Source organism: Paraburkholderia sp. 2C, assembly GCF_054589215.1.
On record NZ_BAAILL010000050.1, the window covers coordinates 299725 to 355584 of the forward strand.

The window sequence follows — 55860 nt, forward strand, 5'->3', positions numbered from 1 at the left end:
TCACGATGTCTTTCGACTTCCACAAGATGTCGAAACCCTGATTCGCGTTGATCGAGCCGATCATGTCGCCGCGCCACAGGTATTGCGTGGTCTCGTCCATCTTTGCCGTATAGCCAGCCGGGTCCGCCACGGTTTCGCCTGCCAGCGCCTTGCGCACCGCGTCCGGGCTCGTCGAATGCGCTTTCGTCGCGGCCTTCACCCACAGGTTGATGCCAAGGTAGGTCGACACCATCGGATCGATCACCATGTCGGGGCGGTGCTTCAGGCTGTGCGCGGTCACGTAGTTCTTCCAGTCGCTCTTGAACTGGCGATTCAGCGGCGTATCGACGTTCTGGAAGTAGCACCAGCAGCTCAGGTGACCGACGAGCGGCTTCGTGTCGAGACCTTCGAGGTCGCTGTCCACGACGTCGAGGCCGAGGATCGGAATGTCGGTCGCGCGAATGCCCTGGTTGATCGCTTCCTTGAACATCGCCGGAATCGAATCGCCGACCACGGTCATCACGACGATCGCCTGGCCGCCCGGTTGAGCGGCGAAATCCTTGATCTCGCGCACGATGGTCTGGAAATTCGACTGACCGAACGGCACGTAGTGTTCGCGCCACGCGGTTTCCTGAATGCCCTTGGTTTTCAGGTAGCCTTTCAGCATCTTGTTGATCGTGCGCGGCCACACGTAGTCGCTGCCGATCATGTAAAAGCGCTTCGCGCCGCCGCCCTGATCGCTCATCAGATAGTCCACCGCAGGCAACACCGAGCTGCTCGGCGGCGAATTCAGATAGACGACGTTCTTCGACTGCTCCTCGCCTTCGAAGTGAAGCGGGTAGAACAGCAGGCTGTCCTGCGCTTCGACGACCGGCAGCACGGACTTTCGCGATACCGACGTCCAGCAGCCGAACAGCGCCGCGCATTTGTCGCGCTGGATCAGCTGCTTTGAAAGCTGTGCGTACATCGGCCAGTCCGAGCCTGGATCGACGACCACGCCCTGCAATTGACGGCCCATTACGCCGCCCTTGGCATTGATCTGATCGATCGTCATCAGCGCCGTGTCCTTCAGCAGCGACTCGTTGTTCGCCATGGTTCCCGACTGCGAAAACAGCAGCCCGAGCTTGATCGGCTCGCCGCTGCCCGCTGCAAACGCGGCCTTGGGCAGCGCGGCGCCAGCAGCGGTCACCAACCCCGAACCGACTGCCGACAGGAAGGTACGTCTTTTCATGTGCTTCACTCCGACGTGTATAAGAAAACCGCAAACGCAAAAAGCCCGAAACCGGACGAACCGGTTTCGGGCTTTTTTGGCCGGTGCCGCGCGAGACGCCTTTGTCTCGAGCGACGCAAAGAGGTTGGCTGATCCGCTACATGCGCGGGGTCAGCGAACCTTAAAAAGCAATCGGTATGCCAACGATAGGTGGGCGCACGGTGGCGCGCGCAATAAACCTTGACGCAACGCACTCCGCATATTGTTCACTTGCGCCGTGCGATGCGCAGCGGGCATTATCGACAGGCGCCGCGCACCCGCACGCACGCGCAGGCCGCACGCAGACTGTGCACGCCTGCACCAGCGATGCGCGGCACGCACAAGCAACGTCTTTCGAATGACACTCATGACAAGCAACGTGCAGGGCCTCACGTCGGCCCCTATCCGGATCGGTGTGCTGTATTCGCGCTCGGGCGTCACGTCCGCTGCCGAGGTTACGCAATTGCAAGCCACGATGCTCGCGGCCGAGGAGATCAACCAGGCGGGCGGCGTATCGGGCCGGCCGATCGAACTCGTCTGTCTCGATCCGCAATGCGCGCCGCGGCGCTATGCGGACCTCGCCGAGCAGCTGATTCTCGAACATCGCGTCAAGATCATCGTCGGCTGCTATATGTCGAGCACGCGCAAAGCCGTGATTCCGATCGTCGAGCGGCACAACGCGCTGCTGTTCTATGCGACGCCGTATGAGGGCTTCGAATATAGCCGCAATGTCATTTATACGGGGGCCGCGCCGAATCAGAACACGCTGCCGCTAGCCGGCTTCATGCTCACGCAGTTCGGCTTGCGCGTCAGCATGATCGGCTCCGACTACGTCTGTCCCTACGAATCGAATCGTGTGATGAGCGATCTGATTCTCGAGCGTGGCGGCGAGAAAGTCGAGGAGACCTACCTCGCGCTCGATGCGCCGTGGCAAAGCTATCTGGACGTAGCGCTGCGCATCAAGCAGCGGGCGCCCGACTTCATCTTCTCGACCGTGGTCGGCGAGGGCATTCCGCATCTGTATCGCGCATTCGCGCATGTCGGACTCGATCCTTACAGGATGCCGATTGCGAGTCACATGACGAGCGAGGCCGAGATCGCCGTGATGGGCAACGATCTGGCGGAAGGCCATATCACGTCGGCCACCTATTTTCAAAGCATCGATACGCCGGCGAACGTCACAGCGCTGCGCCGCTATCAGGCGCGCTTCGGCGGCGAGCAGCCGGCCAATATGTGCTGGGAAGCGGCCTATTTCCAGATGCATCTGCTCGCGGATGCGATCCGCCGGGTCGGTTCGGACGACCCGACCTTGCTGCTTCGCGTGCTGCCGGGCCTTGAATACGACGCGCCGCAAGGACGCGTGCGCATCGACGAGCACAACCATCATACGTATCTGCATCCGCTGATCGGCCGCGTGAATGCGCGCGGCCAGTTCGACATCATCGGACGCGCACCGGGCCGCGTGAAAGCGGACCCGTACGTGGTGTCGCATACGACGCCCGCGTGGACCGCGACCGGGCATCCCGATCTCGCGCGCTCAGGAGCCGTCCGATGAAACCGGTCACTGGCACTCCCGCCATTCTTCGCGATTTGCGCTCGCTGAAAGTCGCGGTAATTCACCCGCACGATCAGGATGGCGAAGAATTGCTCGCACAGCTGCAGCGCATCGGCTGCGACGTCGAAGTGTTCTGGCCGCGGCTCGACAGCTTGCCGCCCGGCACCGGCCTCGTGGTCATGGCAGTGCGCCCGGAGACGCTTGCGACCTCGTTTCCGTGGCTCGGCACGAACTCGACGCCGCCCGTGATACCCGTTGTCACCTATGAGAATCCGATCACGATCGAAGCCGTGCTGCGTTTGAATGCGTTTGCGACCATTCCATCGCCGGTTCGCTCATTCGGCCTGCTTACCGCGATTGCCGTCGCGCTCACTCAATGCAAGGCGTCCCGAATGCGCGAGCGCTATATCGAGCGGCTCGAACAGAAGCAGGCAAATCTGCGCGTGATCCAGCAGGCGAAGCGCATCGTGATGGATGCGCGCAAAGTGTCGGAAGACGAGGCCTATCAATTGTTGCGCTCCCAGGCGATGCTCAAACGCGAGCAGATCGAGACGATCGCAAGCGCGATCGTCAAGGCGCACGAGACATTGAGTTTTTGAGCCGCGTAACGTGCATCGACGGTGCACCGTTTGCCGTGGCCGGTTATGAACCGAATGTGAGGCTCGGCCACACCATCTCGAGTTCGACCGCGATCGACTTCGCCAGACCATCGAGATCGGGAAACAGCGATGCGTTCGTGATATTCATCCGGTATAGCCAGCGCATCGCGTCGCTGCGCAGCCCCGGCGGCAAAATGATCTTGCGCAGCAGTTCGGCGTCGCTTTCGTAGTCGTCGAGAATCGCATGCAGCGGCCGGTCGATGACGCCCGGCACGACGAACGTGCCGGACTGCGCGATCAGGCGGCCGTCCATTTCGGAGGGTTCGCCGAACCAGATCACCTCGTTTTCGTTGCTAAGGAAGTACCGTTCGAGATTGCCCTTCACGCGCGGGTCGAGTTCATTGCGCGTGAGCGACGGCGCGGCTTTCGGACGCGCGCTGTTGCGCCATAGGGCGGGCGTGTTCAACGCAAAGATGGCGGCATCGGTCGTCGTGCGTTCGAGCGCAAAAAATGCGGCGACGAACGGCGACTTCGTGAAATCGAGCAGGCGCGTCGGCGCGCCGTGGTGTTGCATCAGGCTCAGGCAACGCAGATCGTCGTCGAGCAGTTCAGGGTTTGCAAGGTAATTGTGAGCCTTGCGCCGGAAAATGCGGATCGCGCGCGCTTCACGCGCCTGCCATTCCGAACGGTCCGCGACATAAGCAAGCAGATAACGCGACAACGAACTTTGCAGATGCCAGCGCGCATCGGGCTGCCCGCGAAAGGCCCAGCCGTCGAGATCCGAACACAGATCGACGAACGCGCCCCAGCTCGAAATGACCGTCGTTTCCATCGCGCCGCTTGCCTCTCCGTTATGTTGTCAACGGTTGCAGGCTAACCGGTTTAGCCTCGTTCGGCGCGAGTATAAAAGGTAATTGTTTCGGTCGTGCGTAAATTGCAGCCCGTGGGGCCCGACCTTTGTCGCCTGACCCGTGCGGTCAGGCCCGGCTCGCGGCGAACCGGGATGCCGCCGCAAGCATCAGACCCGCAGTCTTCGGAAAAGCCTCAGAACAGCACCACCGAGCGCAATTCGATGCTCTTTCGTGGCAGCGCATCGGCAGGCGAGGTCGGATCTTCGAATGCACTATGCGCGGTCAATCGGGCGATCCCGTCTCCGGCCGAATCGAAAATTTTCAGCAGCACGACTTCGTCGGGCGTCATCTGCGGGAAATAGTACCAACGGTGCTGCACGTTATACGCGAACGTATAGACTTCGCCGCTGGTGCCGTCCTGGCGGTGCAGATCGGTCGGGATCATGTCGCCCGGCGCGATGCTGCGCGAATCGCACATCGCCAGCGGCGACGATTCGACCGGCGCGACGATCGGGCGCCACAGGTTGATGATCGCCGTGCGTCCTTTGCGCCACTCGTCGGCTTCGCCGGCGGGCGCGAGTTCGCGTACCCGGCGCGGTCCCGAGACGAAGGTCTGATCGTTGTGGATCGTCTTCACCGGCTCGTGACCGTTGTGCGCGCGCGTCGCCGGATCGGCATCGCGCAGCGTGTGGTCGAAAATGACGACGCTGCGCGCGCCGGTCAGCCGCTTGATCAGCCGGATCGATTCGGGGTAGTACACCGATTCGATGGCGCGCGGGTCGGAGAAATCGTCGAGTGCGCTCGTATGCGCATGCAGTTCGAAGCCGTTGCGGTCGATCGACAACCCACCCGGCGGCGCCGCGACACGCGCATTGACGATCGGCATGCGATACGCGCGATAGGTGCCGGCTTCACGCGGCACGCCCGACGGCGGCTCGTACATATAACGGTAGGGCCGCCCGCCGTCAGGCACCAGATAGTTCAGGTCGGCCTCGACCATGACGGGTTGATCGATGACGATGTCGCTCATGAGTTTTACTCCGTCCTTGCGAAAACAGATTCTACGTGCGCCGTGCCTATGCGTCCGGTGCCCGCGCGCGATTCCCGCCGGTCATTCAGGCGGCGGCAGTTCGCCGGCGAGATGGAACATCTCGTACGTGTATCCCATGTTGAAATAGCCGGCGCGCGCATAGGCGGCCACGCGTTCGAGGCGCTCGGCCTCAGTGCGAGTCCCGTGCTCGCGAGCCGATGGGTCACGGGACCCATCGGCTCGTATGGTTGAGCTGGGAGATTCAACACCGGGGTTTGCGACAGCATTGGCTGCAGCATTGCCCGACTCTCGAAAAAGCTGCGGTCGACGGAAAAGCGGTCGACGGAAAATCGATGCGAGACCCGGCATGGCAACCCTCCGACTACTAAAAGCTTGTTCAACTAGCAAGGCTCAATGCAAACGGACAGGCATTGCAGTGATGCTGCTTTGGACACGCTGACAGGTTGCGTGCCGTTATCTGCATCATCGACAGGCGTGACTTGCCTGGCTAGTTAAACTTCGACATCGAGGAGGGGTGATGTCATTCCATGCTTGGCGAAAAACGCAAGCTGATGCGTGGATAGCGCACGAAGTTTTTTAAGGCGTGCCCGCAGGGCGCGGGCAGGACATTAAGGCACATGGTAGAAGCGATGAATGCTTCCCTGTTGCCTAAGCGGGCCGTCTCAATGAGATTTGAGCTTTACGCTTTTAGCTGGGTGCGCAGACATGAGGTCACGCGAGCTTACGCAAATTGACGCAAGCTCGCGCCACTTCAAGCGACCTTAAAGGAATCTTACCGGAGCTATTCCACAGCCTGAAGCAAACCATCGCGCACCAGCCCCGCAAGCGACTTGCGATCGACCTTGCCGACCGCCGTCTCGGGAAGCGCATCGACGAAATAGACTTCGTGCGGCACGTAAATGCGCGACAGTTTGCGGCGCACCGAATCGCAAATATCCTGCGCCTGCAGGGTCGAATCGCTTCCTGCCACCACCACTGCGACCGGGACTTCACCCAGATCGTGATCGGGCTTGCCGACCACGCAACAGGCTCGCACACGCGTCTCGCTGACAATCACGCTTTCGATCAGCAACGGCGACAGGTTTTCTCCGCCACGAATAATCACATCCTTGATGCGGCCGGTGACATACAGATACCCGTCTTCGTCGAAACGGCCGAGGTCGCCGGTACGCAGCCATCCGTCGGTGACGGTGCGCGCGGTCGCGTCTTGCGCGCCGAGGTAACCGGTCATCACGCTTCGTCCGGCAATACAGATCTCGCCCTCGACACCGGGCGTAGCCGTCATCGTGTCGTCGGCTTGCCGCAACTGGACCGCTTGCCCGCGCAGCACCGTGCCGACCGAACCGATCCGGCGCGCGTCGGGCGGATTCATCGTGCTCGTGCACGTCGCCTCCGACAACCCATACGAAACGACGAGCGGACAGCCGAGCTTTGCCTCCACTTCGCGGTGCAAGGTCTCGGTAATCGGCGCCGAGCCGCATCGCGCGATTCTTAGCGCGGCAAGCGACGCCGGCGTGAACGTCTGCGACAGCATCCGCGAATACATCGTCGGCACGCCCGTGATAATGGTCGGGCGATGCCGCTCCATCAGCGCGGGCATGTCGTCGGCGCGAAATCGATCGGCAAAGACGATCGTTGCACCTGCAAGCAACGGCGCGAAGAGCTGGTTATTCACGCCGTTCGTGTGATAGATCGGCATCACATGCAGCAGGCGGTCTTGCGGCGAAAGGCTTGTGTGGGCGATTACGCCCAGCGCATTGTTCAACAGGGCGCGTTGCGTCAGTTCGACCGCCTTTGGACGGCCGGTGCTTCCGGATGTGAAGAGAAGCAACGCGGGCGTTTGCGCATCGATGTTGAGTTCACGCGTTGAATCGGCGGCTTCGGATTGCGCTTCGAATCGTGTTTCGGCGCGCGTATCGAGCTGTGCGAAATCAACCGCAAGAACGGCGCAACCGAAATTGAGCTTGAGCGCCTGCACGAGTTCGCTGTTGGTTGGATCGAATACCAAGCCTTTCGCACCGACCAGCGTCAAGCGCTCATCGATTTCCTCGGCCGGCAGCTTGGGTTCGAGCACGCAAGGGCACAGCCCGCAACGGATCGCGGCAAGCAGAACGATAACCGCATCGAGCGAGCGGCTCATTGCGATCGCCACTACGTCGCCTCGCGCGAGACCTTGCGCATACAGGCTGGTGGCCGTCGTTGCGGTTGCATCCGCGAGCTGCGCGTAAGTGTACGACCGGCTGCCGTCATCGAGTGCGGTCAATGGCGCGACTTGCGGCTCGCCCCAGTATGAGGTGAGTGCCTGTGCGAGCGTTTGCGTGGCGCTGTCCACGCCATTTTCTGCGCCGCCTGGCGTGCTCCGCGGCGAATCGGATTGCTTCAGCATCGTGCTTACCTCAAGCGAATGGCCGCGTCGCGTTCGAATTGCCCGTCGTGATCGAGTCCGCGCAGCGCTTCGCGCTCACGCCGACTCGGCGGCTGCGTGGGCTCCGCACCGGTTGCATCGAATTCGAAGCCGGTCCGGTCGCGCACTTCGTCGAGGCTCGATTCCGGGTGCCAGGACTGTAGTGCGAGCCGGTTATCGCGCTTCACGAACACCGCAAGCGGTGTGACGACGCCATGCATGCCGCCCCACGACGTGACGAAATCGAGCTTCTGCACAAGGGTTCGGCGTGAATGTTCGGTACGCCAGGTACATGCGCGACGGGCCGTCGGCAGCATGACGGCGCCACCGCCGCCACCGGGCAGGCGGACTTTTGGATGATCCCATTCCCCAATGCAGGAGTTGTTCGCGCAGCCATTTCCATCGAGCTGTGCCGCGCCGAGGAAAGTCAGGTCCATGCGGCCGCGCGCGCAGAGGTCGTAGAAGTCTTCGTTCGCGAAGATCGAGGCCGAGCCTTCGGCCAGCACCGGGTCAGAACTCGATAAGGGAATCGACGACGGCGTCGGGTTCACGCCGCCCGCGACGTTGATATAGACGAAGTCCCAGTCGTAGGCGCGCTTGGCCATCAGGCAGGCGAGCATCGGCAGCGTCGAATTCACACCGCTAAAGGTGATTTCATTCGGACGGATGAAACGCGCGAGATTCGTGACGATATACGAGAAGCCTGACCACGGTTCATGCATGATGCGCGCTCCTTTCTTCCGGCGCCTGAGCCAGGTGTGCGTCGAGTACCTCGACGCCCGCGGGGAGATAGGCTTCGACCGCTGCGTAATCGACCGCGTACTGCGGCCAGCACGAGCCCGGCCACGCGCCGTTCGGAACGATGGCGTACGCTTCGACCATGAAGTACGGAATCACCGTCAACTCCGGCTGAGCCGAAAAGTCTTCGCCCGATATTGCTTCGGCAACCACAAGCACGCTCTTCGAAGCGCGGCTGATGATGCGATCCCAGTGATAGGTGCCGGCAATGCGTACGTTGCCCTGTCTGTCGACGCTGCTCGCGTGAATCACGGCAAAGTCCGGCGCGATGGCCGGAATTACCCACGTCGCGACGCCGCTGCCGTACGGATCTTCGATGCACTTCCAGTTGTTGATGCGTGTGAGGTCGCTGCCGTGCAGCCCCGCGCAGGGCTGGAACGGCACGCCGAATGCGGCCGCGCGCAAGCCTGCGGTCAGGCTCGCGCAGGCGTGCTCTTCAAGTTCGAGCGCGCCGCTTTCGACCGCTTTCCGATAGTACGGAGCGAGGCCGAAGTTGCCTTCCATCGCGACGATGCCGCATCGCGCGCGGCTTGCGACGCCCGCACGGCACAGGATGTCGATATCGTAGCCCGGCGATTGCTTGATCACTTCGATGCCGCGCTTTTGCTGACGAATCAGTTCTCGCACGAACGCAAACGGGCCGCGATGCAGAAAGCTGCCGCCAAGGCCGAGCGACGCGCCGTCGGGTACGCGCGCGACGAGTTCTGAAAGGGACACGCACTTGTCGGTGTCGGGAAAGCCGGAGGTCATGACGTCTCCTTCTGCGGATGCTCGCTGCGCGGGCTCGACGCAGGGTTTCGATACGCATCGATGCGGCGCTGGAGGCCAGGCTCGGCCGCCGAGCGGACCAGTGCGGCGAGATCGGCGTCAGCATGGTCGTCGCGCAGCGCATCGCTGAGTAAGGCACGGCTTGCAGCCGACAGCGAGGTGGCCCGCGCGACCGCATCCGCTATGACATGGTCGCGCTGCTCGAGCGACGCAGCGCGTTCGATAAAGCCGTTTCTAACCGCGCGGTCGACATCGAACGTTTCGGATGTCTCAAGGATACGCTTCGCTTCGTGCAAGCCGACGATGCGCGCGAAACGGCCCGTACCGAGTACAAGGCCAAACTGCAGGCCCGGCATGCGAAAGGTCGTGCCGGGCGCCGCGACGCGCATATTGCAAGCGGCAATCAGGTCCACGCCTGCGCCGAAGTTCTTGCCGTGCGCGAGTGCAACCGTCAACGCCGGCGACGCGGCGACGCGTTGCAGCAGCGTTTCGATGCGCACAAATCGCAGCAGCAGGTCTCCTTCGCTCGATTGATCGACCTCGGTCATATCGAACCCTGCGCTAAAGCAACGGCCCTCGCCTTGCAGAATCACGGCCGGTACATTCGCTGCCGCGATGTCGTCGAAGGCGGCGATCAATTGCTCGACGAGTTCGGCGGACAAGGCATTGTGCTTTTCCGGCCGCTTCAACGTAACGGACCAGTATTCACGGTACTTGTCGATCGCTAGCAGATTCATGCTTCGACCTCGTTGGCCGCACCGGCGAGCAGTTCGCGGTTATGTTCGCCCAGCGCGGGCGGGCGCATGCGGATCGGCGGCGTCTCGCCGGAAAAGCGTACCGGCGACGCGAACGTGCGCGTTTTCACGCCATTCGGCAATTCGAGCGGTTGAACCCAGGTCATATGCGCGACCTGTTCGTCCGCAAGGACCTGCGAATAGGTGTTGATCGGCGCGCACGGCACGCCTGCGGCGCGAAAACGGGCGATCCATGTCTGAGCGTCCGCCGATGCGAAGATGCCTTCAAGGATATCTCGCAGTACGACCTGATGCTGCGCCCGCAGCGTCGTCGTGGCAAAGCGGTCGTCGGCTTCGAGATCGCTTCGTTCCACGACCTGACATACGGCGCGCCATAGCGCGTTATTGCCCGCGGCCATGCCGAACCACGTGTCGCGCGCCTTGAACGCCTGGTACGGCGCATTGCGCGGATGCGCGGAGCCGAGCTTCACCGGATCGCGACCCGTGCCGAAGTATTCGGACGTCTGCAACGCGGCGATCGCGAGCGTTGCGCCGAGCATCGGCACATCGATATGTGTGCCGACGCCGGTGCTCTCGACACCGCGCAATGCCGATGCGATCGAAAATGCGGCATAGAGCCCGGCGGAAAAGTCCGCGAGCGGCACGCCGCATTTCACCGGCGCGCCACCGGGTTCGCCCGTGATGCTCATGATGCCGCTCATCGCCTGCACCGTGAGATCGAAGCCGCCTTCCTGCGCGCGCGGCCCTGTCTGGCCGTACGCGGAAATCGAGCAGTAAACGATGCGCGGCACGAGCTTGCGGATCGCTTCATAGCCGAGACCCAGACGGTCCATCACACCGGGCCGGTTGTTTTCGATCAACACGTGAGCCGTGCGAATCAACGCTTTAGCCTGTTCGATATCGGCTGCGTCTTTCAGATTGAGTGCGACGGAGCGCTTGTTGCGATTCAGCGATGCGAAGTTCTCGCTGTAGCCGTCGGAAATCGGCGGCCACGCGCGCAACGTGTCGCCGCCTTCCGGATGTTCAACCTTGATGACGTCCGCGCCCATATCGGCAAGCAGCATGCCGCAATAAGGCCCCGCCGCGACGTTGCAGAACTCGATGACCCGGATTCCCTGAAGTGGCAATTCCATCTCAACCCTCGCTGATTCGCCCGATGTTCGTGCCGCCTGATTCGGCACCCTGATTAGTGCATTTGCGAACGCGGTATGGCGCGGCTCCAGGGAATTCCCCTGGATGCCGCGTTGCCGCTTGACCTCATTTTGCAGCGGTGCGAGGATCAAGTAAACCAAAATTTGAGAATGTGTTCCTGAATTTTAGGAATTTAAATCTGAATCGGAGAGAGACAAAGATGGCGACGCACACCGCGCCCGATGCGCGAGCTGGAACCGTATTTCGCGTGGTAAGCGGAAATTTTCTCGAGATGTACGATTTCATGGTCTACGGCTTCTACGCGTCGTCGATCGCGAAGGCCATGTTTCCGGGCGACAACGAGTTCATTTCGCTGCTGCTGTCGCTCGCAACGTTCGGCGTGGGCTTTCTGATGCGGCCGCTCGGCGCGATCGTGCTGGGCTCGTATATGGACAGGCACGGGCGGCGCGCGGGCCTGATTCTTACGCTAACCTTGATGTCGATCGGCGTGCTGCTGATCGCAGTGACGCCGAGCTATGCGTCGATCGGCTTGCTCGCGCCGGTGATGGTCATTGCGGGCCGTTTGCTGCAAGGGTTCTCGGCGGGCGCGGAATCGGGCGGCGTGTCGGTCTATCTATCGGAGATCGCACCGCCCGGACGGCGCGGCTTCTATGTGTCGTGGCAATCGGCGAGCCAGCAGATCTCCGTGCTGATCGCGGCCATTCTCGGCGTCGTGCTGCGTTTTACGCTGTCGGCAGAGCAGATGGATGCATGGGGATGGCGCATTCCGTTTCTGTTCGGCTGCTCGATCATTCCGGTGCTGTTCTGGATTCGTCGCTCGGTGCAGGAATCGCAGGTGTTCAAGGCGCAAAAGCCGCAATCGGTCGGAGATATTTTCCGGTCGCTTGCAACGAACTGGAAGATCATCCTCTGGTCGACGATGCTCGTGACGCTGACGAGCATCATGTTCTATCTGATCACCGCCTATACGCCGACCTACGGACGCGCCGTGCTCGGCCTCAAGCCGATCGATACGTTCTGGGTGACGATCGGTGTCGCGATCACGACCTTCGTGATGATTCCGCTGATGGCCGCGGTGTCCGACAAGGTGGGCCGCAAGCCGATGCTGCTCGGCGCATCGCTGATCATCGCGCTGGTGTCGTATCCGACGATGAGCTGGCTCGTGAGTGCGCCTTCGTTCGGCACGCTGCTCGCGGTCGAGGTCGGCTTCGCGGTGCTCTATGCAACGTATCAGGCGTCGCTCGTCGTCACGCTCACCGAGATCATTCCGCCGAATGTGCGCGGCACCGGTTTTTCGCTCGCGTACAGCTTGTCGCAAGCGATTTTCGGCGGCTTTACGCCGGCGATCTGCACGCTGCTGATTCACGTAACGGGGAACAAGGCGGTGCCGGGCGCGTGGCTTTCTGTCGGTGCGCTGCTTGCGCTGGTCGCGACGCTGGCCGTCGTGCGTGGCGACAGAAACAGCGTGCGGGAGATATCGACGGTTGCGTCATGAGTTCGTGATCCGGCAGTGGTGCGTGCCTTGTTTTTTCTGGCCAAAATGCGTGATAGACTTCCTATTATTTAGGAAGTTAATATGGACAAGACACTGCTCAAAGGTCTCGTCGTTCTTGAGGCGGTCACCGACCTCGAGAACCAGCCGAAGACCATCGAAGAGTTGGCAAACCGTGTCGGGCTCACGCGCAGCAATGCGCATCGCACGTTGCAGACGCTGATTCACGCCGGCTATGTGGAACGGGACGAACAGGCCGGCGGCTATCGCGGCACGATCCGCTTGTTCGAATTGGGCGCGCGGCAACTGGCGCAGCTCGATGTGCGCAGGGTCGCGCTGCCGTTGATGCGTGCCCTCGCCGAGCGCACCGAAGAGACGGTGCATCTTTCGGTGCTCGACGGACTGGACGTTGTGTATGTCGAGAAGATCGACAGCGCGCAGCCGATTCGCGCGTATTCGATGGTGGGCGGACGCGGTCCCGCGTATGCCGTTGCGACAGGCAAGGCGCTGCTTGCTTATCAGCACGAGGGCTATCTCGATGGCTACGCGAAGCAACTAACCCGGCATACGGCCGTGACGATCACATCGCTGCCGGCGCTCAAGGCGGAGTTGCAGAAGGTCGTCCGCGTGGGCTACGCGGTCAATAATGGGGAGTGGCGCGAAGGGGTCGGCGGTGTGGCCGCGACGGTGTTCAACGGGCTTGATCAGCCAATCGCGGCGGTGGGCATATCCGGGCCGCTCGAGCGGCTTACCGCGCGCAAGATGAAGGAGTTTGCGCCCGACGTGGAAGCGTGCGCGCTTAGGATTTCGCGCGCGATGGGACATCGGGGGCAGGGGAAGTAAGCGGCTTGCCTAGCCTTCCCTGCCCTGTTTATTTCAACCGGTTTACCAGTCCGTTCCCACTTTCGGAGAACGCGGGCCGTAGAGCAGCCCATCAGGCGGCCCTGCTTTCAGAAGACGATTCGCGGCGAGCGCGGCGACATCGTGGCTTTCATCGGTGACGTTGTGCGCAACCTGCTTGACGGCCGCCTGCACGAGCGCAACGATAATGCCGCCGCCTGCGTTCACATTGCCACCGAGTTCCTTGCCATTCGCGCTAGCGGAGCCCACCCAAAGAGTGTCGCCCGTTCGCAGGTCGACCATCTTCGCCGACGCGGAAACAATGGTTGTGCTGTCCACGATCTGATAGACCGAGCCGTATTTCGACACTTTCGGGTAGATGACCGCATCCGCGCCGAAATACTCGCGAAGCTTGTCCATCGATACCGCCTGAATGTCGTTTGGCGTCGTCAGGCCGTTTTGCCTGAACGTCTCTTCCATCACCGCAACCGGCACGACGTAGTAGCCGGCTTCGGCAACAGGCAGCGTCATCTGTGAAAGCAGGCTATAGCCAGCGGCGGTATCGTTCGTGTCGTTGAGGGGCGGCAAGATCAGCACGCTTCGAGGCTGACTCTTTCTGAACGCGGTGTAGTCGACGTGCCGGTTAGGCACGGCACAGCCAGCAAGCAATACCGCGGCGAGCAAGCCGCAGCCAAGCGTAAGAGAAAAATGACGGCGCATGATGGTGTTCTCGGGTTATTTGTTCTTGGCCAGGAAGTCCATGAAAGCGGACGACTCGGGAAACGCCGCTTTCTCCGCGGCAAACTCCTTCATTGCCTTGTCGTCATCGCCCACAGATGCGTAAAGCATCCCGAGGTGCGCGTAGAAACCGGGCGGCGGATGATTACCCTTCGCGGCGATTTGCTCGAGCGATTTTTCCATCCCGTCGATCTGTTCTTGCGGCGACTTCACGTTCTTGAAGTAGGCGTAGACTTCCGGCTGATACCCCGTCCATTGGTACAGCGGCGGCGTCGCGTTCTGGTTTGCGCAACCCGTTAGCGCAACAACGCCACCCAATGCAACCGACAACAGCGAACCCCGTAAAGCGAATTTTTTCGTTTTCATCGTTAGTTAGGTATTCGAATTTTATCTGAATCGCCCCCGCCGGGCGGTGCTTCCAACGGTTGGAGCTGGGAAGCTACATTTTCAGCGTGCCGGCGTCGACCTGTTCAAGCAGATGCCGCACGGCCTCTCGCATCGCAAGCTCGAGCACTTTGCCGTTCAGCGTGGAGTCGTAGCTCGCGGTTCCGCCGAAACCAATGATCTCGCGGTTCGACAGGCTGTATTCCCCGGCGCCCTGGCTCGATGCGACAACTTCCGATGTGGACGTATTGACGACGTTCAGGCTCACCTTTGCGTAGGCAACCTGCTGCTTGCCGCGACCGAGAATTCCGAAGAGTTCCTGGTCGCCGACTTCCTTGCGACCGAACTCGGTCACGTCCCCCGTGATCACAAAATCCGCGCCCTTGATGTGCAGCGTTTTGTTGGCGAATCCTGCTTCCTGCCGGATTTCCCCGAGGTTGTCGCGATCCAGTACGTTGAAGCGCCCCGTTTGCTGCAGCGACGTGACAAGAACGGTCTTCGCCTGACTGCCCAGGCGGTCGACACCATCAGAGAAAATGCCTCGCATATAGGTCGAGCGGTTGTCGAACTTTCCGACCGAGACCTTCATGAGGCTTTGTGCCGCAGACGCCTGGACAGGAACAGGCGTAGGTACCGACAGTGCTTGAGACGATTCCGTTGCGCACCCAGCCAAACCAAATACAGCCACGACGGACGTCGTGATTAACCTTGATCTAATTTGCATTATTGCTTCTTTGAGTTTTCGGAAATTACTATTGCTGCCTGACTTCGAACTTCGACAGGCACGGCAAACGTTTCCCCAAGTGCATTAGCTGGTTCCCCGCCAACGAATGTACCCGGCCCTTGCGAGCGATCCAAACGGCATAATTTGCTCATGCCAATTCGGGATGGCCGTTGCTGGTCATACGTAATAATAAAAGAAAGCGGGCTACATGGGAACGCGCCATTCTTTTCTCGCGATCGTATGCATTGCATGCTGTCGATCGAGCGCAGAATAAATTGTAGAGCTAACTAAATGGAATGTCTTCGTATGCTGCCTGAGCAGCCATCACGGAAGGGGAAAATCGGAGGGGCGAAGCGGGAACAAGGAGACGGAACAAGCAGTGGCCCAGGGAGCCTTTGACACACTTGCGAAACTTGGTGGGCCGGGTCGGATTCGAACCGACGGTGTCCTTTCGGAGGCGGATTATGAGTCCGCTGCCTGCAACCAGCACGGCGTCCGGCCCAAAGAAGAAAAAGACCCGGTTGCAAGGCCGGGCCTGATCGCTGATTGGCCGACATACTACACGAAATCGGGGCTTCCGGGACTGCTTCGCGTACCACACGAAACAACCCTGAAGCCCCGCATGAAGACATCGACCGGACCGCTTCGCCGAAGCGGCCAGATCAACTCAAAACACGCTAACGTCAGTTCCCTTCGAGGAACGACTTCAGCTTGTCCGAACGGCTCGGGTGACGCAGCTTGCGCAGCGCCTTCGCCTCGATCTGACGGATACGCTCACGCGTCACGTCGAACTGTTTGCCGACTTCCTCGAGCGTATGGTCCGTGCTCATCTCGATACCGAAACGCATGCGCAGCACCTTCGCTTCGCGCGGCGTCAGCGAGTCGAGCACGTCCTTCACGACATCGCGCATGCTGGCGTGCAACGCTGCGTCGGCCGGTGCGACCGTGTTCGTGTCTTCGATGAAGTCGCCGAGATGCGAATCGTCGTCGTCGCCGATCGGCGTTTCCATCGAGATCGGCTCCTTCGCGATCTTCATGATCTTGCGGATCTTGTCTTCCGGCATCTCCATCTTCTCGGCCAGCGTTGCCGGATCCGGCTCGAGACCGGTTTCCTGCAGAATCTGACGCGAGATGCGGTTCATCTTGTTGATCGTTTCGATCATGTGAACCGGGATACGGATCGTACGCGCCTGATCCGCGATCGAACGCGTGATCGCCTGGCGAATCCACCACGTCGCGTACGTCGAGAACTTGTAGCCGCGACGATATTCGAACTTGTCCACCGCCTTCATCAGGCCGATGTTGCCTTCCTGGATCAGGTCGAGGAACTGCAGACCGCGGTTCGTGTACTTCTTCGCAATCGAGATCACGAGACGCAGGTTCGCTTCGGTCATCTCGCGCTTGGCCTGACGCGCCTTCAGTTCGCCGGCCGCCATCTGGCGGTTGGTTTCCTTCAGGTCCTTCAGCGGCAACACGACGCGCGCCTGCAGATCGAGCAGACGCTGCTGCTGTTCGCGGATCGCCGGGATGTTACGCGTGAGGATCGCGCTGTACGAATGACCTTCGGCAACGATCTTGTCCGACCACTCGAGGTCCGTCTCGTTGCCCGGGAAGCGGGCGATAAACTCGGCGCGCGGCATGCCGCACTTGTCGACCACCGTGTGCAGGATCTGACGCTCGACCTGACGCACTTCGTCCACCTGCGCACGCAGCGTGTCGCACAGACGCTCGACGGTACGCGCGGTGAAGCGGATGCTCATCAGTTCGTTCTGGATCGTTTCCTGCGCCTTCAGGTACGACTTCGACTTGTAGCCTTCCTTCTCGAACGCGCGGCGCATCTTGTCGAACCATTCGCTGATGAGCGCGAATTTTTCGAGCGACATGCGCTTCAGTGCTTCGAGCTGAGCGGCATTCGCCGTGGCTTGCGCGGCGCCGTCGTCGTCCTCTTCCTCTTCTTCCTCGTCCTCTTCGGCTTCCTCGTCTTCGTTCTCGATCGCTTCCGCTTCCTGCTCGGAGAAACCGTCCGCGTCGGCGGCGTTTTCGTCGATCAGACCGTCGACGAGTTCGTCGATGCGGATCTCTTCGTTCGCGACGCGCTCAGCCATCGCGAGGATGTCCGCGATCGTGGTCGGGCACGCGGAGATCGCCATGACCATGTGCTTCAGGCCATCTTCGATCCGCTTCGCGATTTCGATTTCGCCTTCACGCGTGAGCAGCTCGACCGTGCCCATTTCGCGCATGTACATACGCACCGGGTCGGTCGTGCGGCCGAATTCGGAATCGACCGTTGACAACGCAACTTCCGCTTCCTCTTCGACTTCGTCGTCCGACGATGCGGCGGGCGCGTTGTCGTTCAGGAGCAGCGTTTCGGCATCGGGCGCCTGCTCGTAGACGGCCACGCCCATGTCGTTGAACGTGCTGATGATGCCTTCGATCGCCTCGGTCTCGGCGAAATTGTCCGGCAGGTGGTCGTTGATTTCCGCGTAGGTCAGGAAACCGCGCTCCTTACCGAGCTTGATCAGCGCGCGCAGCTTCGAGCGGCGCTCTTCGAGCTCTTCCGCGGTGCCCGGCTGCGTGGAGGCGAACGCATCCTTCAGGAGCGCTTTCTCCTTCGCGCGGCGGTCGCGTGCCTTGGCCTTTTCGCCTTTCCCCTGAGCGGGAGTTGCAACTTCTTCGCTCTGGGTGGTTGCGTCGTCATCGACGGATACTTCGTTCAGCTTTTTCGTCATGGAGTTCGCCGTACCGGCTGTAGTCTCGACTCGCGGCTGGTGGACAACAGCCGGTTGAACCGTGGATACTGGAGATTCGCGCACTGCCGCATCGTCCTGCGCGGCAGCCGCGTCCCTTGCGTCTTCCTTCGAGCTTCCGGCGCCCGGCCGTTTCGTCACCGCCGCGACAGCTTTCGCCGCCTGCACCGGAGCCGCTCGCGCGGCGGAAACGGTGGAAGTACGCTTCCGGGCTGGCGTGGCGCTCTGGGCAGACGTTTTTGTTGCGGAAGTTGCGGACCTGGCCTCTGTGACCTTCGTGGTCGGCTGTTCGGAGCCTTTGCCTGTCGCTTTCTTTCCGCCTGTAGTCTTTACCATTGCAATCGCCTTTCGCCTTTGCCTGGAAATAAAACCGCTGAAAACCTTTTATTATAGCACCTGCTTTTCAGCCCTTCCCTTGTCACTTCCGCTTCACAACCTCTTCACAACCTCTTTCACCACCTTCTTTACAATCTTCTTCACAGCCCGAGCTGGCGCTTCATAACAGCGCACCTTTGACTCAAACCGTTGAATTCCGCCAGTTCTTCCGGCGTATGTCTGGATTGACGAGCCAACTGATCAAGGCGTTCACGGGACGCGTCGTAGCGCATCTTGAGGATCGCCGCTTTCAGTTCCTCGCCGGCGAGCCGTTCATGCTCACGGCGCTCTTCGGCGACGCTCGCATCCTCGGGGTCTTTCAGCAACAAATCCCGAACGTTTTCATCATAGTCCAGAATTTCGCGAAAAATTTCCTCGAAGGTTGGGGCGTTCGCACCGTTGCGCAATAGATCGGACAGCAACTGGAATTCGGCCGTCTCACCCAACGCCCGAGCGTGTGTCAGCACTTCCTCGAATAGCTCCGCATGACGGGTTACCGCCAGCAAATCGCGTTCTGCCTCCTCATCGAGCATCGCGACGATGCGCGGATGCATGACGAGGTTGCGCAACGCACGTTGCTCGATACCGGTTACGCTGCGCCGGTCCTTGCGCGCGGGCGCCGAGCGCGCCGCGGCTGCGATCCGCGCGTCGACTTCGCACAGCGCCGCGACTTCGTCGAACGGCACGTCGAGGCGATCCGCGAACATGTGCATGATCTGTGCGCGCAACGCATTGGCCGGCAACGCCTGCAAGAGCGGCTTCGCATCGAAGAGCGCACGCGCCCGGCCTTCGGGCTGATCCAGTTCCTTGCCCGCGAGCACCTCGTTCAGCATGAACTGCGACAGCGGCATCGCCCGCTCGACCTGCTCCGCGAACGCTTCGGTGCCGAATTCGCGCACGTAGCTGTCCGGATCGTGTTCCGTGGGCAGGAACAGGAACCGGATGGTCCGGTTGTCCGCCGCATGCGGCAGGCATGCGTCGAGTGCGCGGCGTGCCGCGCGCCGGCCGGCAGCATCGCCGTCGAAGCTGAAAATCACCGTGTCGGTCTGACGCAGTAATTTCTGCACATGAATCGGCGTGCAAGCGGTGCCGAGCGTCGCAACCGCGTTCTGGAACCCCAACTGGGCCAGCGCGACGACGTCCATATACCCTTCAACCACCAGCACGTACTGTTGTTCCCGGATCGCGAGCCGCGCTTCGAAAAGCCCGTATAACTCGCTGCCCTTGTTAAATAGAGGTGTTTCCGGCGAATTCAAATACTTCGGTTCGCCGCCATCGAGCACGCGTCCGCCGAATCCGATGACCTGTCCCTTCACATTCCGGATCGGGAACATCACGCGCTCGCGAAACCGGTCGTAGCGGCGATTCTGACCCTGCGCATCCGATTTCTCGCTGACGATCACGAGCCCCGCTTCGACGAGCGCATTGTCCCGATAATTGGGAAACGTTGCCTCGAGGTTCTGCCATCCGTCCGGCGCATAACCGAGACCGAAGCGCGCCGCGATCTCGCCGGTCAGGCCGCGCTTCTTCAGATACTGAATTGCATTCGGCGCGCCACGCAGCTGCTTGCGGTAAAAATCGCACGCGGTTTGCATCACGTCCGATAACGCGGTCGTGACCGCCTTCGATACCGCCGGCGCATAGCCTTCGCCGCCGCTACCATTGATGCCGCCGACACCGCCGCGCATCGAAGGCTCGTGCGGCACCGTCAGGCCCACCGATTGCGCCAGTTCGTTGACGGCTTCAGGAAACGTCAGTCCGGCATGCTCGATCAGAAAGCCGATTGCCGTTCCATGCGCACCGCAACCGAAGCAGTGATAGAACTGCTTAGTCGGACTAACCGTGAACGAAGGGCTCTTCTCGTTATGAAACGGGCAAAGCCCCATGAAGTTTGCACCGCCCTTCTTGAGCTGCACATACCGTCCGACCACGTCGACGATATCGACGCGGTTGAGCAGATCCTGCAGGAAAGAATGCGGAATCACGATGGTTGCGTTGCCTTCAAAAGGACCTGGCCGCCGGAATAGTGGCGTTGTTCCCGCGCGACTTTGTCCGCGGGAAATCGCTACTTCGAGAGCGCCGCCCTGACCTTCGCCGACACCGCGGTCATGTCCGCGCGGCCGGCCAGTTTCGGCTTCAGCACGCCCATCACCTTGCCCATATCCTGCGGGCCGGCGGCGCCTGTCTGCGCGACGGCCGCCTGCACTTCGGCGGCGATCTCCTCGTCGGATATTTGCGCGGGCATATAGGCCGCGAGCACGTCGAGTTCGCCCTTTTCCTTCGCAACGAGGTCGGTGCGCCCCGCGGTTTCGAACTGGCTGATCGAGTCTTTGCGCTGCTTGATCATCTTGTCGATAACCGCCGTAATGCCGGCATCGTCGAGCTCGATGCGGTCGTCGACTTCGCGCTGCTTGATTGCCGCAAGCAGCAGCCGAATCGTGCCGAGGCGCTCCGTTTCGCGCGCGCGCATCGCGGCCTTCATGTCGTCGTTGATCCGAACCTTAAGACTCATCGTTCACCTGCCATACGTTGTGAAGGTGTTGCGGGAATGGATTGCGCATCTCGCGAGGCGCCGCATGCGCCATGCAGAACACAAAAACCCGCATGAAGCGGGTTTCTCTGACGCGGATCATCTGGCGCCTGACCGGACGCCGCGATGCAATCAATAGAACTTCTTCGGCAGCATCTGGCTGCGCAGGCGCTTGAAGTGCCGCTTGACGGCCGCCGCCTTCTTGCGCTTGCGCTCGGACGTCGGCTTTTCGTAAAACTCGCGCGCGCGAAGCTCGGTCAGCAGACCGTTCTTCTCGATCGTGCGCTTGAAGCGGCGCATTGCGACTTCAAAGGGCTCGTTTTCTTTTACGCGAATGGTCGTCATCTTTCAATAACGGTTTTTGGCAAAGGGATCGAAGTATAGCAGACGTTCTGCATAAAAGCACGAATGAGTCAAGCCCCCTTTTTGAGGCCCTTCTGGAGCCCTTCTGGAGCCCTTCTGAGGCAAGCGCCTGCCGTCAAATCCTCGGGGTACGTCGGCCGAATTACGCCCCACGGGCAAATTCGGCCGCCGCCTGTCCGGCCGCAACGCCCGAAGCCCATGCCCACTGGAAGTTGTAGCCCCCCAGCCAGCCGGTCACGTCGACGGCCTCGCCGATGAAATACAGGCCCGGCACACGCGCGCTCATCATCGTCGACGACGACAGTTCGCGCGTATCGATACCGCCGCGCGTCACTTCGGCCTTCCGGTAGCCCTCGGTGCCGTTCGGCACGAGCGTCCAGCGCGACAGCGCGTCGCCGATCTTGCGCAGGGTCTTGTCCGGCAGGTCGGCGACGCGTGCGTCGGGCGGCACGCCGTGTGTGTCGAGCCACGCGTGCGCAAGCCGCGCCGGCACCCAGTCGGCGAGCAGATTCGCGATCTGTCGCTTGCTGCCGGCTTTGGCGTCGATGAGCGCGGCGGCGGCGTCGCGCTCGGCGAGCAGGTTGATGTGAATCGGCTCGCCAGGCTGCCAGTAGCTCGAAATCTGCAGCACGGCCGGCCCCGACAGTCCGCGATGGGTGAGCAGCAGGTCCTCGACGAACGCGCCGGCGGTCTTTTTCGCGCCGGTCGCGAGATGCACTTCGAGCGATACACCCGACAGCGTCGAAAACGGCGCCCAGTCGGCGGCGGCGAACGTCAACGGGACGAGCGCCGGGCGTGTGTCGATCAGCTTGTGGCCGAACTGCTTCGCGAGCCGATAGGCGAAATCGGTCGCGCCGATCTTCGGAATGGACAGCCCGCCCGTCGCCACGACGAGCGCGCGCGCGGCAATGCGGCCTGCCTGTTGCGTGCCGAGCGTAAAGCCGCCGTCCTGCCCGCGGCTCACCTCTTCGACGACGACCGGCCGGCGCCACGCCACCTGGCCCGCGTCGCATTCGCTCCTGAGCACATCGATCACCGCGTCGCTCGACTGGTCGCAGAACAGTTGCCCCTTGTGCTTCTCGTGCCACGTGACGCGATAGCGCTTGAGCAGCGCCATGAAGTCGCGCGGCGTATAGCGCGCAAGCGCCGAGCGGCAGAAATGCGGATTCGCCGACAGGTAGTTGGCCGGCCCCGCATGCAGATTCGTGAAGTTGCAGCGGCCGCCGCCCGAAATGCGGATTTTTTCCGCGAGGCGCGGCGCATGATCGATCAGCGCGACACGCCGGCCGAGCTGCCCGGCCACCGACGCGCACATCATGCCGGCCGCGCCCGCGCCGATTACCGCGATATCGAAAGTTTCCATGGCGCGCATTGTAACTGCGGTAACTCTGCGATAACCGCGGCCGCTATGGCTCCGGCGGCGGCGATACCGCGCTGCTATACTTTCAGGTTCCCTGCTCCGTTCCGAACCATGCTCGTTCTCGGCATAGAAAGCTCCTGCGACGAAACCGGTCTCGCGCTCTACGACACCGGGCGCGGCCTGCTCGCGCACGCGCTGCATTCGCAGATCGCGATGCATCGCGAGTACGGCGGCGTCGTGCCCGAGCTCGCCTCGCGCGATCACATCCGGCGTGCGTTGCCGCTGCTCGAGGAAGTGCTCGAGCGCTCGGGCGCCGCGCAAGCCGATATCGACGCGATCGCGTACACCCAGGGCCCGGGCCTTGCCGGCGCGCTGCTGGTCGGCGCGAGCATCGCGAACGGCCTCGCGATGGCGTGGGACAAGCCGACCATCGGCATCCATCATCTGGAAGGGCACCTGTTGTCGCCGCTGCTCGTCGATGCGCCGCCGCCGTTCCCGTTCGTCGCGCTGCTCGTGTCGGGCGGCCATACGCAACTGATGCGCGTAACCGACGTCGGCGTCTACGAGACGCTCGGCGAAACGCTCGACGACGCGGCGGGCGAAGCGTTTGACAAGACCGCCAAACTTCTGGGCCTCGGTTATCCGGGCGGTCCCGAGGTCTCGCGACTCGCCGAATTCGGTACGCCGGGCGCCATCGTACTGCCGCGTCCGATGCTGCATTCGGGCGACCTCGACTTCAGCTTCAGCGGCCTCAAAACGGCCGTGCTCACGCAGATGAAAAAGCTCGGCACGAATGTCTGCGAGCAGAGCAAGGCGGATCTCGCGCGCGGCTTCGTCGATGCGGCCGTCGACGTGCTGGCCGCGAAGTCGCTCGCGGCGTTGAAGCGCACAAAGTTGAAGCGGCTCGTGGTGGCGGGCGGAGTCGGCGCGAACCGGCAGTTGCGCGAGGCGCTGTCGGCGGCGGCTAAGAAGCGCGGCTTCGATGTGCACTACCCGGATCTGTCGTTGTGCACCGATAACGGCGCGATGATCGCGCTCGCCGGCGCGTTGCGGCTGCAACGCTGGCCGGAGCAGGCCGCCGCGGACTACGCGTTCACGGTCAAACCGCGCTGGGATCTTGCTTCGCTCGCACGTTGAATCACCAGAACGCCGCCCCATACCACACGCGAACAGCAAAAACACAAACGGCCGCATCAAGCGGCCGTTTTTGCATCGTTACGCAAATCACTTGCGCACGCAACCTCGCAAGCAACTACGACGCAACGCGCTTGTCGTTCTCGATCAGCGCATACGCGCTGTGATTGTGAATCGACTCGAAGTTCTCCGCTTCGAGCACATAGGCGACGATGCGCTCATCCGCATTGAGCCGCTGCGCAACATCGCGCACGAGGTCTTCGACAAACTTCGGGTTTTCATACGCACGCTCCGTGACAAACTTCTCGTCCGGGCGCTTGAGCAGCCCCCACAGTTCGCACGACGCCTCTTCCTCGGCAATACGAATCAGCTCTTCAACAGCAATATCGCCGGCCAGTTCCGCATCGATCGTCACATGCGAACGCTGGTTATGCGCACCGTACTGCGAGATTTTCTTCGAGCATGGGCACAGACTCGTGACCGGCACCAGCACCTTCAGGAACACGCGCGTCGCGCCATCGCGCAGGTCGCCCGCCAGCGTCACCTCATAGTCGAGCAGACTCTGCACGCCCGACACCGGCGCGGTCTTGTTCACGAAATACGGAAACGACACTTCGATACGCCCCGCGCGCGCCTCGAGCTTCTCGAGCATCGAGCTCAGCATCGCGCGCAGTGTGGCCGCGCCGAGCGGCTCGGTGCGCTCTTCGAGCAGCGCGACGAAGCGCGACATATGCGTGCCCTTCTGCTCCGCCGGCAGATGAACATCGAGGTTCCACGTGCCGATGGTCGGCTGGACCGCGCCGTCCTGCGTGCGAACCGTCAATGGATGACGCACCGCCTTGACGCCCACCCGCTGAATCGGAATCTGCCGGTTATCGACCGTGCTTTGCACGTCGGGCATCACGAAAGCGGGGTTCATCTGATTCATCTTTTTGTCCTCACGGGCACGCGCGGGCGCGTGCGTGCAAATGGCGATCTGCAAATGGCAACCGCCGGCTTCAAGCCGGCGGTTCCGGATGGGCTTGGCGGCCCATCGACTCGTACTGGAGAATGCCGCAACAGGGCGGCGGCGAGTGCGCGGTCAGGCTCAGGCGACGCGCTTCACCGACTTCCCGGCCGATGCCGCGCTCACGTGATCGACGAACCGTTCGCGGATCGACTTCGCGATGCCCGCGCCGTCGAGACCGCATTCGGCGAGCAGCTTGGCCGGATCCCCGTGATCGATGAACTGATCGGGGAGGCCCAATTGTAGTACGGGCTTGATAACCCCACTTGCCAGCAGGGCTTCGACGCACGCGGAGCCGGCGCCGCCCATCACGCTGCCTTCTTCGACCGTGACGAGCGCGTCGTGCGTTTCCGCCAGTTCGCGGATCAGGTCCGCGTCGACCGGCTTCACGAAGCGCATGTTGGCGACGGTCGCATCGAGCTGCTCGGCCGCGGCGAGCGACGGCGCGACCATTGTGCCGAACGCAAGAATCGCGATGCGCTTGCCTACGGGCTGCGACGTTTCACGGCGGATTTCGCCCTTGCCGACCGGCAGCGCGGCCATCTGCTTGACGGTCGCGACGCCCGTGCCGGCGCCGCGCGGATAACGGACCGCCGTCGGGTTCGGCTGCTGGAGCGCCGTGTACAGCATCTGACGGCATTCGTTTTCATCGGACGCGGCCATCACCGTCATGTTCGGGATGCAGCGCAGGAATGCGAGGTCGTAGGCGCCCGCGTGCGTCGCGCCGTCCGCGCCGACGAGGCCCGCGCGATCGATCGCGAAGACGACCGGCAGATTCTGCAACGCGACGTCGTGGATCAACTGGTCGTAGCCGCGCTGCAAGAACGTGGAGTAGATCGCGACGACCGGCTTCATGCCTTCGGCCGCGAGGCCGCCGGCGAACGTCACCGCATGTTGTTCAGCGATACCGACGTCGTAGTAGCGGTCCGGGAAGCGCTTCTCGAACTCGACCATTCCCGAGCCTTCACGCATGGCCGGCGTGATGCCGACCACGCGCGCGTCGAGTTCGGCCGCATCGCAGAGCCATTCGCCGAACACTTGCGTGTAGGTCTTCTTGCCGGGCGCCGTCGACGGCTTGATCCCTTCGGCCGGATTGAACTTGCCGGGCCCGTGGTACAGCACCGGATCGGCCTCGGCGAGCTTGTAGCCCTGCCCTTTCTTCGTCACGACGTGCAGGAATTGCGGGCCGCGCAGTTCCTTGATGTTCTGCAGCGTCGGGATCAGCGAATCGAGATCGTGGCCGTCGATCGGGCCGATGTAGTTGAAGCCGAACTCTTCGAACAGCGTTGCCGGCACGATCATGCCCTTCGCGTGTTCCTCGAGCTTGCGTGCGAGGTCGAGCATCGGCGGCGCGACGCGCAGCACGCGTTCGACGCCCGCGCGCGCGGCCGCGTAGAAGCGACCCGACATGAGCCGCGCGAGGTGGCGGTTCAGCGCGCCGACCGGCGGCGAGATCGACATATCGTTGTCGTTCAGGATGACGAGCAGCGGCACGTCATCGGCGACACCGGCGTTGTTCATCGCTTCGAACGCCATGCCGGCCGTCATCGCGCCATCGCCGATCACGGCGATCGAAAAGCGGTCTTCGTGCTGCAGCTTGCTCGCGATCGCCATGCCGAGCGCAGCCGAAATCGACGTGCTCGAATGCGCGGTGCCGAACGTGTCGTATTCGGACTCCGAGCGGCGCGGGAAGCCCGAAATGCCGCCCAGCTGACGCAGCGAATGCATCTGGTCGCGACGGCCCGTCAGGATCTTGTGCGGATAGGTCTGATGGCCGACGTCCCAGACGATGCGGTCGCGCGGCGTGTCGAACACGTAGTGCAGCGCGATCGTCAGTTCGACGGTACCGAGGTTGGACGACAGATGTCCGCCGGTTTGCGATACGCTGTCGAGCACGAAATTACGCAACTCGCCGGCAAGCGAATGCAGCTGGCGGAGGTCGAGTCGGCGCAGGGCGGCCGGATCGTCAATGGTTTTCAGCAAGTCGTACATCGTCGTTCCATTGTAGGAAAACTTGCGCGCCCGCACTTCATTCGCGCCTACCCCTTCTGGTCTCTAGCGTGGCGGCGGGCTTTCGCGTTGGTTCTTCGCTTCTTCAACTGACCCGGTTCACGACCAGGTCTGCAAGCTCGGCAAGACGCTGTGCGCGCGTGCCGAAGGGCGCCAGCGCCGCGTGTGCGTCGCTGCGCAGTTGCGCCGCGAGCGCGCGCGATGCGTCGAGCCCGATAATCGATACATAAGTCGGTTTGCCGTCCTTCGCATCCTTGCCCGCGGTCTTGCCGAGCGTGGCCGAATCGGATGTGGCGTCGAGGATATCGTCGACCACCTGGAACGCGAGACCGACGGCCGCCGCGTAGGCGTCGAGCGCGCGCAGCGTGTTCGCATCGGGCGTCTCGCCGGCCAGCGCACCCATGCGCACCGATGCGCGCAACAGCGCGCCGGTTTTCATGCGGTGCATCGTTTCGAGCTGCTCGCGCGTGAGTTTCTGGCCGACGCTCGCGAGATCGATCGCCTGGCCGCCTGCCATGCCGATCGAGCCGATCGCGAGTGCCAGCTCGCGCGTCAGCGCCGCCTGCTGTGCGGGCGCAAGCGCCGCGCCTTCGGTTAACGCGACGAACGCCTGCGACTGCAGCGCGTCGCCGACCAGCAGCGCCATCGCTTCATCGTACTGGACGTGCACCGTCGGCTTGCCGCGACGCAGGGCATCGTCGTCCATGCACGGCATGTCGTCGTGCACGAGCGAGTACACGTGGACCATTTCGAGTGCGGCCGCGGCGGCCTCGAGGGACTCGGCGCGCGCACTGGTCAATTCGCCCGCCGCATGGCAGAGCAACGGACGGACCCGCTTGCCGCCGCCCAGTACCGCATAGCGCATTGCCTCATGCAGGCGCGCCGGAGCGGTCGAGGTGGACGGCAGGTAGCGATCGAGAGCCTGTTCCACGCGCTCGAGCACCGTGCGCATCCATTGTTCGAAATTCATAGATCGTCGTCTCCGCTATCAGCGGCGGTTGTGGGGAGCGGCTTCAGCGTCTCGCCATCGAGCACGCGCACCTGTTGTTCAACTTTTTCGAGCTGCTGCTGGCAGAACGCCACGAGCGCCGCGCCGCGCCGGTACGCGGCAAGCGATTCCTCAAGACTCAAGCTGCCGCCCTCCATGCGCCCAACGAGCCCTTCAAGCTCCGCGAGCGCCGCTTCGTACGTGTCGGGCAGCGGCGCACCGGCCTCTGCCGCGGGGGACGTATCAGCGTTCTGGTTAGATGCGGTGTTCGCCATGAATCGTCGCAAAATTAAAACAAGTCGGACATTCTACGGCAAAAGCGACATTTCCGATCCCATAACCGGCTCCCGTGCCGTTGCGCATTGGGCACACGACATGCGACGAATGGCATGCCCGTGCGTCACGTCCCTCAAAAAACTCTAGCGCCGATAAGCTAAAAACGCGAACTTCGAAGACAATTTTGACCCAAATCAGATACTTAAAGTCCCCAAGGAGGGGGAAACAGGTATAATCGCGGGCTCCCTAAATCGAATCTTCGATGGTTGGGTTGTTCACTGCTTTCACGTCTTCATCGGGAGTGGGAATGTCCAATCTGAGCAATGCGTTGCAGCTGCGATCCATTCATAGTCAGCTGCCAGTCACGGCTTACTTTGACGAAGCGCTTCTTACGCGCGAACTCGACACCCTTTTCAGGAAAGGTCCTCGTTACGTCGGGCACGAATTGATGGTGCCCGAGGCGGGAAACTATTTTGCCCTGCCGAGCGAAAGCGAAGGGCGCGTCCTCGTTCGCAACCAGCAGTCGCACGTCGAGCTGCTGTCGAACGTGTGCCGGCACCGCCAGGCCATCATGCTGAATGGCCGCGGCAGCGCGGAGAATATCGTCTGTCCCCTGCATCGCTGGACGTACGATCTGAACGGCCAGCTGCTCGGCGCACCGCATTTCGCGGACAACCCCTGCCTGAATCTCGGCGCCACTTCGCTGCAGAACTGGCATGGGCTGCTCTTCGAAGCACAAGGGCGCGATGTCGCAAAAGATCTCGCGCGTCTGGGCACGAAAGACCACTTCGACTTTACGGACTACATGTTCGACCACGTCGAAGTCCACGAATGCAATTACAACTGGAAGACCTTTATCGAGGTCTATCTGGAGGACTATCACGTCGTGCCGTTCCATCCGGGCCTCGGCAGCTTCGTGAATTGCGACGACCTCAAGTGGGAATTCGGCGACTGGTACAGCGTGCAAACGGTGGGCGTCCATAACGGCCTCGCGCGCGCGGGCAGCCCGACTTACGCGAAGTGGCACGATGAAGTACTGCGCTTTCGCGACGGCAAGCCGCCCGAATTCGGCGCGATCTGGATGGTGTACTACCCCGGCATCATGATCGAGTGGTATCCGCATGTGCTCGTCGTGTCGTGGCTGATTCCGCGTGGTCCGCAGAAAACCACCAATGTCGTCGAGTTCTATTACCCTGAAGAAATCGCGCTGTTCGAGCGGGATTTCATCGAAGCGGAGCGCGCCGCCTATATGGAAACGGCCCGCGAAGACGACGAAATCGCCGAGCGGATGGATGCCGGCCGCCGCGCGCTGATGGAACGCGGCGAATCCCAGGTGGGCCCTTATCAGAGCCCGATGGAAGACGGCATGCAGCACTTCCATGAGTTTTTGCGCCGCGAACTGGGCACGATCTGATCTTTGATCACGGCGGGCGGGCGCGCGGTATCCGTGCGGGGTGCACGCCGGGGTGTCTCAAGGTGCGTCTTCAGGTAGGTCCTCGGGTATGTCTTAGGCGCCGCCATATTGAACGATGTGCAAAGGACGGGCTTCGGCCCGTCTTTTTTTGTTTAGACTACTAGGCACATCGTCCGGCACCGCCCGGCCTCGTTTGCTTTGAGGAGCCGCCATGTCCCAGAACGCCACACCTCATACTCACCACACCACGCTCATCTCGGCCGAGAATCTCGCCGAGCGGCTCGCATCGGCGCGAGGCAACGTGTTCATCGTCGATTGCCGTTTCGATCTGATCGATACCGAAGCGGGCGCGAAAGCCTATGCGGCCGGGCACTTGCCGCACGCGCACTATCTGCATCTCGATCGCGATCTGTCGGGAGCGAAGACCGGCACGAATGGAAGACATCCGTTGCCTGATCGTCAACATCTCGTCGAAACACTTGCTGCGATGGGTCTGAAACAAGGCCAGCAAGTGGTCGCCTACGACGCGCATGGCGGCATGTATGCAGCGCGCTTGTGGTGGCTGCTGCGCTGGCTCGGCCACGATTCGGTCGCGCTTCTCGATGGCGGCCTGCCGGCCTGGCAGGCCGCCGGTCAGCCGCTCACGCAAGATGCGCCGCCCGCCGCGCGCGGCGACTTCAAGGCCGGCAAGCCGCTCGCGGTGACCGTCGATGCACAGGCGGTCGAACACAATCTGAGCACGCATGAGCGCACGCTGCTCGATGCGCGCGCCGCCGATCGCTACCGCGGCGAGAACGAGACGCTCGATCGCGTCGGCGGGCATATTCCCGGCGCGTTGAATCGCTTCTTCAAGGACAACCTGACCGCCGACGGCCGCTTCAAATCGGCGCATACGTTGCGCGACGAGTTCGGCGCCGTGATGCCCGGCGTCGCGGCGGAGCGCGTCGTGCTGCAATGCGGTTCCGGCGTAACCGCATGTCATAACGCGCTCGCGATGGAGATTGCCGGTTTGCACGGCGCCGCGCTGTATCCGGGCTCGTGGAGCGAGTGGAGCGCAAACCCGGCGCGGCCGGTTGCGACTGGGGCCAAACCTTAGGCTTAGGCACCAGCGAATGAAACATGCGACGGCGCCCGTCGCACGTTTCATGTCGCATGTCGCATGTGGCGCGCGTGCTTGACCTGAACGCCTTAAACGCCGTGCTGCTTGAACCACACAAGCACGCGGCGCCACGCGTCTTCCGCATCGGCCTTTCGATAGCTCGGCCGATAGTCCGCGAAGAACGCATGCCCCGCATCGTCATAGACCACGAACTGCGAACCGCGCGCCTGTTGCGGCCCTTGCGCGATCAGCCCTTTCATTTTGTCGAGCGTGTCCTGCGGGATGCTCTGGTCCTGACGACCATATAGGCCAAGCACCGGCACCTTCAGATCGGCCACGTGGTCGATCGGATTCGACGGCTGCAAGGTTGACGGTGTGCCGACCACGCGCCCGTAAAACGCAACCGCCGCCTTCAGACGCGGATTGTGTTCGGCATAAAGCCAGGCAATCCGCCCGCCCCAGCAGAAGCCGGTCAAACCAACGCGGTTCAGATCGCCGCCATGCTCGCCCGCCCACGCGAACGTCGCATCGAGATCCTGCAGGACCTGTTCGTCCGGCACCTTGCTGACCAGTTGGTCGTTCAACTGCTGCATGCTCGTATAAGCGGACGCATCGCCCTGACGCACATAGAGGTCCGGCGCGATCGCCAGATAGCCGGCCTTCGCAAAGCGCCGGCACACGTCGGCGATATGCTCGTGCACGCCGAAAATCTCATGCACGACGATGATGACCGGCAAATGCGTCTTGCCCTTCGGCTGCGCACGGTACGCAGGCACCAGCGTGTCGCCGGAATGGATGCCGACCTCGCCCGCTTCGAGGCCTTCGCTGTCGGTATGAATGGTTTGCGCGGAGACCGGCAGTACCGAGGCCGCAAAGCCGGTGCCGATGGCGGCCTTGATGAACGTGCGGCGATTGAACGGGACGTGCGGAATCAGACTGTCGATTTCGGGCTTCAGCATGCTGCGCTCCTCGATAAGCGGCAAAGTTGAACGGCCAATGATGAACAGCGGTGACTAGCTGGCAGTCGGCCGGCGTGCGCTGCGCGGATGAGCGTATGAGCAGACGAGCGGACGGCCGAAACCGCAACAGGATACGCCTCCCGTGCGACCTGTTGCAGAAGCGGCCGAACCTTCGAGGGTTGTGTGCGCAGCGGCTCCCGTCAGCCGCCACGACTCAATGCAGTTTCACACGAGGCGACGTCGTGCGATGCAGCCAGTGCGCGAACGTATCGAGCACCATGCGCGCATAGCCGTGCAACGCGGCGATGTGCAACCGGTAGAGCGACATGTACATGAAGCGCGCGAACAGCCCTTCGATCAGCATATTGCCGCCGATCACGCCGCCCATCAGGTTGCCGACCGCACTGAAATGTCCGAGCGACACGAGCGAGCCGAAGTCGCGATAGGTGAACGCCTGCAACGGACGTCCCGCGAGCCGGTCCGCGATCGCCTTCAGCAGGAAGCTCGCCTGCTGGTGCGCGGCCTGCGCGCGCGGCGGCACGTTGCGCTCGTTGCCGGGCCACGGACATGCGGCGCAGTCGCCGAGCGCGAAGATGTCGTCGTCGATTTCGGTTTGCAGCGTGCGGCGCACGACCAGTTGGCCAAGACGGTTGACCGGCAGGCCATCGAGTTCGCCCAGCACCGCGGGCGCCTTGATGCCGGCCGCCCAGACGGTCAGGTCGGCGCGCAGGGTTTTACCGCTTGCGGTGCGCACGGAGCCAGGCGCGACTTCGGCGACTGTCTCGCCGACCATCACCTGCACGCCGAGCTTCGTCAGCAGTTCGGTGGTCGCGGTCGATACGCGCTCCTGCAGCGCGGGCAGGATACGCGTGCCCGCTTCGATCAGCACGATGCCGATATCGTGACGCGGATCGAGCTTGTGCAAGCCATACGCGGACAGAACATGAGCCGTGTTGCGCAGTTCAGCCGATAACTCGACGCCCGTTGCGCCGCCGCCGACGATGGCGACCTGGATGCGCGGTCCGTTCGGCTGCGCGACAGCGGCTTGCATCGAATCGCCCTGCTGCTGCGCCGTCCTGAGTTCATCCGGATGCTCAGTTCGCGGTTCAGCCCGATGGTCGGTTCGATACTCAGCCCGCACACACGCCGCAATCAACCGCTTCCGGAAGCGCTCCGCCTGCGGCACCGTATCGAGCGCAATCGAATTCTCCTTCGCGCCCTGCACGCCGAAGAAATGCGTCGTGCTGCCGATCGCGATGACAAGCGTGTCGTAGCCGATCTCGCGTTGCGGCAACAACTCGGCGCCATCGTCGTCCGCCACGGCGCCCAGCGTGATGCGTTTCGCCGCACGGTCGAGCTTGTTCAGTTCACCCTGCTGAAAATCGAAACCATGCCAGCGCGCCTGCGCGGCATACGGCAGCTCCTGTGTGAACGGATCGAGGCTGCCCGCCGCGACCTCGTGCAGCAGCGGTTTCCACACGTGCGTCGGATAACGGTCGACGAGCGTGACGTGCACGCTCGCGTTCTCGGCGCGCTTGCCGCGGCCATAACGGTCACCGAGACGCGTGGCCAGTTCCAGCCCGCCTGCTCCCCCACCCACGACGACGATACGATGCATCGAGACTCTCCGGTTTCTGATCCACGAGTTGAACGTCGCTGCGGCATGATGAGCCGCGGCAGAACCTCAATGCGCTTCTTCCCAGTTCGCGCCCGCGCCGACTTCCGCGACGAGCGGCACCTTGAGCGATGCGACGCCGCACATCAACTCCGGCAGCCGCTCGCGAACCTGGGACAGCTCTTCATCGGGTACTTCGAGTATCAGTTCGTCGTGCACCTGCATGATCATGCGCGTGCCGGTGCGCGATTCGTCGAGCCACTTCTGCACGGCGATCATCGACAGCTTGATCAGATCGGCCGCCGTGCCCTGCATCGGCGCGTTGATCGCGGCGCGTTCGGCCGCCTGGCGGCGCGGGCCGTTGCCGCCGTTGATCTCGGGCAGCCACAGACGGCGCCCGAACACCGTCTCGACGTAGCCCTTCGCCTTCGCGCTCGCGCGCGTGTCGTCCATATAGCGCGCCACGCCCGGATAGCGCGCGAAATAACGGTCGATATAAAGCTTCGCCGCATCGCGCGTAATGCCGAGGTTCGATGCGAGCCCGAACGAGCTCATGCCGTAGATCAAGCCGAAGTTGATCACCTTCGCAATGCGCCGTTGATCGGAAGACACTTCGATCGGCGTCACGCCGAACACTTCGGACGCCGTGGCGCGGTGAATGTCCTCGCCTTGCGCGAACGAGCGCAGCAGCGACTCGTCGCCCGAAATGTGCGCCATGATGCGCAGTTCGATTTGCGAGTAGTCGGCCGATACGAGCTTGTGGCCCGGCGGCGCAATAAACGCTTCGCGAATGCGCCGGCCTTCGCCGGTGCGCACCGGAATGTTCTGCAGGTTCGGATCGTTCGATGCGAGCCGGCCCGTCACCGCGACGGCCTGCGCGTAATTCGTATGCACGCGGCCAGTGCGCGGGTTGACCATGCGCGGCAGCTTGTCCGTGTAAGTGGACTTCAGCTTCGACAGGCCGCGATGCTCGAGCAGCAGCTTCGGCAGCGGATAGTCTTCGGCGAGCTTCTGCAGCACTTCTTCGTCGGTGGACGGCGCGCCGCTCGGCGTTTTCTTGATGACCGGCAGTTGCAGCTTTTCGAAGAAAATCTGCCCGATCTGCTTCGGCGAGCCCATGTTGAACTCGCCTTCCGCGAGCACGTACGCTTCCTTTTCAAGCTCGATCAGGCGCACTGCGATCTCGTTGCTCTGCTGCTGCAGCTTCTGTGCATCGATCAGCACCCCGTTGCGCTCCATCTTGCGCAGCACGCGGGCGGTCGGCAATTCGATGCTGCCGTAGACGAAGTCGAGCCCTGCGTCGGCCTTCACCTGCGGATAGAGCGTCTGATGCAACTGCAAGGTGATGTCGGCATCTTCGGCCGCATAGGCCGCCGCCTGATCGAGCGCGACTTCGTCGAAACCGATCTGTTGCGCGCCCTTGCCCGCGACGTCTTCGTACTTGATTGTCTTCAGGCCCAGGTGACGCAGCGCGAGGCTGTCCATATCGTGCGAGCGGTGCGACTCGAGCACATACGACTGCAACAGCGTGTCGTGCTCGACGCCGTCCATCGCAATACCGTAGTTCGCCAACACCTGTTCGTCGTATTTCAGATGCTGGCCGACCTTTTTCCGATCCGCACTTTCGAGCCACGGTTTGAGCTTCGCGAGCACTTCATCGCGCGGCAATTGCACGGGCGCGTCGGGGCCGCGATGCGCGACCGGGATATACGCCGCGTGTCCCGGCTCGACCGACACCGACAAGCCCACGAGTTCCGCGACCATCGGATCGAGCGACGTCGTCTCGGTATCGAACGCGGTAATTTCCGCGGCCTCGATCTTCGCGCGCCACTCGTCGAATTTTTCCCACGTCTGCACGGTGTCGTAATGGCGCACGCCGTCGATGACCGGCGCGGGCGTCTCGCCGGCGCCCGGGCCTTCGACCGCTTCCGCCGCTTCGACTTCGCGCAGCCAGGTCTTGAAGCCGTGCCGCGTGAAGACATCGCGCAGTTCGTCGCGCGCTTCTTCGCGCGAGGCGAGCGACGCTTCGATCGACTCGATATGCTGGCTCAGGTCGCATGCGGTCTCGACCGTCACGAGCTTGCGTGCCATGGGCAGGAAATCGAGCGCACGGCGCAGATTGTCTCCTACCGCACCTTTGATCTCGGCCGCATGTGCGACGATGCCATCAAGCGTTTCGAATTGCGTGAGCCATTTGACAGCCGTCTTCGGGCCGCATTTCTCGACGCCGGGCACGTTGTCGACGGTATCGCCGATCAACGACAGATAATCGACGATACGCTCGGGCGGCACGCCGAACTTGGCAAGCACGCCTTCACGATCGAGCGTCTCGTTCGTCATCGTATTGATGAGGGTGACATGGTCAGTCACAAGCTGCGCGAGATCTTTGTCGCCGGTGGAAACGACGACCTTCATGCCGTGCCGCTCGGCCTGTTTTGCCAGCGTGCCGATCACGTCGTCGGCCTCGACGCCGTCGATCATCAGAAGCGGCCAGCCGAGCGCGCGCACCGCCAGATGAATCGGCTCGATCTGCCGGCTCAGGTCGTCCGGCATCGATGGACGGTTCGCCTTGTACTGCGGGTACCACTCGTCGCGGAAGGTCTTGCCCTTCGCGTCGAACACGCACGCGCTATACTCTGCGGTGACTTCCTTGCGCATACGGCGCAGCATGTTGATGATGCCGTACAACGCGCCCGTCGGCGCACCGTCCGGGCCGCGCAAATCAGGCATCGCATGATAGGCCCGATACAGATAACTCGAACCGTCGACCAATAGCAGGGTCTTACCTTCCAGTGCGGTTCCCGGCCCAAGCTTTGCATCGGCTCCCGGTTTGGCTTGCAGGTCGGTATTGAGCCCAGCTTCCAGATCTCGTTCTTCAGGCATTATGACTAAGAGAAAAGTGATTCCGAGTCTGCGTTCGCTCGCAGATCAAGAGCGCGCAACAGCCAAGAAGGCGCGCGCATCGTGGCAGATGTTCACGATTATGGCAGAGTTTATCGAGGCGACCGAGTACCTGTCGGAGATCCGGCCGGCGGTCAGTATTTACGGTTCGGCGCGCCTGAAACCGAACTCGCCTTACTACAAACTCGCGACGCAAATTGCACGCAAATTGTCCGATGCGGGCTTCGCGGTGATCTCCGGCGGCGGCCCCGGCATCATGGAAGCGGCAAACAAAGGTGCGCATGCGGGCAAGGCGCCGTCGGTCGGTCTCAACATCGAATTGCCGCACGAACAGTCGGGCAACCAGTGGCAGGACATCTCGCTGCGCTTCAGGCATTTCTTCACGCGCAAGGTCACGTTCGTGAAGAATTCCGATGCGGTGATCGTCATGCCGGGCGGCTTCGGCACGCTCGACGAACTGGCCGAAGTGCTCACGCTCATCCAGACGAAGAAGTCGCGTCACGTGCCGATCATCCTGGTCGGCGCCGAGTTCTGGAAAGGGCTGCTCGGCTGGTTCCAGGATGCACTCGTGCCGATGGGCCTGATCAATCCGGAAGACCTGAACCTCATGCAGGTGATCGACGATCCGGACCAGGTGCTTGAGGCCGTGCTGGCGTTCTATGAAGAGCGCGAAGAGGCCGAGGTGCATCCGGCGAAGTCGGACGAAGACCGGATGTTCTACCTGTAACACTGCAACGTGACGGGCGCCGCGCGCGTTAGCGCGCGTGCGTCTCTTTCGACTGCGCTTCGAGCCAGCGGCAGAACTGCGTGACGAGCGGCGCGTCGGCCACTTCACGCCGCGCCACCCACCAATAGCCGCGCAACGCGACGCGCGGCCCTTCCAGCGGCATCACGAGACGCCCGGACGCGAGCTCGTCGTCGATGATGGGCAGCGGCCCGAGCGCGACGCCTAAACCATCGACGGCCGCCTGCAGCGCCAGATAGAAGTGGTCGAACGACTGCTTCTTGCGGCACTTCGTTTTCACGCCCGCGGTGGCAAGCCACTGCCGCCAAGCGTCGGGCCGCGTATCGGAATGCAGCAGCACGTGGCGCGAGAGATCGTCGGCCACGCGAATTGGCGAGCGCTTGAGCAGCGCCGGGCTGCAGACCGGCACTTCGCTTTCGTCGAGAAAATGACCGCTCACGCAGTTCGGCCAATGCGCGGGGCCACGCCGCACGGCAACGTCGAAGCCGTCGATCGATTCGACCGGCGCATTCGACGTGGCAAGGCGCAGTTCGACATTTGGCGCGATACGCTGGAACTGGCTCAAACGCGGCAGCAGCCATTTCATCGCGAAGGTCGGCAATGCGTTGACGCGTAGCACATGCACGACGCCGGTGTCGCGTAACTGGTCGGTGGCGGACGCGATCGCGTCGAACGCGGTCCGCACCTGTGCGAGATAACGGCGGCCGCTATCGGTGAGCCGCACGCGTTTGCCGATGCGATCGAACACCTGCACGCCGACCCATGATTCGAGCGCCGCGACCTGACGGCTGATTGCACCATGCGTCACATGCAACTCGTCTGCGGCGGCGCTGAAACTTTCGTGGCGGGCCGCCGCTTCGAACGCGCGCAGCGCGGGAAACGGTGGGAGCTTGCGGTTCATGCCGGAGATTATGCTTGTGAGTTTAAGTCACAAGCAAGCGCCGTAAAAATCGTTTGGTATTGCTCGCGAACAGCGCTAACCTCCGTAGCCTGTACCAAGGGGCGACTGCGATGAATCAACACTCCTCTTCTTCCGCGCCGGGGGCGTCGGGAGCACCTTCGGCAGCGGCGCCGTCGGCCTCGACCACCGGCGCGTTGCCGGCAAGCGACGTCGCCGCGAACTCCGTGCCCGCCGTCGCCGATCTGTTCAAGGGCTTCCTCGGCCTCGGGCTCACCTCGTTTGGCGGCGCGCTGCCGCTGGTGCGGCGCACTGTTGTCGAACGGCACCGCTGGCTGTCGGGCGCGGAGTTTACTGATCTGTTAGGGCTGTGTCAGTTTCTGCCCGGCGGCAACGTCATCAACCTGTCGGTTGCGATCGGCATGCGCTTTCACGGTTGGCGCGGCGCGCTGGCGGCGCTGCTTGGCTTTATCGGCGGGCCGTCGCTGGTTGTGATCGCGCTTGGTGTGCTCTACGAGCACACGCAAAACGATCCGCACGTGCAGCACCTGTTCGCCGGTCTCGCGGCCGCCGCCTCGGGCCTGCTGATTGCGATGGCGGCGAAAATCCTGATGCCGCTGCGACGCAACCCGCTCGCCGCGGGCATCGCGGCACTCGGCTTCGTTGCGATTGCGGTCCTGCGCTTTCCGTTGCTGCCGACCATGCTCGTGCTCACGCCGATGAGCATCGCGCTTGCCGCGCGCGCGGCAGCGAAGTCCGCGAACGGAGCCGGACGATGATCGCCACGCTGATCGCACTCGCGCTGATCTTCAGCCAGCTCTCGCTGCTCGCGTTCGGCGGCGGCAATACGATCCTGCCGGAGATGCAGCGTCAGGTGGTCGACGTCCATCACTGGATGCCGGCCAGCGAATTCAGCGCGCTCTTCGCGCTCGCGCAGGCGGCGCCGGGGCCGAACATGATGGTGGTCACACTGGTCGGCTGGCACGTGGCGGGCTGGGCCGGCATGCTCGTCACGTCGATCGCGAAGTTCGGCCCGTCGTCGCTCGTCACGGCGCTGGCATTGCATGCGTGGGAACGCTTCAAGGACCGTCCGTGGCGCAGCATCGCGCAGAAGGGGCTTGTGCCGGTTACCGCGGGACTGGTCGCGGCGAGCGCGGTGCTGATTGCGCGCGCGTCGGATACGACATGGCTTGCGTGGAACATTACGGGGGTTTGCGCGGCGCTTGCTTTTACGACGCGCATTCACCCGTTGTGGCTGCTCGCGGCGGGGAGTGTGATCGGGTTGGTGGGACTGGGTTTTCTACCTCACTGAAACGCCACTTCCGCAAAGCTCCGCAACTTCCGGCTATGCAGCCGATGCAACCCATCGGCCCGCAACAGCTCCATCGCCGCCACCCCGATCTGCAAATGCTGATCGACCTGCGCGCGATAAAACTGATCGGCCATCCCGGGCAGCTTCAGTTCGCCATGCAGCGGCTTGTCCGACACGCACAGCAACGTACCGTACGGCACGCGAAAGCGGAATCCGTTGGCCGCGATCGTCGCGCTTTCCATATCGAGCGCAATCGCGCGGCTTTGCGATAGCCGCTGCACGGGCTCGCGGTGATCGCGCAATTCCCAGTTGCGGTTATCGACGCTCGCCACCGTCCCCGTGCGCATCACGCGCTTCAACTCCGCGCCATCGAGCCGCGTAACCTGCGCGACCGCGCGCTCGAGCGCGACCTGCACTTCGGCGAGCGCCGGAATCGGCACCCACAGCGGCAAGTCATCATCGAGCACATGATCTTCGCGCACATAGCCGTGCGCCAGCACATAGTCGCCAAGACGCTGCGTATTACGCAGCCCCGCGCAGTGGCCGAGCATGACCCACGCATGTGGACGCAGCACCGCGATATGGTCGGTGATCGTCTTCGCATTCGACGGCCCGACGCCGATATTGACCATCGTGATGCCGCCGCCGTCCGCGCGCTTCAGGTGATACGCGGGCATCTGCGGCAGCCGCGGCGGCGGCGTGCCGTCGCCCTCCTGCTCGCCGAGATTCGCGTTGTACGTGATCACGTCGCCGGGTTCGACGAACGACGTGTACTCGCCGCGATACGCGCGCAATTCCGCATCGTCGGTATGCGCCATCATCGTGCGGCCGAGCTTCACGAATTCGTCGATGTAAAACTGATAGTTCGTGTACAGCACGTAGTTCTGGAAGTGCGTCGGAGACGTCGCCGTGTAGTGCCGCAGCCGATGCAGCGAGAAATCGACGCGCGCCGCGGTGAAGAGCGCAAGCGGATGCGGTTCGCCCGGCAGCGGTTCGTATGTACCGTTGACGATCCGGTCGTCGAGCAGCGCGAGGTCCGGCGTGTCGAACACGTCGCGCATCATGAAGAGGCGGTCGCGGTCGAGGTCGCCCTCGAGATGAATGCCCTCGGCAAACGCAAAATGAATCGGAATGGCCTGGTCCGACACGCCGACTTCGATCGCGACATGATGGTTCTTCGCCAGCAGCCGCAACTGTTCGCGATAGTAATTGCCGAACAGGTCGGGCCGTGTCACGGTAGTTTCAAAGACGCCCGGGCCCGCGACAAATCCATACGAACGGCGCGAGTCGATGTGCGTGTTGACTTCGGTACGCACGCGCACGAACGGGTAGCATGCGCGCACGCGGCGCTCGAACGCTTCGTTGCGCCGATAGCGCGCGAAAGCATCGCGCAGAAACGACGTGTTCGCTTCATAGATCGCGGAAAGACGCGTGACAGCCGCGGTGGCATCGTCGAACGCCTCGGTCTTATACGCGCTGGCCGGCATCTCCACCAGGCGCTGATTGGTCTCGTAGTTCATTTCACGTGCCTCGGATGATGGCTCACATTACCACGGAACCCGCGCCGGCTGACCGGCCGCCATGCCGCCAATGCGGGCGCGCCAACGCGCCGCGCACAATCGTCGAAAGCGGCGCAAAATAAGGCGTGGGCGGCCGTCGGCCGAACCGGATTTGCTAGAATCGCGTCACCCTTTCGGAGAATCATCATGAAGCCGCTCCTTCCCGCTGCCGTCGCACTGGCCTTCGCCGTGTCCGGGGGCGCGCTCGCGCAGACCGCTGCCGACCAGCAGCCGCCCGCGCAGCAGCAGGCCACCGCCCCGATGTCCGCGAACGAGAAGGCCGGCCTGCCGGACCTGGCCGCGATCAACCGTCCGGCGGCGGAAGTCAGTTCGAAGGTGGACATCAACGTGCCGCGCACGCCGAGCTTCTATGAACGCAGCGGCAACGGCACCGAGATTACCGAATACCGCGACCGCGGCAAGCCGGTCGAAATCGACGTGCGTTCGAACTTCGGCACGCGCTACCAGATGAGCGCGCCGATCGACACGTCGCCGCAAGTGCACGACAGCTCGCACCCGACCACGCGCCTGCCGTCCTTCAACATAAAGTACTGAACGAGCAATGCACGCGTGCGGGCGAGGCTCGCGGGCCGGACGAACCGGACCCGGCCTCGCGAGCACCGCACACGATTCGCGTCACCCCGCACCTGTACGCTAGAACCCGGCTCGTAACCTTCAATTACCCCACTGGCGGCCCAACCACGCCAGCCCACCAACCCGACCGATGTTTTCCGCATGGCCGTCTTCACTGCTGTTACCGAAGCCCAACTCGCGCAATGGCTGCGCCACTATGACCTCGGCGACGTCGTCGAATTTCGCGGCATCACGTCCGGCATCGAAAACAGCAACTTCTTTCTGACCACCTCGCGTGGCGAATTCGTCCTCACGATCTTCGAGAAGCTGACGGATCGCCAGTTGCCGTTCTATCTCGACCTGATGCGGCATCTCGCCGCGCATCGCGTGCCGGTGCCGGACCCGGTGCCGCGCGACGACGGCGCGCTGTTCGGCATGCTGCACGGCAAGCCCGCGGCCATCGTCACGAAGCTCGAAGGCGCGCCCGAACTGGCGCCCGGCGTCGAGCATTGCGTCGAGGTCGGGCAGATGCTCGCGCGCATGCACCTCGCGGGCCGCGACTTCGCGCATCACCAGCCGAATCTGCGCGGCCTCGCCTGGTGGGAAGAGACGGTGCCGGCCCTGCTGCCCTTCGTCGACGATGCGCAGCGCGCGCTGCTGACCGGCGAACTCGCGCATCAGCACGCGTTCTTCGCATCGGCCGACTATGCGGCGATGCCCGGCGGCCCATGCCACTGCGACCTCTTTCGCGACAACGCGCTGTTCGCGCACGCGGCGCCCGGCACCGGGCACGAGGTGCGCCTCGGCGGCTTCTTCGATTTCTACTTCGCGGGCTGCGATAAGTGGCTCTTCGACGTCGCAGTCACCGTCAACGACTGGTGCGTCGATCTGCCGACCGGGCGTCTCGACGACGCGCGTGTCGAGGCATTGCTGCGTGCGTATCAGACAGTCCGTCCGTTCTCGCACGAGGAAAATCGCCACTGGGGCGATATGCTGCGTGCGGGCGCGTACCGTTTCTGGGTCTCGCGCCTGTATGATTTCCATATGCCGCGCGCGGCCGAGCTGCTCAAACCGCACGATCCCGGTCATTTCGAGCGCATTCTTCGCGAACGCCTGAAAGGCGTCGCACTCCCTGGCATTCACACCTCATGCAACTGATCGAAGTTCCCGCGAAGACCGGCTATGTATGGTTCCGGCAGGGCATCTGGCTGTTCCGCAAGAACCCGCTCGCGTTCCTGACGCTGTTCTTCGCGTACCTGCTCGCGATGACGCTGATCTCGCTGATCCCGATCATCGGCGGCGTATTGCCGCTCGTGCTGATTCCGGGCATCGCGGTCGGCTTCATGGCCGCCTGCCGCGATACGATCGCCGGCAAGCCAGTGTTCCCGACGATCCTCGTCGATGGCTTCCGCTCGTATGGCTCGGCGGTCGCGCGGCGCCTGCTGCTGTTGGGATGCCTGTATATCGTCGCGATGGCGCTCGTGCTCGCGGGCTCGGCGCTCGCGGACGGCGGCGTGCTGCTGCGGCTCATGGTGAACGGCGAAGCGATGCAGCAGGAAACGCTTGCGACCAGCAACCTGCCGTTCGCCATCCTGACCGCACTCGCCTTCTATGTGCCGGTCGCGATGCTGTTCTGGTTTTCGCCGATCCTCGCCGCGTGGCACGACGTGCCGCCGGTCAAGGCGATGTTCTTCAGCATCGTCAGCTGCTGGCGTAACCGTGGTGCGTTCGTGGTGTACGGCGCGCTGTGGTTCGCGGTCGCGATCACCGTCTCGCTCGGCCTGTCCGCGCTTCTGCAGGCGCTCGGCGCAGGCGACCTTGCGCTGATCGTGCTGATGCCGGCGTCGATCATCGTCACGACGATGCTCTATTGCTCGTTCTACGCGACTTATCGCGGCTGCTTCGGCGTTCAGGGACCCGAGCAGCCGGCGCCGCCCGTGGCTTGATACGCTTGATACGTTTGATACCTGGCAGCCCGGCTCGCCAGCGTCGCGCGATTACGGCACAATGATTAGCACGCGATCAATTCGCGCGCTCTCTTGCATTTCCTCGCCGAGACGCATCATGACCCAGCGCCCGCTTCTACCGCTTACGCTCGACACCCAACTCTGCTTCGCGCTGTATTCGGCGTCGCTTGCGATGACGAAAGCCTATAAGCCGCTGCTCGACAGGCTCGGCCTCACCTATCCGCAATATCTCGCGATGCTCGTCCTGTGGGAAGGCGACGACGTGACGGTCAAAGATATCGCTGCGCGCCTCAATCTCGATTCCGCGACGATCACGCCGTTGCTCAAGCGCCTCGAAGCGCAAGGTTACGTCGAGCGGATGCGCGGCACCGACGACGAGCGGCTGGTGTTTATCCGCCTGACAAAAGCCGGCACGTCGCTCAAGCGCGCGGCACGCGAAGTGCCCACTGAGATCTTCCGCGCCACGGGCCAGGCGCACGCATTCCTGTTTCGTTTGCGCGACGACCTCGCGCAGTTGCGCGGCACGCTCAACGACCATCTCGAACGCGAGTAGCCGTTTTCTCGACGGTGGTCGAATAAACGCCAGCCGCGCGCAGCACGGGCAGGCGCCGATCTTGCGTGAGTTCCAGACGAAGATAATCCCGCGTGCGGTGCAATGAAGCCCAGCGCCCTTGCCTTCGCCCGCCCCAACCTCTATCGCCCGATCCCGATGACCGAACCGCGGCAACTCGATGCTTCCTTCGACCACGGCCTTGTCTGGTTTCGCCGCGACCTGCGCACCGGCGACAACGCCGCGCTCTACTACGCGCTCAAGCATTGCCGGCAGGTCTGGTGCGTTTTTGTTTTCGACACGACGATCCTGCAACCGCTGATCGATCGCGCCCGCGAAGAGAATCCGACGCAAAAACCACGGGACCGGCGCATCGATTTCATCGTCGCAAGCGTCGCCGAGCTCGACCGGTCGCTGCGCGACGGCCACGGCGGGCTGATCGTCTCGCATGGCGATCCGCGCGACGTCATCCCCGCACTTGCGGATCGTCTGAAGATCGACGCCGTTTTCACGAATCACGATTACGAGCCGTCGGCGACCGAGCGCGACGAAGCGGTCGCCGACCGCCTGCGCAAGGCGCAGCGCGAACTGATCACGTTCAAGGGCCAGGCGATATTCGAGCGGGACGAGGTGCTGAACGGCCAGCGCAAGCCATTCACGGTCTTCACGCCGTATCGCAACGCATGGCTCAGGAAGCTGACGCCGTTCGACCTCGAGCCGTATCCGGTCGAGCGCTACGCAAAGAGCCTTGCGAAGCCGCCGGCGGACCTGAACGGCGGCATGCCGTCGCTTGAACAGTTGGGCTTCGAGCGCAGCAATCTCGCCGATCTGAGGCTGCCGCCGGGCATGAGCGGCGCACAGCAGCTACTGGAAGACTTCCTGACGCGCATCGACAGCTACGCGGACCGGCGCAATTTTCCGGCCGCCGCGGGGCCGAGCTATCTGTCCGTGCATCAGCGCTTCGGCACGGTATCGATTCGCACGCTGGTGCGGCTCGCCCACGACCTGTCGCTGCAGCCCGACGGAGCGGGCGCGGCCGCGTGGCTGACCGAGCTGATCTGGCGTGACTTCTATTTCATGATTCTCGCGCATCACCCGCAGGTGGCGAGCGGCGCGCCGTTCAAGCCCGAGTTCGACACGCTGCGCTGGGAGCGCGGCCACGATGCCGACGCCGCCTTCGCCGCGTGGCGCGAAGCGCGTACCGGCTACCCGCTCGTCGACGCGGCGATGCTGCAGATCAATACGACCGGCTACATGCACAACCGTCTGCGCATGGTGACGGCGAGCTTTCTCGTGAAGGATCTGGGCCTCGACTGGCATCTCGGCGAGCAGTACTTCGCCGATCGGCTGAACGACTTCGACTTCTCGGCGAACAACGGCAACTGGCAATGGGCGGCATCGACCGGATGCGACGCGCAACCGTGGTTCCGCATCTTCAATCCGGTCACGCAGTCGGAGCAGTTCGACCCGCAGGGACGCTTTATCAAGCGTTATTTGCCGCAACTGGAGCAAGTGCCGCCGAAATGGATACACGCCCCCTGGCTGGCGAGCGCGGAACAGCTCGCGGAATGGGGCGTCGTGCTCGGGGAAAACTATCCGCGGCCGATTGTCGATCATGCGCAAGCGCGGCAGCTGACGCTCGAGCGCTTTGGCAGAGTGCGGCCCGACAAACGCTAAGCAGGGCGCTGCGCGGAACGCTGAGGGATGTGACGAAATGCGGGCAGCACCGGGCAACACCGGGCGGAAACGAAAGCGGAAGCGGGGGCGGCGACGCGCCCCGGCAAGATCAAGCCGGCCGTTCAGCCGGCCACCGCACACCCACGCTCAAACCACGCTTATTGCTGGCTCATCCACGCCGGTTGACGGCGCTGCGCTTCGCGGTCGAGCTTGCGCATACGGAATTCGAGATCGTACAGGTCGGTTGCTTCCGACAGATAAGCGTCCTGGCGCTCTTTTGCGACTTCGTCGGCGGATTTCGTCAGGAACAGGAAAAGGCGGCTCAGTAGATACATGGTTCAACCCCTAGCAGGTGAGGAATTAAGGGATAACCCTTAGTTGCTGCTCCGCATTATAGGGAAAACCCTGAGGCAACACCAGCTTTTCTTTAAGGCGAACTGTAGTGGCCGCCATTGGCGGGGCGCGGCCTTTCGTTGGCGACTTCCGCCGCGACGCTGCGGCGCTGATACCGGAAAAATTCCCATATCAGGCCGCTCGCATCGGGCCCCTTCGACGAATGGAACGGCACCGCGTCGTCGCCGCCGCTCCACGCATGGCCAAGCCCCTGCACACGGCACAGGCGCACGACGCGCCGCCCGCCGCGCACGTAGTCGCGCGTCACCACGGTCGCTTTGCGGTCCTCTTTCGTGTCGCCGGCCTTGCGGGCGCCGCTTGCGTCGATCAGGCCGTTGAGCCGCAGAAACTGCGTGGCCAGCTGATCGGCGTTGACCGGCGCGACCACAGGGTCGCCCTCGCCTTGCATGATGATCGCGGGCATGCCCGGATGCGCATCGACGTCGGCTGCGCGGTCGACAAGCGTGACCGGGTCCTGGCGCGTGCCGCGCCGCATCACGTCCATGGCCGTGATACCCGAATGCGCTTCGCCGAACGCCGGGCCCGAATGCAGCGCAACGGCCGCGAACCGCTCCGGATAACGCATCGCGAGCAGCGACGCGAGGCCGGCGCCGGCCGACAGGCCCGCCACATACACGCGCTCCGGGTCGAAGCCATGTTCGGCGACCAGCGCGTCGACGAGCGACACGACGGCACGCGCCTCCGCACCGCCGGCGCTCTCCGAATCGTCATACCAATGCCAGCAGCGATGCGCGTGCGCATGTTTCGACTGCTCCGGATAGACGACCGCAAAGCCGAAGCGGTCGGCGAGCAGATTCATCCGCGTGCCTTCGGCGAATTCGTCGACGGTCTGCTTGCAGCCATGCAGCATCACCACGAGCGGCGCGCCGCGGTGCGGCTTGCCGGCAGGCAGATAGAGGCCGTATTGCAAGTGATTCACGAGCCGGCCCGGCGCAGCCGGGGCCGAGTGGAACGAGCGCGTCCACGTGCCGCTCGCCCACGCCGCCGCACGCGGCCGCACACGCGATTCACGCTTGCCCGGGTGCTGCGCGTCGCGCGCCGTCGTCTTGCGCACTTTGACCGGGGGCCGCGTCGAGGCGGGCCGCACGGGTCGCGTCGAGGTCCGCTTCAACGTCGCGTGCGCTTGCTCTTTCTGGATGGCGATCAACCGTTTCAGGCCGCCGAGCCATATTTTTGTCAGACTTTTTGCCATGCATACCTCGCAAAAAGGATCGGTTCTGCCTGCAGATGAGGGCTCTTGTGCGATGCACAATAACATCAATCCTGCTGCGATGCTGTCGACCCAATCGGCGTCTGATCCGTTAACAAGCGTGAAATCAGGTGTGAAATCAGGCGTGAAACCGGTCGAACAATCCGGGCACGCGCGCCATGGGCTCCGTAACCGGCCGCGTGCCGCACATACCGCGCGATTTCGCGTTTTTATACTTATAAAATACGCGCGCTGCGGGCGGTCCTACCCGAACATTTTCCGGTGGAACGCCGCAGCCGGCTTCCGTTCAGGTCTTATTCATCCGACGTTTGTTGCTTTTTCACCATGCCCGATCTGCCCCTCCATTTCTGGTACGTGACCAGTAGCTGCGGCGGCGCCAGCGTGACGCTGCCGCTGACGGTGGCGATCGCACTCTGGCTCGCGGTGGGGTATTCGTCGCGGCTCGCGCTCGGCTGGATTGCGCTGATTGCCGGCGCCGTGTCGGTCGTGCTCGTGACGAAGCTCGCGTTCGTCGGCTGGGGCATCGGCGTGCGCGATTGGGATTTCACCGGCGTGAGCGGCCACGCGATGATGTCGACGGCAATCTATCCGGTCGCATTTTTCCTGATCCTGCTGCCGGCGCGACCGGCCATCCGCGTCGCCGGCATCGTGGCGGGGTTCTGCGTCGGCATCGCGATCAGCTTCTCACGCATCGTCGTCGAAGCGCATTCGCCGTCGGAAGCGGCGGTCGGCTGCGTGATGGGCGCGGTCGTCGCGCTCCTCTTTATCCGCCTCGCATGGCACACGACGCAAAGCCGCAACCCGCTGTCCATCCTGCCGGTCATGATGAGCCTCGTGGTGCTCGTCGCCGCGTTCCACAACATCCATATCCCGACGCACCGCTGGGTCGAGCATGTCGCGCTGCAGATGTCGGGGCATACGCGGCCGTTCGTCCGCGCGCGCTGGAAGGCCGCGCACAACCACAGCCGCATGATCGGCGCGCCGCTATCGCGCGCGCACGATTGCCTCGCGCCGCCGCAGATGCAGTCAGTCTGAATTGCCTGTCCGATGTCGAAACTGGCGGCCCCAAACGCCGATCGTTATAACCTCGGGTATATTACGATAGCACTTCATTTCGCTTTCTTTCCCGCTGACCGATATCCCGACACCTGCCCATGAGACCGCTCGCTCGCCCGCTTTCCGGCCCGCTTTCCCGCCCGCTTTTCAGCCTCTTCGCGCACGCGCTCGCCGCAACCGCCGTTGTTCTTACGTTCAGCGCGCCGGCTCGCGCCGACGATCTGGTCGTGTCCGCCGCCGCCAGTCTGACGAATGCGTTCAAGGCAGTCGGCGACGCCTTCGAGCAGCAGCATCCGGGCAAAAAGCTGCTGTTCAATTTCGGCGCGTCCGACGTGCTGATGCAGCAGATCGCGAACGGCGCGCCGGCCGACGTGTTCGCTTCCGCGGACCAGAAGGCGATGGACAAGGCCGCTGCCGAAAGGGTAATCGTGCCCGCCACGCGCAAGGATTTCGCGGCCAACTCGCTCGTGCTGATCGTGCCGAGCGACAGCCGTTTCGCGCCGGCATCGCTCAACGAACTGGCGGCGGCGAGCGTGAAGCGCGTCGCGTACGGCGATCCGGCTTCCGTGCCGGTCGGCCGCTACACGGAAGGCGCGCTGAAATCGGCCGGCGTATGGGACGCAGTCAGCGCGAAAGGGGTGCTCGCAACCAATGTGCGGCAAAGTCTCGACTATGTGTCGCGCGGCGAAGTCGATGCGGGCTTCGTGTTCGGCACCGATGCTGCGATCATGCCGGAAAAGGTGAAAGTCGCATTGACGGTGCCGACGCAATCGCCGATCACCTATCCGATCGCGCAGGTCGAAGGCAGCCGTCATGCGGCGGACGCGCAGGCGTTTATCGCATTCGTGCTGTCGCCGGCGGGGCAAGCGGTGCTGGCGAAGTACGGATTCAAGCCGGCGCCCGCGCGTTGAAACCCGCGCTCGCGCGCCTCGCGCTTCACGCACCACCTCACACTGAACCTCGAACGCTTACCGGATCGTCCCGATAGTCATGGAACATGCGTGGATCCCGTTGCTGCTGTCGCTGAAAGTAGCCGGCTGGGCAACGGCACTCAACTTTGTAGTCGGCGTCGCGGCGGGTCTCGGCCTGTCGCGCTGGCGCTCGGGCGCGCGCGACGTGGTCGATTCGCTGCTGACGCTGCCGCTCGTGATGCCGCCCACCGTGCTCGGCTACTACCTGCTCGTGCTGCTCGGCCGCCGCGGCGTAGTGGGCGCATGGCTCGACCGGCTCGGCATTCAGCTCGTGTTCACGTGGCAAGGCGCGGTGATCGCGTCGATGATCGTCGCGTTTCCGCTGGTGCTGAAGTCGGCGCGCGCGGCATTCGAATCGGTCGATCCGCAACTCGAACGCGCCGCGCGCACGCTCGGCGTCAACGAGACCGCGATCTTCTTTCGCGTCACCTTGCCGCTTGCGATGCGCGGCATTCTGGCGGGCACGCTGCTCGCCTTCGCACGCGCGCTCGGCGAGTTCGGCGCGACGCTGATGATCGCCGGCAATCTGCCCGGGCGCACGCAGACGCTATCGGTTGCCGTCTACGCCGCGGTCCAGGCCGGCGACGATCACACCGCGAACATCCTTGTGCTGGTGACGTCGGTCACCTGTGTGGCGATTCTGCTGCTCGCCGGCCGCCTCGTGCCGCAACACTCGTTGATGACATCGCGCTGAACCCTACCCCGCCATGCCGCTCACCGTCGACATCCGCAAAACCCTGACCAGCGCCGAGCGCCGCTTCACGCTCGATGTGTCGTTCACGACGACGTCGCAGCGGGTCGTGCTGTTCGGGCCGTCCGGCGCGGGCAAGAGCCTGACGCTGCAGGCGATCGCAGGCCTGCTGCGCCCCGACGAAGGCACGATCGCGCTGAACGGCGACACGCTGTTCGACAGCGCGCGCGGCATCGACCAGACGCCGCAGACGCGTAAGCTCGCGTATCTGTTTCAGGACTACGCGCTGTTTCCGCATCTGAACGTGCGGCAGAACATTGCGTTCGGGCTGCACGGCGGCTGGATCAATCCGCGCCGGCGCGTCGCGCACGCGGAGCTCGACCACTGGCTCGACGCGCTCGATCTGAAGAGCGTCGCGGGCAATCATCCGGCGCAATTGTCGGGCGGGCAGAAGCAGCGTGTCGCGCTGGCCCGCGCGCTCGTTGCGAGGCCGCGGCTGCTGCTGCTCGACGAACCGTTTTCCGCGCTCGACGGCGCGCTGCGCGAGCGGATGCGCCGCGAGCTATCGGACTTGCAGACGCGTCTCGACATCCCGACGCTGCTGATCACGCACGACCCCGACGATGTCGCGTTTTTCGGCGATCAGGTCGTGCAGATTTACGATGGCGGCGTGCGCAAGGCACCGCAGCCGTTTCCCGGTTATGCGCGCAGCGCGACGTCGTAACGCGTCAGCCGTCGGCCGCACGCCCGCTTGACGCGCCACGGCCCTACTCCGTCACACCGAGAATCACGCTCGACGCCTTGAACGCCGCCACCACCGGCTGCCCTTCGGCGAGCCCAAGCTTGTCGACGCTTTCATTTGTGATCACCGCGGTCACCACCGTCGTCGCATCGAGCGCCACCGATACTTCCGCACTCACCGCGCCGCGCGTCACCGCGGAAACGGTGCCGCGCAACTGATTGCGAGCGGACAGACGCATCGGCATGTCGGCATCGTCGGCCAGCAGAATCACCCACGACGCCTTGACGAGCGCAAACGCGGCAGCGCCTTCTTCAAGTCCAAGCGTCTCGGTGCTTTCATGCGTCAACACGGAAACGATGGTTTGCCCGCCCGGCAGCGCAAGCGACACCTCGTCGTTCACCGTGCCGCGGTGGATCGACGCGATCTTGCCGAACAGCTGATTGCGCGCGCTCGTCTTCATGCCGATGCGGCCGATCAGCGCCCAGTCGCCGGCGAAGCCTTCGATTGCCGCGCCCGCGCGCTCGAGAAACTTCCGATGCTCGCTCTCGACCGCGCGAAACGTATCGATGAGGCTCAATGCGCGCGCCGTCAGCGTCGTGCCGCCGCCGCCCTTGCCCCCGGTCGATCGTTCGACGAGCGGTTCGCCCGCGAGGTTGTTCATCGTGTCGATGGCATCCCAGGCGGCCTTATAGCTCATGCCGACGGCCTTCGCCGCGCCCGTGATCGAGCCGGTGGCGTGAATCGCGGCGAGCAGTGCAATACGCGACGCGCCGCCGAGCGTCTGTTCGCCCGACTTGAACCACACCGAACCGGCAAGCTCGAGCGGTCCGCGCTGCTCCGGTTCGTCTCCCTCTACGCGATCTGTCATGGTTGTATGTGCAACGAATTGTATGGTGGGCGCGACGCATTATAGCGACGGCGTCTGAGGCTCAGCCGCCGCTTGCGATTTTCGGCTTGCCCAAGTCGGCGAGCAGACGCTCGCCCTCCTTCGCCGTATGGCGCTTGAGCGCTTCGCACCAGCCTCGCGCGAAGCCGAGCTGATACGGCGGCACGCCCAGTTCCTCGAGAAAATGCAGCGCGACCACCGCGTCGTTGCCGTCGCCGAGCACGCTCTGCATACGCGATAAGGTCTTCGAGACGTCGCGGCGCGTCTTGTGCGAAACGATCGACTCGAAGAACTCGATCGTATAGCGCAGCCGTTTCGCCTGAATGCGCACCTTGTGGCGTGTCGCGGCATCGAGCGCGGTCAGCTTCGTCTCGCGCGTCACGCGCTTGTAGTGCTTTTCGATGCGCTTTTTCACGTACTTGCGCAGCGACCGGCCGCGTGCCTTTTCAGGCGTGCCGCGCAACGACAGATCGCTGATCCATTCGAGCCAGGCAAGCGCGAGTTCCGCATAAACGGGCGAGCGCATCGCCTCTTGAACCTGCTTGCGCGCGTCCATGCGCCGTTGCTCGGCCGCTTCGCGCGTCGCGTCCCAGGCAGCGGCATCGACATCGGCCTTGCCCAGTTCGGGCAGCGTCGAGTCGGTGAAGACGTCCCAGTCGCGCGCTTCGCCCAGCAGATCGCTGAGCCATTTGAAACGCGGCTCGACGCGTGTGGTCCACCTGCCGTCGATCCACGCGGGAAACATTTTCGCCGCGGTTTTGAGCCGGCGCTGCGCAACGCGCATCTGGTGAATGAACTCGACGTCCGGCGCATCGCGCACGGCCGCTTCATTGCCGAACCACTGGTCCGCGATATTGCGTTGGATCGCGAGCAGCGCCCGATGCGGCGTGCGTGCGCCATCGAGATCGATCGCGCTGGCGCGCGCCGGCGCGTCGTCGCGCGCGATGTCCACACGGCCCACGCGGTCGAATGCATCGGCAAGCACCGGGAATGCGGGCAATGCAGCGGCGAGTTCGTTCGCGACCGAAAAGAGCGCGGCCAACGCGGCTGCGGGCGTTTGCGCGGGCGTTTGCGCCATACGCACAGGTGAAGCGGCTTCGCTCGCCGCTTCGGGTTCCAGCACGGACGTCGCGGTGTGCGCCGAATCGGCCCGATCGGCGGGCGCTGCGTCGTCCGTCGCGCCGTCGGCGTCAGCATCCTGCGATGCATCTGCAGCCGCTTGGGCGGCCCGAGTCGGTACGTCGTCCTCGTCGTCGGGCCAATGCGTCGTGATGCGCAGTTCGCGCAGGGCAAGCGAGGGATCGGTCTCTGCGCGGATGCAGTGCACGACATCGAATGCGATGTCGACGGTCGCGCCGTGCGCCGTGTCGCGCCGCCATGGCGTATGCCGCTCGTGCTCGAGCGTCGCGATGGTCGCCAGTTCGCCCGCGCGGCCGAGCGCATGCGCGAGTTCGCGAGGCGCATCGCTCCATGCGTCGTCGAGCGGCGCATCGCGCGCCAGCGCGACATCGCAGACGACATGACAAATCGCGACGCCCGGCGCATGCCATTCCCGATGCGTGGCAATCGCGCGCCTGCCGTCTTCCGTTACTTCGGTCACGACGCGCCAGCCGGCGACAGCCAGCGCGCCATCGCTATCGAAGCCATATAGCGTGCGCGGCGTCACGGCATCGGCCGGCTCACCGTCAGCAAGACGCTGGAAGCCCGGCAACGCATCGACCGTTTCGGTCAGCGCGGCATCGATTCGCCCCGGCGACTGCCCTTGTTGTTCGAGCCACGCGAGAACCGTCGGCTCCGGCAGATTCAGCACGATTTCCAGCACACGAACCATGGACACTCCAAGCGTGGCGAATGGTGAAGGCGCCTACAAACAACGCGAAAAGCGAAGCTTTGCACGGTCACCCACAGTGCATGACCGATGGTACACGCGCCGCAGCGCGACCGTCACGCCGCGCTGCACGCCTCCACTCTGACAAACAGCCTAACGTGGTCATAGAATGAATCCGGCCTCGCGCGCAAGCGCACTTGAGCTACGTCAAATGCGCCGCACGGGTCCCATTCCACTTCGGAGGAGACGACACTCATGCATATCGATCTTTCCGGCAAGACCGCGGCAATCAGCGGGTCGACCGCGGGCATCGGCCTTGCGATCGCAACCGGCATTGCAGCGTCCGGCGCCGACACCATCATCAACGGCCGCAATCAGCGTGCCGTCGACGAAGCCATCGCGACGATCCGAGCAAGCGCACCCGGCGCCACGGTGCGCGGCATCGCCGCGGACCTCGGCACGCGCGCGGGCTGCGATGCATTCCTGAAGGACGTACCGGACACGGACATTGTGATCAACAATCTCGGCATATATGGCCCAAGCGATATCTTCGCGACGAGCGACGACGAGTGGGAGCGCTACTTCCAGATCAACGTGATGTCCGGCGTGCGTCTTACGCGCGCCTATCTGAAGGGCATGATGGAGCGACGCTGGGGACGCGTCGTGTTCGTTTCTTCCGAGTCGGGATTGAACATCCCTTCCGACATGCTCGCGTACGGCTTCACGAAGACAGCGCAACTGTCGATCGCGCGCGGCATTGCGAAATTCGCGGCGGCAAGCGGCGTGACCGTCAACTCGGTGTTGCCCGGCCCGACGATGACCGACGGCGTGCGCGACATGCTCAAGGACACGGCGCAGAAAGAGCGCAAGTCGATCGAACAGGCGGCCGACGAGTTTGTCGTCTCGAGCCGCGGCACGTCGATCATTCGCCGCATCACGATGCCCGAGGAAGTGGCGAATATGGTCGTGTATATCTGTTCGCCGCAGGCATCCGCCACGACCGGCGCGGCACTGCGCGTCGACGGCGGCGTCGTCGACACGATCGCCTGACGCGGTTGCGCGAACATCGCACGAAAAACGCGTGAAGACCGCGCGAGCCGCCTGAAGGCTCGCACGCTGCGGGCCGCCGCTACGCCATCACCCGTTGCGCGGGCCCGTTGCCGAACGACCAGTCCTCCTGCCGCACTTCGACGAGATTGACGAACACGTCCTCGGCCGCACGCCGGGGATCGCGGCGAGGGAATCGGCGATCGCCTTGTACAGCGCCATCTTGTGCCGCCGCATGCCGGTTGAGCGAGCGCGTCGCGGGCGCCAACCGGTCCCCATTGCCTGCACGCCTGATACGCGCGGCGCGGACCTCGTCCTCGAGGCACAGTTCGACTGCTCGCGGGCGCTCATATCATCCTTGTATAAATCCATAAATAGACTAGAATGAATTGAGAGTTCATTTGAGGACTCATCTCAGGAATCCGGTTATGTCTTCAGCCGCTCACATTTCCGGCGCCGCGCGACCGTCGCGGCGCAACCAGACTGAACCGACGCTTGCCGGCATGTCGGCCGCGGGCTTGCGCGCGTTCTTCAATATCGCCCGCGACTGGGACTTGGGCATCGACGAACAGATCGTGCTGCTGGGCTCGCCGGGCAGGTCGACGTTCTTCAAGTGGAAGGCGGAGCCGCAAACCGCGCGGCTCGGGCGCGACACGCTCGAACGGCTGTCGCTGCTGCTCGGCATCTACAAGTCGCTGCAAATTCTGCTGCCGCAACCCGCGGCCGCGGACGCGTGGATCAAGCGTCCGAACAGCGCGCCGCCGTTCGGTGGCCGCCGCGCGCTCGACCGGCTGCTGGCCGGCAACATTAGCGATCTGGTCGCCGTGCGCCAGTATCTCGACGCAATGCGAGGCGGCTGGGCGTGACGCAATCGCAATGGCAGGAACGCTGGCCCACGTCGCCGCTCGCGTGGGTGCCCGCGCATCGCGTTGTGCCGACGCGTTTTCCCGCGGTCAATCTGTTCGACCGTGTCGCGTCGCCCGATGACTTCGACGCGCTGTACGCGCTCGAAGCGATGACCAACGACCGTCTGCGCACCGAAGTCGGCGAGCTCGATCTCGTGCCGCGCGACGAGCGCCGCTTCGGTCCGGGCTGGGGGCCGATCATGGCCGCATTCACGCATCTGAACCCGCTCGGCAGCCGTTTCTCCGATGGCACATACGGCGTGTTTTATTGCGCGGCGTCGCGCGCCACCGCGATCGCGGAAACGCGCTATCACTCGGCGCTTTTTCTGGCGGCAACCGAGCAGCCGCCGCTGCGTCAGCAGATGCGGCTGTATACGGTATGGGCGGAAGGCGAGGTCATCGATTTGCGCGGCGACGCACGCGGCGGTGTGAGCGGCGCAACCCCACCGGCAGCGGGCGCGACCAGTGCGACGCGCGCAGCCGACCTGCAACACGCGTCCAATCCGGAGATCGCATTCGATGCAGCCGCCGTGCTATCGCCAACCGACTACACCGCTGGCCAGGCGCTCGGCCGTGCGGCGCGTGCAGCGGGCGCGCCGGGCATCGTGTATCCGTCGGTGCGCGACGCGAGCGGCGAATGTCTCGCCGCTTTCCGCACCACGCTGCTGCGCGATTGCCATCACGCGGCCTACCTCGAATACAACTGGAACGGC

The 55860-nt window shown here is 63.3% G+C and carries 52 protein-coding genes, 1 tRNA gene and 1 pseudogene (1 of these 54 only partly in view); 22 read left to right on the top strand and 32 right to left on the bottom strand.

The genetic code is table 11. From position 1 onward, the window contains the following. Positions 1 to 1210 (bottom strand): urea ABC transporter substrate-binding protein (locus tag ACYPXD_RS28290; RefSeq protein ID WP_459719339.1); only part of this gene is annotated, 1210 nt, incomplete at its 3' end. A gap of 376 nt (positions 1211 to 1586) precedes the next feature. Between ACYPXD_RS28290 and ACYPXD_RS28295 the strand changes: the two genes are divergently transcribed. Both ACYPXD_RS28295 and ACYPXD_RS28300 read left to right on the top strand, forming a co-directional pair. Beyond that, positions 1587 to 2783 (top strand): transporter substrate-binding domain-containing protein, encoded by a 1197-nt coding sequence (locus tag ACYPXD_RS28295; protein ID WP_459719341.1) that lies wholly within the window; start codon positions 1587 to 1589, stop codon positions 2781 to 2783. Continuing rightward, the gene (locus ACYPXD_RS28300) at positions 2780 to 3382 is read left to right on the top strand and encodes an ANTAR domain-containing response regulator (RefSeq protein ID WP_459719343.1); all 603 of its coding nucleotides are present in this window, start codon (positions 2780 to 2782) and stop codon (positions 3380 to 3382) included. Before ACYPXD_RS28295 ends, ACYPXD_RS28300 begins: the two co-directional genes overlap by 4 nt. 43 nt (positions 3383 to 3425) lie before the next feature. Here the strand turns inward: ACYPXD_RS28300 and ACYPXD_RS28305 are convergent, their stop codons facing one another. From ACYPXD_RS28305 to ACYPXD_RS28340, 8 genes are all read right to left on the bottom strand, one after another. Further along, complete coding sequence (locus tag ACYPXD_RS28305; RefSeq protein ID WP_459719345.1) at positions 3426 to 4214, bottom strand: FRG domain-containing protein; 789 nt, start codon at positions 4212 to 4214, stop codon at positions 3426 to 3428. Positions 4215 to 4426: 212 nt separating this feature from the next. Next, positions 4427 to 5263 carry a CmcJ/NvfI family oxidoreductase gene (locus tag ACYPXD_RS28310; RefSeq protein WP_459719347.1) on the bottom strand — a complete coding sequence of 279 codons (837 nt, stop codon included), beginning with the start codon at positions 5261 to 5263 and terminating at the stop codon, positions 4427 to 4429. Positions 5264 to 5344: 81 nt separating this feature from the next. Further along, entirely contained in the window at positions 5345 to 5632 is a 288-nt protein-coding gene (locus tag ACYPXD_RS28315) for a hypothetical protein (protein ID WP_459719349.1), read from the bottom strand. A gap of 433 nt (positions 5633 to 6065) precedes the next feature. Then, on the bottom strand, positions 6066 to 7670 hold the full coding sequence (locus ACYPXD_RS28320) for a class I adenylate-forming enzyme family protein (protein WP_459719351.1): 1605 nt from the start codon (positions 7668 to 7670) through the stop codon (positions 6066 to 6068). A gap of 5 nt (positions 7671 to 7675) precedes the next feature. Continuing rightward, positions 7676 to 8410: a CoA-transferase subunit beta gene (locus ACYPXD_RS28325; protein WP_459719353.1), complete on the bottom strand. Its 735-nt coding sequence runs from the start codon at positions 8408 to 8410 to the stop codon at positions 7676 to 7678. After that, positions 8403 to 9236: a CoA transferase subunit A gene (locus ACYPXD_RS28330; RefSeq protein WP_459719355.1), complete on the bottom strand. Its 834-nt coding sequence runs from the start codon at positions 9234 to 9236 to the stop codon at positions 8403 to 8405. Before ACYPXD_RS28330 ends, ACYPXD_RS28325 begins: the two co-directional genes overlap by 8 nt. Beyond that, positions 9233 to 9991, bottom strand: a complete 759-nt coding sequence (locus ACYPXD_RS28335) for an enoyl-CoA hydratase/isomerase family protein (RefSeq protein WP_459719357.1) — start codon at positions 9989 to 9991, stop codon at positions 9233 to 9235. Before ACYPXD_RS28335 ends, ACYPXD_RS28330 begins: the two co-directional genes overlap by 4 nt. After that, the gene (locus ACYPXD_RS28340; protein ID WP_459719359.1) at positions 9988 to 11142 is read right to left on the bottom strand and encodes a CaiB/BaiF CoA transferase family protein; all 1155 of its coding nucleotides are present in this window, start codon (positions 11140 to 11142) and stop codon (positions 9988 to 9990) included. The genes ACYPXD_RS28335 and ACYPXD_RS28340 overlap by 4 nt, the downstream gene beginning before the upstream one ends. A 218-nt stretch (positions 11143 to 11360) precedes the next feature. On the opposite strand from ACYPXD_RS28340, the gene tcuC reads away from it, so the two are divergent. Both tcuC and ACYPXD_RS28350 read left to right on the top strand, forming a co-directional pair. After that, positions 11361 to 12656 (top strand): tricarballylate/proton symporter TcuC, encoded by a 1296-nt coding sequence (gene tcuC / locus ACYPXD_RS28345; RefSeq protein WP_459719361.1) that lies wholly within the window; start codon positions 11361 to 11363, stop codon positions 12654 to 12656. An 81-nt stretch (positions 12657 to 12737) separates the two neighbouring features. Continuing rightward, the gene (locus tag ACYPXD_RS28350; protein WP_459719363.1) at positions 12738 to 13496 is read left to right on the top strand and encodes an IclR family transcriptional regulator; all 759 of its coding nucleotides are present in this window, start codon (positions 12738 to 12740) and stop codon (positions 13494 to 13496) included. Positions 13497 to 13538: 42 nt separating this feature from the next. On the opposite strand, the gene ACYPXD_RS28355 is transcribed toward ACYPXD_RS28350, so the two are convergent. From ACYPXD_RS28355 to ACYPXD_RS28395, 9 genes are all read right to left on the bottom strand, one after another. Continuing rightward, a complete protein-coding gene (locus ACYPXD_RS28355; protein WP_459719365.1) occupies positions 13539 to 14213 on the bottom strand; it encodes a DUF799 domain-containing protein in 675 nt (224 codons plus the stop codon). A gap of 15 nt (positions 14214 to 14228) precedes the next feature. Then, positions 14229 to 14597, bottom strand: coding sequence for a DUF4810 domain-containing protein (locus tag ACYPXD_RS28360; protein WP_459719367.1), 369 nt, complete (start codon positions 14595 to 14597; stop codon positions 14229 to 14231). Positions 14598 to 14670: 73 nt separating this feature from the next. Continuing rightward, on the bottom strand, positions 14671 to 15339 hold the full coding sequence (locus ACYPXD_RS28365) for a CsgG/HfaB family protein (protein WP_459719369.1): 669 nt from the start codon (positions 15337 to 15339) through the stop codon (positions 14671 to 14673). A gap of 414 nt (positions 15340 to 15753) precedes the next feature. Beyond that, a tRNA-Ile gene (locus ACYPXD_RS28370) sits at positions 15754 to 15841 on the bottom strand. A 181-nt stretch (positions 15842 to 16022) separates the two neighbouring features. Further along, positions 16023 to 18422 (bottom strand): RNA polymerase sigma factor RpoD, encoded by a 2400-nt coding sequence (gene rpoD / locus ACYPXD_RS28375; RefSeq protein WP_459719371.1) that lies wholly within the window; start codon positions 18420 to 18422, stop codon positions 16023 to 16025. A gap of 140 nt (positions 18423 to 18562) precedes the next feature. Continuing rightward, complete coding sequence (gene dnaG / locus ACYPXD_RS28380; RefSeq protein ID WP_459719373.1) at positions 18563 to 20446, bottom strand: DNA primase; 1884 nt, start codon at positions 20444 to 20446, stop codon at positions 18563 to 18565. Between the two features lie 80 nt (positions 20447 to 20526). Then, entirely contained in the window at positions 20527 to 20973 is a 447-nt protein-coding gene (locus ACYPXD_RS28385) for a GatB/YqeY domain-containing protein (protein WP_459719375.1), read from the bottom strand. Between the two features lie 150 nt (positions 20974 to 21123). Next, positions 21124 to 21336, bottom strand: a complete 213-nt coding sequence (gene rpsU / locus ACYPXD_RS28390) for a 30S ribosomal protein S21 (protein WP_075159061.1) — start codon at positions 21334 to 21336, stop codon at positions 21124 to 21126. 160 nt (positions 21337 to 21496) lie between these two features. Next, complete coding sequence (locus ACYPXD_RS28395) at positions 21497 to 22717, bottom strand: BaiN/RdsA family NAD(P)/FAD-dependent oxidoreductase (protein ID WP_459719378.1); 1221 nt, start codon at positions 22715 to 22717, stop codon at positions 21497 to 21499. A 108-nt stretch (positions 22718 to 22825) separates the two neighbouring features. On the opposite strand from ACYPXD_RS28395, the gene tsaD reads away from it, so the two are divergent. Further along, complete coding sequence (tsaD, locus tag ACYPXD_RS28400) at positions 22826 to 23851, top strand: tRNA (adenosine(37)-N6)-threonylcarbamoyltransferase complex transferase subunit TsaD (protein ID WP_459719380.1); 1026 nt, start codon at positions 22826 to 22828, stop codon at positions 23849 to 23851. Positions 23852 to 23966: 115 nt separating this feature from the next. Here the strand turns inward: tsaD and folE2 are convergent, their stop codons facing one another. From folE2 to ACYPXD_RS28420, 4 genes are all read right to left on the bottom strand, one after another. After that, entirely contained in the window at positions 23967 to 24776 is an 810-nt protein-coding gene (folE2, locus tag ACYPXD_RS28405) for a GTP cyclohydrolase FolE2 (RefSeq protein ID WP_459719382.1), read from the bottom strand. Between the two features lie 159 nt (positions 24777 to 24935). After that, the gene (gene dxs, locus ACYPXD_RS28410; protein ID WP_459719384.1) at positions 24936 to 26846 is read right to left on the bottom strand and encodes a 1-deoxy-D-xylulose-5-phosphate synthase; all 1911 of its coding nucleotides are present in this window, start codon (positions 26844 to 26846) and stop codon (positions 24936 to 24938) included. Positions 26847 to 26949: 103 nt separating this feature from the next. Beyond that, a complete protein-coding gene (locus ACYPXD_RS28415) occupies positions 26950 to 27834 on the bottom strand; it encodes a polyprenyl synthetase family protein (protein WP_459719386.1) in 885 nt (294 codons plus the stop codon). After that, complete coding sequence (locus tag ACYPXD_RS28420) at positions 27831 to 28127, bottom strand: exodeoxyribonuclease VII small subunit (protein WP_075159066.1); 297 nt, start codon at positions 28125 to 28127, stop codon at positions 27831 to 27833. The genes ACYPXD_RS28415 and ACYPXD_RS28420 overlap by 4 nt, the downstream gene beginning before the upstream one ends. A 308-nt stretch (positions 28128 to 28435) precedes the next feature. On the opposite strand from ACYPXD_RS28420, the gene ACYPXD_RS28425 reads away from it, so the two are divergent. Beyond that, positions 28436 to 29542 carry an aromatic ring-hydroxylating oxygenase subunit alpha gene (locus tag ACYPXD_RS28425; protein ID WP_459719388.1) on the top strand — a complete coding sequence of 369 codons (1107 nt, stop codon included), beginning with the start codon at positions 28436 to 28438 and terminating at the stop codon, positions 29540 to 29542. Between the two features lie 211 nt (positions 29543 to 29753). Continuing rightward, a complete protein-coding gene (locus ACYPXD_RS28430; RefSeq protein ID WP_459719390.1) occupies positions 29754 to 30638 on the top strand; it encodes a sulfurtransferase in 885 nt (294 codons plus the stop codon). A gap of 92 nt (positions 30639 to 30730) precedes the next feature. Here the strand turns inward: ACYPXD_RS28430 and ACYPXD_RS28435 are convergent, their stop codons facing one another. From ACYPXD_RS28435 to polA, 3 genes are all read right to left on the bottom strand, one after another. Next, a complete protein-coding gene (locus tag ACYPXD_RS28435) occupies positions 30731 to 31600 on the bottom strand; it encodes a dienelactone hydrolase family protein (RefSeq protein WP_459719392.1) in 870 nt (289 codons plus the stop codon). 214 nt (positions 31601 to 31814) lie between these two features. Then, positions 31815 to 33218, bottom strand: coding sequence for an NAD(P)/FAD-dependent oxidoreductase (locus ACYPXD_RS28440; protein ID WP_459719396.1), 1404 nt, complete (start codon positions 33216 to 33218; stop codon positions 31815 to 31817). A gap of 66 nt (positions 33219 to 33284) precedes the next feature. After that, positions 33285 to 35945, bottom strand: coding sequence for a DNA polymerase I (polA, locus tag ACYPXD_RS28445; protein ID WP_459719695.1), 2661 nt, complete (start codon positions 35943 to 35945; stop codon positions 33285 to 33287). A gap of 154 nt (positions 35946 to 36099) precedes the next feature. Here polA and ACYPXD_RS28450 point away from each other — a divergent pair, with 154 nt between their 5' ends. After that, a complete protein-coding gene (locus tag ACYPXD_RS28450; RefSeq protein ID WP_459719399.1) occupies positions 36100 to 36843 on the top strand; it encodes an LOG family protein in 744 nt (247 codons plus the stop codon). Between the two features lie 28 nt (positions 36844 to 36871). On the opposite strand, the gene ACYPXD_RS28455 is transcribed toward ACYPXD_RS28450, so the two are convergent. Beyond that, positions 36872 to 37762, bottom strand: a complete 891-nt coding sequence (locus tag ACYPXD_RS28455) for a transcriptional regulator GcvA (RefSeq protein ID WP_459719402.1) — start codon at positions 37760 to 37762, stop codon at positions 36872 to 36874. A gap of 110 nt (positions 37763 to 37872) precedes the next feature. On the opposite strand from ACYPXD_RS28455, the gene ACYPXD_RS28460 reads away from it, so the two are divergent. Both ACYPXD_RS28460 and ACYPXD_RS28465 read left to right on the top strand, forming a co-directional pair. Next, positions 37873 to 38538, top strand: coding sequence for a chromate transporter (locus ACYPXD_RS28460; protein ID WP_459719406.1), 666 nt, complete (start codon positions 37873 to 37875; stop codon positions 38536 to 38538). Continuing rightward, on the top strand, positions 38535 to 39071 hold the full coding sequence (locus ACYPXD_RS28465) for a chromate transporter (RefSeq protein WP_459719409.1): 537 nt from the start codon (positions 38535 to 38537) through the stop codon (positions 39069 to 39071). Before ACYPXD_RS28460 ends, ACYPXD_RS28465 begins: the two co-directional genes overlap by 4 nt. Here the strand turns inward: ACYPXD_RS28465 and ACYPXD_RS28470 are convergent. Next, the gene (locus tag ACYPXD_RS28470; RefSeq protein ID WP_459719412.1) at positions 39065 to 40591 is read right to left on the bottom strand and encodes an AMP nucleosidase; all 1527 of its coding nucleotides are present in this window, start codon (positions 40589 to 40591) and stop codon (positions 39065 to 39067) included. The two genes, ACYPXD_RS28465 and ACYPXD_RS28470, sit on opposite strands and share 7 nt — an antisense overlap. Positions 40592 to 40777: 186 nt before the next feature. On the opposite strand from ACYPXD_RS28470, the gene ACYPXD_RS28475 reads away from it, so the two are divergent. From ACYPXD_RS28475 to ACYPXD_RS28495, 5 genes are all read left to right on the top strand, one after another. Then, positions 40778 to 41185, top strand: coding sequence for a hypothetical protein (locus ACYPXD_RS28475; protein ID WP_459719415.1), 408 nt, complete (start codon positions 40778 to 40780; stop codon positions 41183 to 41185). Positions 41186 to 41365: 180 nt separating this feature from the next. After that, positions 41366 to 42361: a homoserine kinase gene (locus tag ACYPXD_RS28480; RefSeq protein WP_459719418.1), complete on the top strand. Its 996-nt coding sequence runs from the start codon at positions 41366 to 41368 to the stop codon at positions 42359 to 42361. Continuing rightward, on the top strand, positions 42352 to 43149 hold the full coding sequence (locus ACYPXD_RS28485; protein ID WP_459719421.1) for a BPSS1780 family membrane protein: 798 nt from the start codon (positions 42352 to 42354) through the stop codon (positions 43147 to 43149). The genes ACYPXD_RS28480 and ACYPXD_RS28485 overlap by 10 nt, the downstream gene beginning before the upstream one ends. 118 nt (positions 43150 to 43267) lie before the next feature. Further along, complete coding sequence (locus tag ACYPXD_RS28490) at positions 43268 to 43723, top strand: MarR family winged helix-turn-helix transcriptional regulator (protein ID WP_459719423.1); 456 nt, start codon at positions 43268 to 43270, stop codon at positions 43721 to 43723. A gap of 156 nt (positions 43724 to 43879) precedes the next feature. Then, positions 43880 to 45397 carry a cryptochrome/photolyase family protein gene (locus ACYPXD_RS28495; protein WP_459719699.1) on the top strand — a complete coding sequence of 506 codons (1518 nt, stop codon included), beginning with the start codon at positions 43880 to 43882 and terminating at the stop codon, positions 45395 to 45397. Between the two features lie 158 nt (positions 45398 to 45555). On the opposite strand, the gene ACYPXD_RS28500 is transcribed toward ACYPXD_RS28495, so the two are convergent. Together ACYPXD_RS28500 and ACYPXD_RS28505 are read right to left on the bottom strand one after the other, a co-directional pair. Continuing rightward, entirely contained in the window at positions 45556 to 45732 is a 177-nt protein-coding gene (locus ACYPXD_RS28500; RefSeq protein ID WP_308834649.1) for a DUF3563 family protein, read from the bottom strand. Between the two features lie 92 nt (positions 45733 to 45824). After that, the gene (locus ACYPXD_RS28505; RefSeq protein ID WP_459719426.1) at positions 45825 to 47003 is read right to left on the bottom strand and encodes an extracellular catalytic domain type 1 short-chain-length polyhydroxyalkanoate depolymerase; all 1179 of its coding nucleotides are present in this window, start codon (positions 47001 to 47003) and stop codon (positions 45825 to 45827) included. Positions 47004 to 47345: 342 nt separating this feature from the next. Between ACYPXD_RS28505 and ACYPXD_RS28510 the strand changes: the two genes are divergently transcribed. From ACYPXD_RS28510 to ACYPXD_RS28525, 4 genes are all read left to right on the top strand, one after another. Next, positions 47346 to 48056 carry a phosphatase PAP2 family protein gene (locus tag ACYPXD_RS28510; protein ID WP_459719429.1) on the top strand — a complete coding sequence of 237 codons (711 nt, stop codon included), beginning with the start codon at positions 47346 to 47348 and terminating at the stop codon, positions 48054 to 48056. A 119-nt stretch (positions 48057 to 48175) separates the two neighbouring features. Continuing rightward, entirely contained in the window at positions 48176 to 48988 is an 813-nt protein-coding gene (gene modA / locus ACYPXD_RS28515) for a molybdate ABC transporter substrate-binding protein (protein WP_459719432.1), read from the top strand. A 79-nt stretch (positions 48989 to 49067) separates the two neighbouring features. Beyond that, positions 49068 to 49742 carry a molybdate ABC transporter permease subunit gene (gene modB / locus ACYPXD_RS28520; protein ID WP_459719436.1) on the top strand — a complete coding sequence of 225 codons (675 nt, stop codon included), beginning with the start codon at positions 49068 to 49070 and terminating at the stop codon, positions 49740 to 49742. 13 nt (positions 49743 to 49755) lie between these two features. Next, entirely contained in the window at positions 49756 to 50463 is a 708-nt protein-coding gene (locus ACYPXD_RS28525) for an ATP-binding cassette domain-containing protein (RefSeq protein WP_459719440.1), read from the top strand. 43 nt (positions 50464 to 50506) lie between these two features. Here the strand turns inward: ACYPXD_RS28525 and ACYPXD_RS28530 are convergent, their stop codons facing one another. Both ACYPXD_RS28530 and ACYPXD_RS28535 read right to left on the bottom strand, forming a co-directional pair. Continuing rightward, positions 50507 to 51349 (bottom strand): TOBE domain-containing protein, encoded by an 843-nt coding sequence (locus ACYPXD_RS28530; RefSeq protein ID WP_459719443.1) that lies wholly within the window; start codon positions 51347 to 51349, stop codon positions 50507 to 50509. Between the two features lie 61 nt (positions 51350 to 51410). Further along, positions 51411 to 53198, bottom strand: coding sequence for a CHAD domain-containing protein (locus ACYPXD_RS28535; protein WP_459719446.1), 1788 nt, complete (start codon positions 53196 to 53198; stop codon positions 51411 to 51413). 252 nt (positions 53199 to 53450) lie between these two features. Between ACYPXD_RS28535 and ACYPXD_RS28540 the strand changes: the two genes are divergently transcribed. After that, positions 53451 to 54245 (top strand): SDR family NAD(P)-dependent oxidoreductase, encoded by a 795-nt coding sequence (locus tag ACYPXD_RS28540; RefSeq protein WP_459719447.1) that lies wholly within the window; start codon positions 53451 to 53453, stop codon positions 54243 to 54245. A 79-nt stretch (positions 54246 to 54324) separates the two neighbouring features. On the opposite strand, the pseudogene ACYPXD_RS28545 reads toward ACYPXD_RS28540, so the two are convergent. Then, positions 54325 to 54467: pseudogene (locus tag ACYPXD_RS28545) on the bottom strand (tautomerase family protein); the annotation flags it as partial. Between the two features lie 278 nt (positions 54468 to 54745). Between ACYPXD_RS28545 and ACYPXD_RS28550 the strand changes: the two are divergent. Further along, the gene (locus ACYPXD_RS28550) at positions 54746 to 55108 is read left to right on the top strand and encodes an MbcA/ParS/Xre antitoxin family protein (RefSeq protein ID WP_459719705.1); all 363 of its coding nucleotides are present in this window, start codon (positions 54746 to 54748) and stop codon (positions 55106 to 55108) included. Continuing rightward, on the top strand, positions 55105 to 55860 hold the 5' portion of the coding sequence (locus ACYPXD_RS28555) for an RES family NAD+ phosphorylase (RefSeq protein ID WP_459719450.1). Its footprint extends 42 nt past the window's final position; the window shows 756 of its 798 coding nt (coding positions 1-756); it begins with the start codon at positions 55105 to 55107; its stop codon lies beyond the right edge, outside the window. The genes ACYPXD_RS28550 and ACYPXD_RS28555 overlap by 4 nt, the downstream gene beginning before the upstream one ends.

Coding starts and splice junctions, on each gene's coding strand:
- ACYPXD_RS28295 (WP_459719341.1), top strand. CDS start 1,587: ATGACACTCATGACAAGCAACGTGCAGGGCCTCACGTCGGCCCCTATC.
- ACYPXD_RS28300 (WP_459719343.1), top strand. CDS start 2,780: ATGAAACCGGTCACTGGCACTCCCGCCATTCTTCGCGATTTGCGCTCG.
- ACYPXD_RS28305 (WP_459719345.1), bottom strand. CDS start 4,214: ATGGAAACGACGGTCATTTCGAGCTGGGGCGCGTTCGTCGATCTGTGT.
- ACYPXD_RS28310 (WP_459719347.1), bottom strand. CDS start 5,263: ATGAGCGACATCGTCATCGATCAACCCGTCATGGTCGAGGCCGACCTG.
- ACYPXD_RS28315 (WP_459719349.1), bottom strand. CDS start 5,632: ATGCCGGGTCTCGCATCGATTTTCCGTCGACCGCTTTTCCGTCGACCG.
- ACYPXD_RS28320 (WP_459719351.1), bottom strand. CDS start 7,670: ATGCTGAAGCAATCCGATTCGCCGCGGAGCACGCCAGGCGGCGCAGAA.
- ACYPXD_RS28325 (WP_459719353.1), bottom strand. CDS start 8,410: ATGCATGAACCGTGGTCAGGCTTCTCGTATATCGTCACGAATCTCGCG.
- ACYPXD_RS28330 (WP_459719355.1), bottom strand. CDS start 9,236: ATGACCTCCGGCTTTCCCGACACCGACAAGTGCGTGTCCCTTTCAGAA.
- ACYPXD_RS28335 (WP_459719357.1), bottom strand. CDS start 9,991: ATGAATCTGCTAGCGATCGACAAGTACCGTGAATACTGGTCCGTTACG.
- ACYPXD_RS28340 (WP_459719359.1), bottom strand. CDS start 11,142: ATGGAATTGCCACTTCAGGGAATCCGGGTCATCGAGTTCTGCAACGTC.
- tcuC (WP_459719361.1), top strand. CDS start 11,361: ATGGCGACGCACACCGCGCCCGATGCGCGAGCTGGAACCGTATTTCGC.
- ACYPXD_RS28350 (WP_459719363.1), top strand. CDS start 12,738: ATGGACAAGACACTGCTCAAAGGTCTCGTCGTTCTTGAGGCGGTCACC.
- ACYPXD_RS28355 (WP_459719365.1), bottom strand. CDS start 14,213: ATGCGCCGTCATTTTTCTCTTACGCTTGGCTGCGGCTTGCTCGCCGCG.
- ACYPXD_RS28360 (WP_459719367.1), bottom strand. CDS start 14,597: ATGAAAACGAAAAAATTCGCTTTACGGGGTTCGCTGTTGTCGGTTGCA.
- ACYPXD_RS28365 (WP_459719369.1), bottom strand. CDS start 15,339: ATGCAAATTAGATCAAGGTTAATCACGACGTCCGTCGTGGCTGTATTT.
- rpoD (WP_459719371.1), bottom strand. CDS start 18,422: ATGGTAAAGACTACAGGCGGAAAGAAAGCGACAGGCAAAGGCTCCGAA.
- ACYPXD_RS28385 (WP_459719375.1), bottom strand. CDS start 20,973: ATGAGTCTTAAGGTTCGGATCAACGACGACATGAAGGCCGCGATGCGC.
- rpsU (WP_075159061.1), bottom strand. CDS start 21,336: ATGACGACCATTCGCGTAAAAGAAAACGAGCCCTTTGAAGTCGCAATG.
- ACYPXD_RS28395 (WP_459719378.1), bottom strand. CDS start 22,717: ATGGAAACTTTCGATATCGCGGTAATCGGCGCGGGCGCGGCCGGCATG.
- tsaD (WP_459719380.1), top strand. CDS start 22,826: ATGCTCGTTCTCGGCATAGAAAGCTCCTGCGACGAAACCGGTCTCGCG.
- folE2 (WP_459719382.1), bottom strand. CDS start 24,776: ATGAATCAGATGAACCCCGCTTTCGTGATGCCCGACGTGCAAAGCACG.
- dxs (WP_459719384.1), bottom strand. CDS start 26,846: ATGTACGACTTGCTGAAAACCATTGACGATCCGGCCGCCCTGCGCCGA.
- ACYPXD_RS28415 (WP_459719386.1), bottom strand. CDS start 27,834: ATGAATTTCGAACAATGGATGCGCACGGTGCTCGAGCGCGTGGAACAG.
- ACYPXD_RS28420 (WP_075159066.1), bottom strand. CDS start 28,127: ATGGCGAACACCGCATCTAACCAGAACGCTGATACGTCCCCCGCGGCA.
- ACYPXD_RS28425 (WP_459719388.1), top strand. CDS start 28,436: ATGTCCAATCTGAGCAATGCGTTGCAGCTGCGATCCATTCATAGTCAG.
- ACYPXD_RS28430 (WP_459719390.1), top strand. CDS start 29,754: ATGTCCCAGAACGCCACACCTCATACTCACCACACCACGCTCATCTCG.
- ACYPXD_RS28435 (WP_459719392.1), bottom strand. CDS start 31,600: ATGCTGAAGCCCGAAATCGACAGTCTGATTCCGCACGTCCCGTTCAAT.
- ACYPXD_RS28440 (WP_459719396.1), bottom strand. CDS start 33,218: ATGCATCGTATCGTCGTCGTGGGTGGGGGAGCAGGCGGGCTGGAACTG.
- polA (WP_459719695.1), bottom strand. CDS start 35,945: ATGCCTGATTTGCGCGGCCCGGACGGTGCGCCGACGGGCGCGTTGTAC.
- ACYPXD_RS28450 (WP_459719399.1), top strand. CDS start 36,100: ATGACTAAGAGAAAAGTGATTCCGAGTCTGCGTTCGCTCGCAGATCAA.
- ACYPXD_RS28455 (WP_459719402.1), bottom strand. CDS start 37,762: ATGAACCGCAAGCTCCCACCGTTTCCCGCGCTGCGCGCGTTCGAAGCG.
- ACYPXD_RS28460 (WP_459719406.1), top strand. CDS start 37,873: ATGAATCAACACTCCTCTTCTTCCGCGCCGGGGGCGTCGGGAGCACCT.
- ACYPXD_RS28465 (WP_459719409.1), top strand. CDS start 38,535: ATGATCGCCACGCTGATCGCACTCGCGCTGATCTTCAGCCAGCTCTCG.
- ACYPXD_RS28470 (WP_459719412.1), bottom strand. CDS start 40,591: ATGAACTACGAGACCAATCAGCGCCTGGTGGAGATGCCGGCCAGCGCG.
- ACYPXD_RS28475 (WP_459719415.1), top strand. CDS start 40,778: ATGAAGCCGCTCCTTCCCGCTGCCGTCGCACTGGCCTTCGCCGTGTCC.
- ACYPXD_RS28480 (WP_459719418.1), top strand. CDS start 41,366: ATGGCCGTCTTCACTGCTGTTACCGAAGCCCAACTCGCGCAATGGCTG.
- ACYPXD_RS28485 (WP_459719421.1), top strand. CDS start 42,352: ATGCAACTGATCGAAGTTCCCGCGAAGACCGGCTATGTATGGTTCCGG.
- ACYPXD_RS28490 (WP_459719423.1), top strand. CDS start 43,268: ATGACCCAGCGCCCGCTTCTACCGCTTACGCTCGACACCCAACTCTGC.
- ACYPXD_RS28495 (WP_459719699.1), top strand. CDS start 43,880: ATGACCGAACCGCGGCAACTCGATGCTTCCTTCGACCACGGCCTTGTC.
- ACYPXD_RS28500 (WP_308834649.1), bottom strand. CDS start 45,732: ATGTATCTACTGAGCCGCCTTTTCCTGTTCCTGACGAAATCCGCCGAC.
- ACYPXD_RS28505 (WP_459719426.1), bottom strand. CDS start 47,003: ATGGCAAAAAGTCTGACAAAAATATGGCTCGGCGGCCTGAAACGGTTG.
- ACYPXD_RS28510 (WP_459719429.1), top strand. CDS start 47,346: ATGCCCGATCTGCCCCTCCATTTCTGGTACGTGACCAGTAGCTGCGGC.
- modA (WP_459719432.1), top strand. CDS start 48,176: ATGAGACCGCTCGCTCGCCCGCTTTCCGGCCCGCTTTCCCGCCCGCTT.
- modB (WP_459719436.1), top strand. CDS start 49,068: ATGGAACATGCGTGGATCCCGTTGCTGCTGTCGCTGAAAGTAGCCGGC.
- ACYPXD_RS28525 (WP_459719440.1), top strand. CDS start 49,756: ATGCCGCTCACCGTCGACATCCGCAAAACCCTGACCAGCGCCGAGCGC.
- ACYPXD_RS28530 (WP_459719443.1), bottom strand. CDS start 51,349: ATGACAGATCGCGTAGAGGGAGACGAACCGGAGCAGCGCGGACCGCTC.
- ACYPXD_RS28535 (WP_459719446.1), bottom strand. CDS start 53,198: ATGGTTCGTGTGCTGGAAATCGTGCTGAATCTGCCGGAGCCGACGGTT.
- ACYPXD_RS28540 (WP_459719447.1), top strand. CDS start 53,451: ATGCATATCGATCTTTCCGGCAAGACCGCGGCAATCAGCGGGTCGACC.
- ACYPXD_RS28550 (WP_459719705.1), top strand. CDS start 54,746: ATGTCGGCCGCGGGCTTGCGCGCGTTCTTCAATATCGCCCGCGACTGG.